Source organism: Kytococcus sedentarius DSM 20547 (assembly GCF_000023925.1).
Classification (GTDB): Bacteria; Actinomycetota; Actinomycetes; order Actinomycetales; family Dermatophilaceae; genus Kytococcus; species Kytococcus sedentarius.
The window spans coordinates 2659639-2715887 of sequence record NC_013169.1 but is presented as its reverse complement, the minus strand read 5'-3'; the positions used below and the strand labels follow the sequence as shown (position 1 = coordinate 2715887).

The window sequence follows — 56249 nt, the reverse complement described above, 5'->3', positions numbered from 1 at the left end:
GATCGTGTGCCTGAGCGACGGGTCCTCGAGGCGGCGGTGGTGACGGCCACAGAGCGGGATCGCGTTGCCGAGGTCGGTGGCACCGCCCGCCGCGCCCGGAGGCGCCCCCGGTGACCCCGCAGCCCAGTCCGGTGGTCCGGCCCTCGTGACCCCGGAGGCCCAGGGGTCAACGTGGTGGATCTCGCACCAGGCGAAGGGGCGGTCGCAGTGCTCCTCGGCGCACTCGGTGTAGCGCAGTGCCAGGGCTCGGCGCTGGGTCTCGGTGAACAGCCGGGTGCGCCGCCCCAGGTCCAGTGGAACCGAGTCCCCGCCCAGGACGACCGGGACGATCCCGGCCCCTGCGGCCAGTCGCCGTACCTCACCGGCCGACACCTCGGTGCCGGAGTCGGTCAGGCCCACCCGGTCGGTCTCGCCGCGCAGGCTCTCCAGGGTTGTGGTCACCAGCAGGGTCACAGTGGTCCGGCCGCCCAGCTCGTGGGTGGGCAGGTGGTCGATGAGTTCGCACAGCGCCTTGCCCTTCTCGTGGGCCCAATCGATCTGCCGGTCCTTCCATGCCAGCCCGTCCGGGTCCGGTGATGCCTCGGTCAGGGTCCCGTCGGAGCCCGAGGTGCCGTCCCCCGAGGACGCGCGGGCCAGCCGGCGCGGCGCGACGAGGGCGTCCAGGGCCTTGCCGAGCATGTGTCCCTGGAGCGTGGGGAGCGTGAACTGCCCGTGGACGGTGCCGTCGCCGTTGTCCCGCATCCAGAACGACGCGGACTCCCACGCTCGCTGCTCCTGCGTGCGCACGCGGTCGTTCTGGTGCGCATCGACCTCCTGCTCGGGGACGCCGAGCTCCGCCATGACCCGGCGGGCAGCGCGACGCAGGGACCGGGGTGTGAGGTGTTGGGCCCTGGCGACCAGGATCTCCTCGGCCCGCAGCCGCAGGTCGGCGGACACCTGCCCGGGCAGGGCCTCGAGCTCCTGCAGGATGATCAGCGCGTGGTCCTGGGAGAGCACTCCCGCATCCAGCGCTCGGGCCAGTGGGCGCGGTGCTCGCGAGGCGGTCGCATCGCCTGCCGGGCGATCGGTGACGGGCGTCCCCGGGTCTCCGGCACCCTCCGCGGTGCTCTCATCGCCCGCGGCACCCCCAGCACCCCCGTCGCCGCATGGCGCGGGATCCCCCAACGCCTCGGCCAGCACCGCATCGCGCCACGTCTCCCGCGTGCTGCGGGAGTTCTTGGAGGCCGCGAACTGGGCGTCGTCGTCGTGCACCGCGCGCCCGGAGGCCCGCGCTGCGGCCAGCACGGTGTGCGAGCGCACCCGCACCTGCTGCCCTTGCTCCGCCAGGCGTGTGGCGGTCCGGGTCAGCCACGCGAGCTCGGTGGGTCCCGCGGGGAGGTCCGTCTGCGCCCCGGCCGCAGTGAGGGCCACCAGCAGTCCCTCCAGGGCGGCCTGTGCCTGACCGAAGGACTCCACGACCCCCCGCCATGTGTCCTCGGGCTCCGGGGCCGCGAGCTCGACGGCATCCCGCGTCGCGTCGCGCACGCCGGCCGGCGGCGCCATGCCGCTGTGCTGAGCCGGTGGTCCGGCCATCGCTCTGGGCACGGTCGTCACCCCCTGGTACCGGTCGCTCGTCGGGCCCCCTGCCCGACTGCCTGTGCACAGGGTAGTACAAAAGAACGAGTGAATGCAACTCCATGCTCGTACATGTGGATGAGTGGCTATCGGCCCCCGTGACCCACACCCAAGCCTGTGGACAACCCGCTTCGCTCACCCCAGCAGGTCGGCGATCTCCCGCACCGCGGACCGTGCCGGCCGCCCCACCCCGATGAGCGTCGCCGACGCCGGGCCGGCCCAGTCGCCGTACCCCATGAGGTGCAACCGCGGCTCCCCGGCCGCCCGCGTCATCGACCCCTGGGCGACCGGCACCCGCCCGGCGGCCCCCCGCAGGCCGAGGGGGTGCAGGTGACCCAGCGCGGCCCGGTAGCCGGTGCACCAGACCACGGCGTCGAGGGAGAACTCCTCACCCGCCGCGGCTGGGGGGTGGTTCCACGTGGAACCGTCCGGAGCCTCCCCGGGCGCCGCGCCCCACACCGCCCCCGATGCCGTGAGCCGTTCCACCATCGGCACCGCACCCAGCCGCCCCTCCGCCAAGGACCGCCGCACCTCCGGCACCTGCACGATGTCGCCCAGCGCCGCCACGCCCCCGTCGTCCTCCCGGCCCGCGTCCAGCGCTGCCCGCCGCGCGGTCGCGACGTCGAACAACACCCGGCCGTCCACCTCCGGCGGCATGAACCGTGGCGCCCGTCGCGTCGCCCACACGACCTCGTGCGATGCGGTGAGCTCCGCAGCCAGCTGCGCCCCGGTGTTGCCCCCACCCACCACCAGTACCCGCCCGGGCGGGAGGGAGTCCGGTCCCCGGTAGTCCGCCGAGTGGATCTGCACCCCGCGGAACTCCCGCATCCCCGGTACGCTAGGCCAGAAAGGCCTCGACCAGGTGCCGGTCGCGCTGACCACGGCGCGAGCCGCCCAGCTGACCGCCCGACCGTCGGGGGACCCGTCGACCAGTCGGTGACCGTCGACCACCAGGCGCTCGCCGTCCCCGTGCCGGACCGCCTCCACCCGCACCGGACGCTGGACGGGCACCTCGTACCGCTCCTCGTAGGCCCGCAGGTACTCCTCCACGTGCGCCCGTGAGGGGAAGGCGCCCTCCCCGGTCCAGCCCGGCATCAGCCACCCGGGGAGCGAGGAGTACTGCGGCGGGGAGAACGCGTGCAGGCTGGGCCACATCCGTGCCCATGCCCCGCCGGGCTGCTCCGCGTCGTCCAGCACCACATGGTCGATGCCGGCGCGGCGCAGCCAGTAGCTCGTCGCCAGCCCGGCCTGGCCGCCGCCGATGACGACGACGCCGACGGCCCGGGATGGGGCCTGGCTGCCCGTGGACGCCCTGGGGGAGGTCATGCCCCCGAGTCTCCCTCAGGCCAGCTCGGCCGCCAGCTGGTCCACCTTCGCGGCGATCTCGTCGCGGATCAGCGCCATCCGCTCGGAGCCCTCGACGCCGCGCTCGCTGGGCTCGTCCACGGTCCAGCGCCGCACGTCCGCCGGCAGGTGACCCTCCAGCTCCGGCCCGGGCTGCGCGCCACCGACGAACACGAGCACGTCCGTCGCCGCAGCCAGCTCGGGCGTCAGCTGCTTGGGGTGCTCCCCGGCCAGCGAGGCGCCTGCGGCGGCCAGGCTCTCGGCGGACTCGCCGTTCACCCCGGCATCCCGCGCCGCCGCAGCCACGCCGGCGCTCAGCACCTGCACGCCGGCTACGCCGCGCGCCCGCATCAACCCCGCGGCCATCTGCGACTTGCCGCGGTTGGAGTTGCACACGAAGGTCACCACGCGCTCGTCCGGGCGCGGCCACGACATCGGCTCGAGGCCGAGCGAGCGCAGCATCTCCTCCACACGGGTGCGGATCTCGTCGCGCACGGGCCGGACGGCCTCCACCGGCTGCCCGGCCGGGTCGTCCAGCGCCCAGTCCTCGCGGCGCACGCCGGGGACGTAGGGGCACTCGTCGCCGCACCCCATCGTGACCACGACGTCGGAGGCCTCCATGTCCTCGCGCGTGAGGACCCGCGGGGTGACCGCGCCGATGTCGATGCCCACCTCGGCCATCGCCTCGACGGCGGCGGGGTTCACCGCATCGGCCGGCTGGGAGCCCGAGGAGCGCACCTCGAGGCGGTCCCCGCCCAGCGCCCGCGTCCACGCGGCGGCCATCTGCGAGCGGCCGGCGTTGTGGACGCAGACGTACATCACCGACGGGCGGGCGGCGCGCGCGGCGGGGCTCACCCCATCGGGGCCGGTGGTGGGGCTCATGCGAGGTCTCCTGCGGTCGAGGGCGAGGTGGACGGGGTGAACAGGCGACGGCGCAGCCACAGGCTCACGTAGACGAGCCCGACCAGCACCGGCACCTCGATGAGCGGGCCGACCACGCCTGCCAGCGCCTGCCCGGAGGTGAGTCCGAAGGTGGCGATCGCGACGGCGATGGCGAGCTCGAAGTTGTTGCCCGCGGCGGTGAACGCCAGCGTCGTGGTGCGCTCGTACCCCATCCCCAGCGCCCGGCCCAGGGCGTACGAACCGCCCCACATGAGGACGAAGTAGGCCAGCAGCGGCAGCGCGATGCGGGCGACGTCCAGCGGGCGCGAGGTGATCTGTTCACCCTGCAGGGCGAAGAGCACCACGATGGTGAACAGCAGCCCGTACAGCGCCCACGGGCCGATGGCCGGCAGGAAGCGGTTCTCGTAGCGCTCGCGACCCATCCGGCGCTCCCCGAGGTGGCGGGTGAGGAAGCCGGCCACCAGCGGGATGCCCAGGAAGATCAGCACGCTCTTGGCGATCTGCCAGGCGCTGACGTCCAGCCCGGTGGTGTCCAGGCCGAGCCAGCCGGGCAGGACGGCCAGGTAGAACCAGCCGAGCAGGCCGAACATGAACACCTGGAAGACCGAGTTGATCGCCACCAGGACGGCGGCGGCCTCGCGGTCACCACACGCGAGGTCGTTCCAGATGATGACCATCGCGATGCAGCGGGCCAGGCCGACGATGATCAGGCCCGTGCGGTACTCGGGCAGGTCGGGCAGGAAGATCCACGCCAGGGCGAACATCAGCGCCGGGCCCAGCACCCAGTTCAGGAGCAGGGAGCTGCCCAGCATGCGCCGGTCGGCGGTCACCGTGTCGAGGCGGTCGTAGCGGACCTTCGCCAGTACCGGGTACATCATCACCAGCAGGCCGATGGCGATGGGTAGCGAGATGCCGTCCACCTGCACGGTGTTGAGCGCCTCGCCCACCCCGGGCACGATGCGGCCCAGCAGCAGCCCGGCCACCATCGCGGCGCCGATCCACAGCGGCAGGTAGCGGTCCAGGGTGGAGAGGCGCCCGGTGACCTGGGCGTCGGCGGCATCCGGTCGGGCTTGGGTGGTGGTCACCGGGGGTCCTCTCGGTGGGCGGTCGGGGGCAGGGCGTCGGCGGGGTCGTCGTCGGTGATCGTGTAGACCTCCCACTCGATTCCGTCGGGGTCGTGCACCCAGACCTTGCCCTGCCGGGCGTAGCAGCAGGTGGTGTCGTCCTCGTCGAAGGTGGCCAGGCCGGCGGTGGTGAGGCGCTCGCGGGCGGCGCGCACCTCATCGACGGACGCGACCTCGATGCCGAGGTGGTTGAGCGAGCCCGGCGCGGTGGTGCAGCACCCGGGTGCGGCGTCCGCAGCCGGCGAGGTGTTCGGGGCATCGCTCGGCGGGGTGGCGTTCGGCGTGCCCTCGATGAGCACCAGCTTCAGCGGCGGCTCGGCGACGGCGAAGTTCGCGTACCCCCGGCGGCGTTTGTGTGGCGCGGTGCCGAGGAGCTGGCTGTAGAAGGTGACGGACTGCTCGACGTCGCTGACGGTGAGGGCCAGCTGGATGCGCGACATGCTCGACTCCCGGGTCGGGGTGGACACGGGGCGCGCCACGAAGTGAGGGGAATGACGCGCCCGTGCATCGACAACTGTCGATGAAGGAATCGTGACACAATGCATCGATGGACGTCAATGTGTGCTGTGGTGGGCTCCCGGTGGCGATCTCGGACGCGGAGGCCGAGCACACGGCATCGGTCATGAAGGCGCTCGGGCACCCGGCGCGGGTGCGGCTGGTGGCCGCCATCCGTGCGGCCGACGGTGGCGAGGCGTGCGTGTGCGACCTGCAGGAGGTGGTCGACCTGGCGCAGCCGACGGTCAGCCACCACCTCAAGGTGCTGGTCGATGCGGGGCTGCTGACGCGCGAGAAGCGGGGGCAGTGGGCCTGGTACGCACTCGACCAGCAGGCGTGGGCGGCGGTGGGGGGCTCTTCGCCTGAGTCGCGGCACGAGTGAGCCCGGCGGGTGCGACGAGGCACCGGCCGGGCTCACGGCATCAGGTCCGTCAGGCGGGCTGGGCCTCGCGGGCCGTGGTGGGGGCTTGGGTGCGGCTGCCCTGCTTGGTGGCCTGGTAGGCGGCGGCCTCCTCGGGCGAAAGGACGGAACCCTCGCCCAGGAGGGACTCGATCAGCGCGTCCACGCGGACCTTGAGCTCGTCGCGGGTGGCGCGCACGGACTCGACGTCGTCCTCGTCCAGGGTGATGTGCCAGTCCATGTGCTGCTTGGCGGTGAAGTCCTCGCCCAGGTCGGGGCTGGCGATGCTCACCACCACGTCGGCGGCGTGGAGCACGTCACGGTTCACGGCGCGCGGGTACAGGGTGGTGGTGTCGATGCCGTGCTCCTGCATCACCTGGATCACGGCGGGGGCGATCTCCTCGGCGCGGCGGACCCCGCCGGAGAGCACGTGGATGCGGCCGCCGGAGTACTTGTCCGTCATCACGGCGGCCATCTGGGTGGCGCTGGCGTTGCGCGGGCTGACGAACATCACCACTGGGTGCCCAGTGACCGTGGCGCCGCGGGCGTGGGCCAGGGCCTGGAGGTTCTCCTTGGCGTAGCGCTCGGCCAGCACCGGGATGTGGTCGCGGACCCTGGCGGTGGCCTCCATGTCCTCGCGGACGGCGTGCAGCTCGCGGGCCACCTCATCGCGGGTGAACACGGCGTCGAACTCGCTGGCCAGTCGCTCCACCGCGTGCTCGTACTGCTGGGCGGTGCCGATGATGGTCATGGGTGCCTCCTGCGTGCGGCGGGGCGCCCCGTGCCTCCGCCCCGGTACTTCACCCAATGTTAACCCAGTGTTCACTTTCGAGGAAGGGTTTCGGTGCCCGGCGAGTTGGGCTGGGCCGGTGTTTGGCCCGCCAGCCCGCCCGCGCCCCGGGCGGCTCAGGCCAGCCGGTCCACCCGGGCCCGCTCGTACTGCCCGATGGTCACCGGCTGCGCCCCCAGCTCCGATGCGGCGCGCATCCACCAGTGCGGGTCCGCCAGAGCCGCCCGCGCGAGGAGCACCGCATCGGCCTGCTCCTGCCCGACGATCGTCTCGGCTTGGTGCGGCGAGCTGATCTCACCCACCGCCCCCACCGGTACCTCGAACCCGGCCTCCCGCAACGCCTCGCGCATGGCGGTCGCGAAGCGCACCTGGTAGCCCGGCCCGGAAACGATCTTCGGCGCCGGCAGGTTGCCACCGCTGGAGACGTCCACGAAGTCGACCCCCAGTTCCGCCGCGGCCACCACGAACCGCTGCAGCGAGGCCACGTCGCCCTCGACGTCCTCCCAGTCGGTCGCGGAGATGCGCAGCAGCACCGGCATCGAGTCCGGCACGCGGGCGCGCACCTCGCGCACCACCTCCAGGCCGAAGCGGTGGCGGCCCTCCTCGGAGCCACCCCAGGCGTCGGTGCGCGTGTTCACCAACGGCGAGATGAACTGGTGCACCAGGTACCCGTGGGCACCGTGGATCTCGACCGCGTCGAAGCCGGCTGCCACAGCGCGCTCGGCCGCGTCGCCGAACGCGGTCACGGTGGCGCGGACCTCCGCATCGGTCAGCGCGCGGGGCGCGGCGTACTCACCGAACGGCGCGTCGGTGGGCGCCACGGTCTGCCAGCCGGCGGTCTCGACGCTGTCAGCGCGCCCCTCCGCATCGGCCCCCACCGGTACCGAGCCCGTGCGCCCCTCGGTGTCGAACGGCCGCCAGGTGGAGGCCTTGCGCCCGGCGTGCGCGAGCTGCACCGCGGTGGTCACGCCCGTGCCCAGGCCGTGCACGAAGTCGTTCACGCGGCGCCAGCCGGCCACCTGCTCGTCGTTCCAGATCCCCGCGTCGTGGGGGGAGATTCGGCCCTCGGGGGTGACGGCCGCTGCCTCGGTCACGATCATCGAGGCTCCGCCGGTGGCGAAGGCACCCAGGTGCACCAGGTGCCAGTCGTTGGGCACGCCGGGCGCGGTCACGGGGTCGCAGGAGTACTGGCACATCGCGGCCACCCACGCCCGGTGGCGGACCTCCAGATCGCGCAGCGTGAGCGGCTCGAACAGGGCGACGGGGCGGGGCATGGGTCCTCCGATGGGGTGGGCGGGCGTCCGCCACGACAACGCGTCCGAGGCTGAAGCGATTCCGCCGGGGCCCGGATCGGTCCTTCACCTGCAGGGCTCACGCCAGGTAAAGGTTTCCCCAAGATGATCTCCTCATGGTGGACATCGTGTGTGTGTGTGGGATGCAGATGTCGGCAACCGCCGGCGCCTCACACACCGGAGGAAGCATGAACAAGAAGTTGACGGGTTTGATGGTCGCGGCGGCGACGATCTGTGCCACGCCCATGATCGCCCAGGCCGCCGGCACGACCGACGGTTCCGGGTGCAAGATCTACGCCTCGAAGCCCTACGCCGCCAGCGGTGGCGTCGTCAAGGGCTACGTGTCGCGATTCGGATCCGCCTGCAGCAGTAGTGACGTCACCGGCAAGTTGATTCATGCTCGATGGGGGCCGGACCTGGTCGTCGCCGACTACACGGGCTACCTGAAGGGCGAGCGCAAGTACCTGTCCACGCGAGGAACGAACGGCGACGTGTACTTCACCAAGATCTACGGGACCTCCGGCTCGTCCGTGGCCTCCGACCGATTCACCTTCTGATCAGGAGCGACGTGCAACTGCAGGCCTCAGGGCTCACCAAGAGATACGGCAGCAGGACCGCCCTCGATGCGGTCGACCTCACCCTCGAGCCCGGCGTGTTCGGTCTGCTGGGGCCGAACGGAGCGGGCAAGAGCACGCTGATGTCGATCCTCGCCACGCACGTCGCACCGACCGCCGGTTCGCTGGCCATCGGGGACCATCGCGTCTTCGAGGGTCAGCGGCCCGGCCCGGGTCTGGAGGGGGCCCGCCGCCTCATCGGCTACCTGCCGCAGAAGTTCACGATCATGAGTTTCTCCAGTGTCCGCCGCAACGTGGAGGTCGCGGCGTGGGCGCAGGGGGTCGATGCGGCGGGGGTGCCTGCCGCCGCGAGCCGTGCTCTGGCACGGGTTGGCCTGGCGGACCGCGCCGAATCACGCGCCCGCTCCCTGTCTGGCGGTATGCGGCAGCGCCTCGGCATCGCCTGTGCCCTCGCCCACGACCCGCAGGTGGTGCTCTTGGACGAGCCCACCGCGGCTCTGGACCCGGTGCAGCGAGCCGGGTTGCGCGACGACTTGGCTGAGCTGGGGCGCGATCGCATCGTGGTGGTCACCACCCACATCGTCGAGGACATCGCCCACATCGCCCACCGCACCGTCGTGATGGACCACGGGGCCTTCCGCTTCGACGGCACGGTGGCCGACCTGGCGGGCCTCGGCGGGGCCGATGCCGTGTCCCCCCTCGAGGCGGGCTACCGCGCCGTCCTGGCTGACGCGGTGGCTGCGGCATGAGGCGCTTGGCTGCCGCTCACCATCCGCTGTCACTGCTGGTGCTGGCTGCCCTGGTGGCGCTCTCCTTTGCCGTGGAGGCACCCCGGGACTGGCCGCCGGCTGATTGGGGGCGCCTGCCCCTGACCGTTCGTGACTACGCGGTGTGGGCCGCTCTGCTCGGGGCGCTGTGGGGGGCGGTGACGGGTTTGCGGCACGGTCCCGGCAGCGTCGCCCCCGGGCGGTCGACCGGCCGCAGCATCCCCAGTCTCTTGGCCGGTGAGGTGGGTCCGCTGGTCGTCGCGTTGTGGGCGGGGGCCGTGATTGGACTGGTGCCGTTGACCATCACCCTCGCCCGGGAAGCGCCAGGAACGCTCGGCTTCGGGGACGCGATGGCGACCGTCGCCGGCATCGCGTTGCTGGCCCTGTGGCCGACCCTCGGGATGGCCCTGGGGACCCTGTTGGCGCGATGGGGGGTGCTCCTGGCTCCGCTGGTGACGCTGGCCCTGCTCTTCCTGCCGGCGCAGGTGCGAGGCACCCCGTTGGCCAGCATCACGCCGTGGTGGGGCAACGGTTTCCCCGCCCCCGGGTGGGAGATGGCCTGGCCCGCGACGCTCTCACGGCTGGCTGTGCTGGGACTGGTGGCCGGGGCCTTGCTGCTGCTGGCCGCGTGGCGGCTGGGCACCCCGCGAGGAGCCCGGCGACTCCCGGCCAGTGCCTTGGCGGCGGGGGCCGGTGCGGTCGCACTGGCGGCTGTCTCGGTGGTCCTGCGACCAGACGTCGTCACGGCCACCGGCGAGATGCGCTGCCTTGAGCGGGAGCACGTCACGCTCTGCTCGGCTCCGGAGGAGCAGGAGGTGGTGGAGGCCCTGAGCGGCCGGGTGGACGCGCTCGTGGCGGTCACCGGTACCGGGCCCGTCACGTGGGTGACCGAGGCCGTTGTCGATCAGCGGCCCGCCGATGGGGTGTTGCGGGGCTTGGGTCAACCGGACCGTTCCGCAGCGATGGGCACGACGACTGACCACGTGGCCTCGCGACTGGGCGGCGCCGGGTCCTGCGGTCGGGCAGCACCCCAGGAGCAGCACGACGCCGCGACCGACCTCACCCAGGAACTCCGCCGACGCGCCGTTCCCAGCTGGTCGCCCGCCCAGGGGACCGGTGTGGCGTCCTTGTCCGCGTCGGAGTTCCGCACCTGGTACGCCGAGCACCGGGAGCGGGTCGAGAACTGCGAACTCGACCGCGAGGACCTGCAGTGAGCCCCGGGCGCCTCTGGCTCGCGGGGCGCTCGCCCTGGTCAGCGGCTGTGGTGGCGGCCCTCGGGCTGGTGGCGATGTCGCTCAGCTGGGGGCAGGCGGTCCACCTCGACCTCACCCATCACCGGATGGTCCGTTTCTGGGAGGCGATTGCGGCGCTCACCGCCATCGCCACCGTCGCGGCCTGGGCGCCTTCGCACCGGCTGTGGGAGGTCGCCGGCCACCCGCGGCTGCGGTGGTGGGCAGCGGTCCCCTGTGTGGCCGTTGCCGTGGTGGCCGTCCTGCTCCCGACCCTGGCCAAGGAACTCGCCGGGTGGTGGCCCGCATCGGTGCGTGACGCCGTCAGCCAGGTTCCCGGTCACCCGGTCGAGGCGTTCGTCTACCCGGGGGTGGTCAGCCAGTCGGTGGGAGCCGGCCTGACCGCCGCCGGGTTGGCCCTGGCCGGCATCGGTCTGTTGGGTCGCTGGGTGGGCTCCCTGATGACGGTGGTTGTCGTGGCTGTCCTCGTGATCACCCAGGCGCTGCTGGGGGACATAGGCCTGCCGTGGGTGGTGGACGCCAGTGCTCCCCATCCTGCGGCGCAGTGGTCCGCGTGGGCCGTCTGGCTGGCGGGCTCGGCGGTGTGGATCTGGCGCACCACCCGTCCCACCCTGGCCGGTCTGGATTCCTGAGGGCGACCCGGCCACGCCCGCAACTGGCGGAATCACCCCCGCAGGGCGCAGACTGTGCGCCCATCGAGGGTGGCAAGGGTGCCGCCCCGTGATCTGGGAGTCACCGTGAACCGTTCCGTCGTCCGCGCCGCAGCCCTCGCCGGAAGCGCCCTGCTCGCCCTGACCGCCTGCAGCGCCGGTAGTCAGAACTCCGACGGTGGCCAGAGCTCCTCGGGCTCCTCCAGTCAGGGATCCGATGGGGCCAGCGGCCCCTCGGACGAGACCGTCACCCTGGGCCTGGTGGCCGAGCCCGCCACGTTGGACTTCCGCACCGGTGACGGTGCCGCGATCCCGCAGCTGCTGCTCGGCAACGTCTACGAGACCCTCGTGACCGTCGACCCCGAGTCCGGCGAGATCGTCGACGCCCTGGCCGAGTCCCACGAGATCTCGAAGGACCGCCTCACCTACACCTTCACCCTGCCGACCGACCGCACCTTCTCCGACGGCAGCGAGCTCACCGCGCAGGACGTGGTCTCCAGCATCGAGGCCGTGCAGGGCACGGCCTGGACCAGCTCGCTGAAGTCCCAGATGGACGTCGTCGAATCCGCCGAGGCCACCGACGACCACACCGTGGAGGTCACCCTGTCCGAGCCCAGCAACAGCTGGCTGTACGCGATGACCACCCGCGTCGGCGCGATCTTCCCCAGCGAGACCGATGCGGAGCTGGCCACCGACCCGGTCGGCTCCGGCCCGTACGACGTCACGGACTGGAAGCGCGGTGACCGCATCACCCTGGAGCGCCGCGAGGACTTCATGGGCGAGAAGCCCCACTTCGCCACCGCCGTGTTCCGCTACTTCAAGGACGGCACCGCGCTGAACAACGCGATGCTCACCGGCGACATCGACATCGAGACCACCGTGCAGGCGCCGGAGTCCCTCAGCCAGTTCGAGGGCAAGGACGGCCTGCAGGTCATCGAGGGCACCACCAACGGCGAGGTCGTGCTCAGCTTCAACCACGGCAACGCCACCATGCAGTCTGAGCCGCTGCGCCAGGCGATCCGCCACGCCATCGACCACCAGGCGCTGCTGGACACCTGCTGGGCGGGCAAGGGCGAGCTGATCGGCTCCATGGTGCCGCCCACCGACCCCTGGTACACCGACCGCACCGGCGACTTCCCCCACGACCTGGAGAAGGCCAAGGCCCTGGTGGAGGAGGCCGGCGTCGACCGCCCCCTGCGCCTGCGCGTGCCGACCCTGCCGTACGCCACCGAGTGTGGACAGGTGGTGAAGTCCCAGCTGGAGGAGGCCGGGCTGCAGGTGACCCTCGACCAGCTGGAGTTCCCCGCATCGTGGCTGGAGCAGGTGTACTCGAGCGCCGACTACGACCTGTCCATCGTCGCCCACGTGGAGCCGCGCGACCTCGGCAACGTGTTCGGCAACCCCGAGTACTACCTGCGCTACGAGAACCCCGAGCTGACCAAGGCCCTGCAGGCCGCGGACGCCGGCACGCAGGAGGAGCAGACCGAGCAGATGAGGAAGGCGGCCGAGATCATCAGCACCGACGCGGCCGCGGACTTCCTCTTCCTGCTGCCCAACCTGGTGGTGGCCGACGCCGACATCCAGGGCATCCCCACCAACGCCGTCACCGAGGGGTTCGACCTCACCGCCCTGCGCCGATGAGGTGAGCGTCCCCCGGGCGCGGGCGTCACCCCATGGGGAACTCCGGTTCCGGCCCGCGGCCCACGTACGCTGCCCCCATGGATGCTCTCGCCACCACCATCTCCGACATCAACGGGCGCTACTGGTACCTGGTGATCGTGCTCCTGGTCATCGCCGGTGTCTGGTTCACCCTCCGCACCGGCGTCGTGCAGCTGCGCCTGCTGCCGGAGATGGTGCGCAACATCCTGGAGAAGCCCGGCTCGGACTCCGACGACGGCATCTCCGCCTTCCGCGCCTTCACCGTCTCCGCGGCCTCCCGCGTGGGCACCGGCAACGTGGCCGGGGTGGCCGTGGCCATCGCCGTCGGTGGCCCCGGGGCGGTGTTCTGGATGTGGGTGCTGGCCATCATCGGCGGTGCAACGGCCTTCGTCGAGTCCACCCTGGCCCAGCTGTACAAGGTCAAGGGCGGGGACGGGTACGTCGGTGGGCCGGCGTACTACATCCGCGACGGGCTGGGCTGGAAGCCGGTGGCCGTGCTCTTTGCCGTGATCATCACGTTCACCTACGGCTTCGTCTTCAACGCCGTGCAGTCCAACTCGATCAGCTACTCGCTGCAGGACACGCTCTCCGGGGTGGAGAACATCGCTCTGATCACCGGCCTGGTGCTGGCGGGGCTGACCGGCGTGGTCATCTTCGGTGGCGTGAAGCGGGTCTCGGCGGTCACCGAGGTCATCGTGCCGGTCATGGCCACGCTGTACATCCTGGTGGCCCTGGTGGTCGTGGCGCTGAACATCACCGAGGTGCCGGCCATGTTCGCGCACATCGTGGGCCACGCGCTGGGCTTCAAGGAGGTCGCGGGGGCCGGCATCGGCGCGGCGCTGATGCAGGGCATGCGCCGCGGCCTGTTCTCCAACGAGGCCGGTATGGGTTCGGTGCCCAACGCGGCGGCGACGGCCTCGGTGAGCCACCCGGCCAAGCAGGGTCTGGTGCAGGCCCTGGGCGTCTACTTCGACACCATCATCGTCTGCTCGGCCACGGCCTTCGTGATCCTGCTGTCCAACCCCCAGTTCGGCGTCGACGACCCGCAGGGAATCGGCCTCACCCAGAGCGCCCTGCAGGAGCAGGTGGGCAGCTGGGCCGGGCCGTTCCTGTCGGTGGTCATCTTCTTCCTGGCGTGGTCCTCCATCCTGGGCAACAGTTACTACGGGGAGGCCAACATCCGGTTCCTGGCCGGCAAGCGCAACGCCCAGCTGGCCATCATCGTCTTCCGCGTGCTGGTGGTGCTGTGCGTGGTCGGCGGCGCGCTCGGCTCGGTGGCGCTGGTGTGGAACCTGGCCGACCTGGTGATGGGCTTCATGGCCACCATCAACCTCATCGCCATCCTGCCGCTGGGCGGTCTGGCCATCGCGATGCTCAAGAACTACGACGATCAGCGCAAGCAGGGCGAGGAGCCCGTGTTCCGCCGCTCCGAGCTGCCGCAGGCCCGGAACGTCTCGCTGTGGGGTGACGGCATGGGCATGCCCGAGGTCCGCTCCGCCGCGGGGGAGAAGCGGTGAGCGGCATGGACCTCGGGCGGGGCTGATGCTGCTGCGCCTGGCCTCCCGCTTCGCCGTCCTGCTGGTCAGCCTGGCGGTGGCGAGCCTCATCGTCTTCGCCGTGATGGCGGTGCTGCCCGGTGACCCGGCGCGGGTGGCCCTGGGGCTGAACGCCTCCGAGGAGTCCGTGGCGCAGATGCGGGAGGAGTTCGGGCTCGACCGCCCCTGGCCGGTGCGCTACACCGAGTGGGTGACCGGCCTGCTGACCCTGGACTTGGGGCAGTCCTACCTCTCGAGGGCGGAGATCGCCCCGCAGCTGGTGGACCGTTTCGCGGTCACCCTGTGGCTGGTGGGCACGGCGATGGCGCTCGCGGTGCTGGTCGCCGTGCCGCTGGGGGCCGTGATGGCCCTGCGGCACCGGTCCGGCGTGGGCGTGGTGCTCTCCGCGGCCAGCCAGGTGGGCATGGCGGTGCCGGCCTTCCTGGCGGGCATCCTGCTCATTGCCCTGTTCGCGGTGCGGTTGGGGTGGCTGCCTTCCGGCGGGTGGACTCCCCCCATCGAGGGGGCGGGGGAGTTCCTGCGCAAGCTGGTGCTGCCCGCGGTCTCGCTGGCGCTGGTGCAGGCGGCGATCCTGGCCCGCTACGTGCGCAACGCCGTGCTGGAGGTGATGGACACCGACTTCATCCGCACCGCGCGGGCCAAGGGGCTCACCCGGGGGCGGGCGCTGGCGCGCCACGGGTGGCGGAACGCCGCGGTGCCGGTGGTGACCGTGCTGGGCCTGTCGCTGACCTCGATGCTGGTGGGGGCCGTGGTCATCGAGCGCGTCTTCGTGATCCCCGGGGTGGGCTCGATGCTGGTGGACGCCGTCGCGCAGCGCGACCTGATCCTGGTGCAGGACGTGGTCATGGTGCTGGTGGCCATGGTGCTGGTGGTCAACTTCCTGGTGGACGTGCTGTACGTGGTGATCGACCCCCGCATCGGAGGACGCGCATGAGTGCCACCCCCTCGGCGCCGCCCAGCCCCTTCGCCCCGCCACCCCCTCGGCCATGTGGGCACCTGACACCTTCGAGGCGCGCGAATCACCGGCGTGTCGCGGACACTTGAGCACGAGACGACTGCGAGTTGCGGTGGGGGCCTGTCACACATGCGGTGCGGTGTGCGTCAAGGGTGTGTACGCACCACCCGACCAAGGAGTCACCATGCCCCGTCTCGATCTCTCCCGCAGCCACCGGATGGGCTTCGCCGCCGTCCTCGGGCTGGAGACCTACTGCCGCACGCACCTGGACAACCGGCTGTACGAGCTCGTGAAGCTGCGTGCCTCGCTGCTCAACCGGTGCGCCCACTGCATCGAGATGCACTCCGCCGCCCTGCGCAAGCGCGAAGAGCCCCAGGAGGTCCTCGACGCGTTGGACCGCACCCCGCTGCCGCAGGAGCACTTCACCCCTGCCGAGCTGGCCGCCCTCGCGCTGACCGATGCGGCGACGCGGCTGGGCGAGGAGGGTGTCCCCGATGCGGTGTGGGAGGCCGCAGCGTCCCACTACGACGACAAGCAGCTGGGCCACCTCGTCCTGGCCATCGCCACCATCAACGTGTGGAACCGCATTGCCATCACCACCAGACTGGACGCGTGAACCCCACCGACACCTGGGCCGCCGAGCAGCACCGTCTCACCGGTCTGGCCTACCGCATCACCGGCAGCTGGCACGACGCCGAGGAGGTCGTGGCCGAGGCCGGGGTGCGCGCCAGCCGGGCGGACGGCATCGAGCAGCCAGCGGCCTGGCTGACCACGGTGACCACCCGCCTGGCCCTCGACGCAGCGCGTCACCGGGCGGCCCGCCGGGAGACCTACGTGGGGCCGTGGCTCCCGGAGCCGGCGGCGGACGAGCAGTTGCCCGCGCAGGTCGCCGAGCACCGCGCCCTGCTGGGCCTGGGGCTGGTACGGGTGCTGCAGGAGCTGCCCCCGGTGGAGCGCGCCGTGTTCGTGCTGCGCGAGGCCTTCGCGGTGCCGTACCGCGAGATCGCCGAGTGCGTCGGGCGCTCCGAGGCCGCGTGCCGGCAGATCGTGTCTCGTGCGCGGCGCCGCCTGCCCGCCGCGCAGGACCACCGTGCCCAGGCCCGGGTGCTCGATGCCCTGGTGGACGCCATCTCCGCCGGCGACGTGACCCGGGCCGTGGCGCTGCTCTCCGAGGACTGCGTGGTCTGGACCGATGCGGGTGGGCACAGCAAGGCGGCGCTGCACCCCATCGTGGGGGCGGACAAGGCGGTGCGCTTCCTGGCGGGCGTGGCCGCCAAGTCGGGCCGACTGGACCCGGTGCGGATGCGGGTGAACGGCGGCCCGGCGCTGTGGTTCGACACCCCGGTGGGGCCGCGACTGGTGGTCGTGGAGATGGCCGACGGGCAGATCACGGGTGTGCAGATGCACGGGAACCCGGAGAAGATGCGTCGCCTGGGCGCGCCCGGCCTTCCGTAGTCTGTGTGCCATGACCACCACCGGCCCCGCCGCGCCCTCGCGCGCGACGCTCGATGCGGGCCGCCCCCCGAGCCGGGCCGGCCGCGCCTACCTGGTGGTCGGCGGGGTGATCGTGGCCGTGATGGTGGCGATGGCGCTGCTCTCCTACGTGTGGACCCCCTTCGACCCCACCCGAGTGGTCGCCTCCGACCGGCTCCAGGGGCCGAGCGCCGAGCACTGGCTGGGGACCGACAAGTTCGGGCGCGACACCTTCAGCCAGGTCCTCGTCGGGGCGCGCACGACGCTCTACGTGGGCTTCGTGGCCGTGGGCGTGGCCGCGCTGCTGGGGGTGCCGCTCGGCATCCTCTCGGCGATGGGGCCGCGCTGGCTCGACGGGTTGATCATGCGCGCCGCCGACATCGGCCTGGCCTTCCCCGGTCTGCTGCTGGCCATCATGTTCGCCGCGGTCTTCGGGGCCTCGACCACGTCCGCGATGGTCGCCATCGGCCTGGCCAGCGTCCCCAGCTTCGCCCGCGTGACCCGTGCCGGGGCGCTGGGCATCCTGCCGCGGGAGTTCATCACCGCCGCCCGCGTGGCTGGGCGGCGCCCCGCATCGATCGGCTGGCGCCACGTGCTGCCGAACGTGGTGGGGCTGGTGATCGTCCAGGCCTCGGTGAGCTTCGCGCTGGCGATCCTCGCCGAGGCGGGGCTGAGCTTCCTGGGCTTCGGCACGCCGCCGCCCACACCCAGCTGGGGCCGGATGCTGCAGGAGAGCCAGTCGCTGCTGGCCTCGGACCCGCGCCTGGCGATCGTGCCCGGGGTGGCGATCGCGCTGGCCGTGCTGGGGTTCAACCTGCTCGGCGACGGGCTGCGTGACCGCTTCGACCCGCAGATGCAGGTGGTCGACCAGTGAGTGACATGGCCGCCGACACCCCCGCACCGCCTGCCGCAGGCCCCCGCCTGGTGGCGCGCGACCTGTCCGTCGGCACCCGCCACCGCACCCTGGTCTCCGGGGTGGACCTCACCCTCGATGCGGGCGAGCGCGTCGGTCTGATCGGTGAGTCCGGGTCGGGCAAGTCGCTCACGGCCCTGGCGATCATGGGGCTGCTGCCGGACAACCTGCACGCCACCGGCAGCATCGAGCTCACGCCCGAGGGGGGCGCCACCACGCAGGTGGTCGGCGCCAGCGACCGTGCGATGTCGCGCATCCGTGGCCTGGACCTCTCGATGGTCTTCCAGGAGCCCATGAGCGCGCTCAATCCCACGATGCGCGTCGGCGACCAGGTGGCCGAGGTGATGGAGATCCACGGCACCGCCCGCGGGGACGCCGCCGCCCGCCGAGCCGTGGAGCTGCTCGAGAGCGTGGGCATCACCGATGCCGAGGGCGTCGCCCGCGCCCACCCGCACCAGCTCTCCGGCGGGCAGCGGCAGCGGGTGGTCATCGCCATCGCGCTGGCCAACGACCCCGACGTGCTGATCTGCGACGAGCCGACCACCGCCCTGGACGTGACCGTGCAGGCCACCGTGCTGCGCCAGGTGCTCGACGGCGCCCGCGAGCACGACGCGGCGCTGTTGTTCATCACCCACGACCTCGCCGTGGTCTCGCAGGTGTGTGAGCGCGTGGTGGTGCTCAAGGACGGGCAGGTGGTGGAGCGCGGGACGGTGGCCGAGGTCTTCGGCGCCCCCCAGCACCCGTACACGCAGGCCCTGGTGGCGGCCTCGCGCCTGAAGCCCCGCGCGGGCACCGGTACCACGGCGCTCGACCTCGCCGGCTCGCCCGGCATCGATGCGGTGGCCGAGCCCGGCGAGAGCACCCCGCCGGAGGCTCCCGCCGTCGCGGTGGAGGACGTGCGGCAGGTCTACACCCGCCCCCGCCGGAGCCTGTTCTCCGCCCGGCCGCAGGTCGTGGCGCTCGATGGGGTGAGCCTCACCGTCGAGCCCGGCGAACGCTTCGGCATCGTCGGGGAGTCGGGGTCGGGCAAGTCGACGCTGCTGCGGCTGGTCGCGGGGTTGGAGTCCCCCGTATCGGGGCGGGTCGAGGTGCTCGGGCGGCAGGTCTCGGGCGTGCCGGAGCGCCGGCTCGGGTGGCTGCGGGAGGGCGTGCAGATGGTCTTCCAGGACCCGCGCGACTCGCTGGACCCGCGGATGACCGTGCGCGACGTGGTGGCCGAGCCGCTCGTGGCGCAGGGGTGGTCCGGGGGCGACCGGGACGACCGCGTGGCCGAGCTGCTGCGCCGGGTGGGTCTGGAGCCGTCGATGATGCGGCGCCACCCGCACCAGTTCAGCGGCGGGCAGCGGCAGCGCATCAGCATCGCACGGGCCCTGGCGCCCTCGCCGCGGGTGCTGCTGGCCGACGAGCCGGTCTCCGCCCTGGATGTGAGCGTGCGCGGCCAGGTGCTGGACCTCATCGGGGAGCTGGTGGACGAGCTGGGGCTGACGCTGGTCTTCGTGAGCCACGACCTCTCGGTGGTCCGGCACGTGTGTGAGCGGGTGGCCGTGATGCGGCGGGGTGAGCTGGTGGAGGTGGCGCCCACCGAGCAGCTGTGGTCCGCGCCGGGGACGGACTACACCCGCTCCCTCATCGAGGCGATCCCGCGCATGGCGGTCTGAGTGCGGCGGTGCGGTCCGTGCGCGCGGCGCAGGCGTCCCGGGACGCAAGAACCCCGCCCGGCGGTGCCGGACGGGGCGGTGGAGCGGGTGACGAGAATCGAACTCGCGTATTCAGCTTGGGAAGCTGATGTTCTACCATTGAACTACACCCGCGAGGGTTGCGGGAGCCCATGGTACACGGGCTCCCGGGGGTGCCCGCCACGGGCGCGCGAGGTCTCGTTCAGCGGCTGTGAGCCACCGCCCTCGCCCCGGTAACCTCGCCCCATGCTGCTGTCCGACCGCGACATCTCCGCCCGCATCGACGCCGGCGACGACTCGGCCGTGCGCCTCGACCCGTGGGAGCCGTCGATGCTGCAGCCCAGCAGCGTCGACGTCCGGCTGGACCGCTACTTCCGGCTGTTCGACAACCACAAGTACCCGGTCATCGACCCCGCCGCCGAGCAGCCCGACCTGACGCGCCTGGTGGAGGTGGAGCCCGACGAGCCGTTCGTGCTGCACCCCGGGGAGTTCGTGCTCGGCAGCACCTACGAGCAGATCACGCTGCCGGACGACATCGCCGCCCGCGTGGAGGGCAAGAGCTCGCTCGGGCGCCTGGGACTGCTCACCCACGCGACGGCCGGCTTCGTGGACCCCGGCTTCTCCGGCCACGTCACACTGGAGCTCAGCAACGTGGCCACCCTGCCGATCGTGCTGCACCCGGGCATGAAGATCGGGCAGCTCTGCTTCTTCCAGCTGTCCTCGCCCGCGCAGCACCCCTACGGCAGTGCCACCTACGGCTCGCACTACCAGGGCCAACGTGGGCCGACCGCCTCGCGCAGCTGGGCGAACTTCCACCGCACCCAGATCTGAGGCGGCCCTCCCCGATGGGGTGAGCGTCGCCCGGGTGCCCGGTGCTGGTCCCGATGCGGTTGTCGGTGGCCCCGCGTAGGGTCGTGCCCATGATCCGCTTCGAGGGCGTGAGCAAGCGTTTCGGCAACGGGACCGTGGCCGTGGACGACCTGACCCTGGAGTGCCCCACAGGGCAGATCACAGTGCTGGTCGGGCCGTCGGGCTGCGGCAAGACGACGAGCCTGCGGATGATCAACCGCATGGTCGAGCCGTCCGACGGCCGGATCCTGATCGACGGGCGCCCGAACACGGACCTCGACGCGAACGAGCTGCGCCGCACCATCGGCTACGTCATCCAGCACGGCGGGCTGTTCCCGCACCAGACGGTGCTGCGCAACGTCATGACGGTGCCCCTGCTGGTCGGTTGGAGCAAGCAGAAGGCCCGCTCCCGGGCGCTGGAGCTGCTTGAGCGGGTGGGGCTCGACCCGGACCTCGCCCAGCGCTACCCCGCCCAGCTCTCCGGCGGGCAGCAGCAGCGCGTCGGGGTGGCCCGGGCCCTGGCCGCCGACCCGCCGGTGATGCTCATGGACGAGCCGTTCAGCGCGGTCGACCCCATCGTGCGCGAGCGGCTGCAGGAGGAGTTCCTGCGCCTCCAGGACGAGATCGGCACCACCATCGTGCTGGTCACCCACGACATCGACGAGGCCATGCGGCTGGGGGATCAGGTCGCGATCCTGCGGGAGGGCGGCCACCTGGCGCAGGTCGACTCCCCGGCGCGCGTGATGGCCCGTCCCGCCGACGACTTCGTGGCCGACTTCGTGGGGCGCGACCGCGGGTACCGCTCCTTGGCCTTCCACACCGGGGAGGTGCCGCTGCAGCGGGAGGACGCGGTCCGCATCGGCGAGCCGCTGCCGCGCGGGGCCGACTGGGTGCTCGCGGTCGACGACGACTCCCACCCGCTGGGGTGGCTGCGGGCCGATGCGGGCGGCACGGCCCGGGAGGGTGAGCTGCGCTTGGGGGGCACGCTCGCCCGCCGCGACGGGTCGTTGCGGGCCCTGCTCGACGCGGCGCTGTCCTCCCCGAGCCAGCGCGGCGTGGTGGTGGACGACGACGGACGGCTGCTGGGGACGGTGCGTCCGCACGACGTGCTCGACGTCATCACGCAGACCGACCGCGCCGACCCGGCCTCGCGCCACGAGGACGAGCCCCGTCCCGAGCAGCCGAGGCGGGAGGACGCTGACGCCGCCGCGGGGGGTGCGCCGTGAGCGAGATCGGCAACGTCGAGTGGTCCGAGCTCTGGGAGCTCGGGCTCGCGCACGTCTACCTGGCGGGCCTGCCCCTGCTGATCGGGCTGGCGCTCGCCCTGCCGCTGGGGTGGGTGGCTGCGCGGATTCCGCGACTCCGGACGGCCCTGGTCTCCGGCAGTGCGCTGCTCTACACGATCCCCTCGCTGGCGCTGTTCATCTTGCTGCCGGGCATCATCGGCACGCAGATCCTCGACCCGCTGAACGTGTTGATCGCGATGTCCTTGTACACCGTGGCGTTGTTGGTGCGGAACGTGGCCGACGGCCTGGGGGCGGTGCCGGAGCACGTGCGGCAGGCCGCCACCGCGATGGGCCTCGGGCGCTGGCGGCGGCTGACGCGCGTCGAGCTGCCGCTGGCGGTCCCCGTCATCGCCGCGGGCCTGCGGGTGGCCGCGGTGAGCAATGTCAGCATCGTGAGCGTTGCCGCGCTGGTGGGCATCCCCCAGCTCGGGATCCTCTTCACGCGCGGCTTCAACCGGGATGACCTGGGCATGATCGCCGTGGGCATGGCCGGGTGTGTGCTGCTCGCCCTGCTCTTCGATGCGGTGATCCTGCTGCTCCGCCGGCTGCTCACCCCGTGGCTGCGGGAGGTGCGCGCATGATCGCCGGTGAGGTCGTGGCCTGGCTGACCGACCCCGCCAGCTGGCAGGGGGAGGACGGCATCTGGATGCAGGTGCTGCGGCACCTGGCGTACTCGTTCGCGGCGCTCGCCCTGGCCTGCCTGGTGGCGGTCCCGCTGGGCCTGTGGATCGGGCACACGGGCAAGGGCTCGGTGGTGGCGGTGAACCTGGCCGGGGCGCTGCGTGCGCTGCCCTCGCTGGGTCTGCTGCTGCTGGGGTGGGTGCTGCTCGCGCCGCACCTGCCCGGTGATGCTGCGTTCGTGCTGCCGAGCCTCATCGTGCTGGCCGTGCTGGCGATCCCCCCGGTGCTCTCGGGGGTGTACTCCGGCATCGCGGAGGTGGACCCGGCCGCGCGGGACGCGGCGAAGGGCATGGGGATGACCGGCATGCAGGTGCTGCGGCGGGTGGAGATCCCCGTGGCGCTGCCGTTGATCCTCTCCGGCCTGCGGTCGGGGCTGCTGCAGATCATCGCGACCGCCACCATCGCCGCCTACGTCTCCCTCGGCGGGCTGGGGCGCTACCTCATCGACGGACTCGCGGCGCGTGACTACGCGCAGATGGCCGGCGGGGCGGTACTCGTGGCGGGCCTGGCGTTGCTGATGGAGCTGGTCTTCACCCTACTGCAAAAGCTCGTCGTGAGCCCCGGCCTGGCCGACCAGGAGGCACGATGACCGCGCGCTCGACCGCTGCACCTGCTGATCCCGCACGACGACCTACCGACCCCACATCCACCCCCTCGATCTCCCAGGAGTGACCATGCGACCCACCCGTTCCCTCGCCGCACTGGCGGCGGTCAGTGCCTTGGCGCTCGCCGCCTGCGGTGGCGACCCCACGCAGGACCCCGGCGCCACCGAGGAGGGTGACGCGAGCAAAGTGACCATCGGCAGCGGGAACTTCACCGAGAGCACGATCCTGGCCGAGGTCTACGCCAAGGCACTGCAGGACGACGGCGTCGAGGTGGAGAAGAAGCTGGAGATCGGCAGCCGCGAGACCTACCTGCCGGCCCTGCAGGACGGCTCGATCGACCTCATCCCGGAGTACATCGGCACCTTGGCGACCTACTTCGACAAGGAGCTGACGGTCACCGACGCCGACGAGGTCTACGCGGCCCTCGAGAAGAGCCTGCCCGAGGGGCTGGAGGTGCTCGAGTACTCCGAGGCCGAGAACGCCGACAACGTCGTCGTCACCCGCGCCACGGCCGACGAGCAGGGGCTGGAGAAGATCTCCGACCTGGAGGGCAAGGCCGGGGACATGACCCTCGGCGGCCCCCCGGAGTGGAAGGAGCGCGCGCAGGGGGTGCCCGGGTTGAAGAAGGTCTACGGGCTGGAGTTCGCGAAGTTCCGCGAGCTGAGCGCTGGTGGCAACGTGACGGCTCAGGCGCTGGAGAACGGCCAGATCGACGCCGCGAACATCTTCACCACCGACCCGTCGATCGTGCAGAAGGACTTCGTGATCCTCGAGGACGACAAGGACCTGTTCAGTGCGCAGAACGTGGTGCCGCTGCTCTCCTCGGAGGTGGCGGACGATGCGGTCAGTGAGTCGCTGAACAAGGTCTCCTCGGAACTGACCGCGGAGGACCTCGCGCAGATGCAGATCGACATCACCGACGGCAAGACGCCGGAGGAGGTCGCCAGCGCGTGGGTGGAGGAGAACCTGTGAGCGCGCGGCGGGCGGCCGTCATCGGGGCCGGGACGATCGGTCTGGGCTGGGCCGGGATCTTCGCCGGCCACGGCTGGGACGTGGCCGTGTTCGACCCGCGCGACGGCCTGGACGCGGCGCTCGACGACGCGGCGGCCGAGGCGGCCGGGGCGCTGACGGCTGCGGGGCGTGAGGTGAGCACCCAGCAGGTGCGTGAGCGGCTCGCGGTGGCCGGATCGTTGGAGGAGGCGGCCGAGGGCGCGGAGCACGTGCAGGAGTCCGGGCCGGAGGATTTGGAGTGGAAGCGGCGCACCTTCGCGCAGCTCGAGGCGGCCACGGGGCCGGGAACGGTGCTGGCGACCTCGAGCTCCTTCATCACCTCCAGCGAGATCTCCCGCGACAACCTGGAGCAGGGACGGATGCTGGTGGGCCACCCCTTCAACCCGGTGCTGGTCCTCCCGTTGGTGGAGGTCGTCGGCGGGTCGAACACGCACCCGGAGACGGTGGAGGCGGCCGTGGAGACCTACCGCGCCGTGGGCAAGCACCCGGTGGTGGTCGGCGCGGAGGTACAGGGCTTCATCGGCAACCGGTTGCAGTTCGTCCTGCTGGCCGAGGCGCTGCACCTGGTGGAGCAGGGGGTGGCCACGCCCGAGGAGATCGACGAGGTCGTGCGCACCTCCCTCGGGCCACGGTGGGCGGCGCTGGGGCCGTTGCGGGCCTCGTCGATGGGCGGGGCGCGCGGGATGACCGGGCTGTTCGAGCTCCTCTCACCCGAGCTGGAGAAGCTGCAGCCCGGGCTGCCGGACCTGGCGACGCAGATCCGGACGACCGGGGTGGTGGACGCCGCCTACGGCGACAACCAGCCGACGCCGGCGGAGGTCGCCCGGCGCCTCCGGGGCGCCTTGTCCGACGACTGACGCACCCCGCATCGAGGAGCGCACCCGCGCTCGCACCCTGCCGCATCGAGGACGAATCAGGGGCGAGACGTTGCCGGTGTTCCCGTGGGAGGTCTCGTCGGGCTGAGGGCGTGGCTGCTCCGCGCTGGGGGTGCGGGGCGGGGTTCGAGCGTGTGGGGTGGGCGCGTCGGGTCGGTCGCGGGAGGGGGCGCGTCAGAGGACGTGGGCGGCGATGAGTGCGTCGAGGCGGCGGACGTCGACGTCGCGTCCGAGGCTGACCTTGATGTGCCCCACGCGCGTCCACAGCTCGAGCTCCGCGTTGACGTCGAACAGGTTGCCGGCGTTCTCGGAGGACCACATATGGATCGACGAGTAGGGGAGAGAGTAGATCCCCACCTTCTTGCCACGGAGGCCCTGGGCGTCACGGACGATCAGGCGCTTGGTGGTGAAGATGGCTGAGTCGCGGAAGGTCTTGTAGGCGGCGACGGCCTGCTCGCCGGGGGTGAGGAGGGGGTGGACGTCGTCGGGGATGGGGCACTCGGACTGGAGGGTCCAGGCAAGGATCGGGGCGGTTTCCACGGGGGCTCCTGATGGGTGGCGTGGGTGGGGTGGGCGTCTGTGGCGTGTGGTGCGTGGCCCGGTCAGGTTCGCACAGGTCGACGGGTTTGGGTGGGGCGCGGCCGCACTGGAGGGGGGTAGGGGGCTGCGGGGCGCGGTGGGGCGGTAGCCCCGCTATTACCAGGGCGAGGGCCGCAGGCGGTGCAGGTGTGAGGGCGATGACCGCGGGTGGGGTGTGTTGTCCACAGGTGGGCCGGGCACCCGGCAGGCCGTGAGCACTCGTCCACATGTACTATTTAGGGCTTGACTGTTGTCGGTGGTGTGTACTAGTCTGGGGGGTAGTTGGTTGGACAGGGGGTTCGACCACACAACCCGGGAGGGGGTGACCACGGCCATGACCACAACCGCGCCGACCCAGTCGACGACCGATGATGCCGTCGCGGTAGCCCGGGAAGCCTTCGCGGCCGTGCACACCGCCGCCGACCACGCCCTGGCCGCGGTCGCGGCACTGGGGTCGACCGACCTGCCGTTGGACGTGGCGACCTTGGAGTGGCTCGTCCAGGAAGCCCAACGCGTGGTCAACCGGCACGACCGGATCAGGATCCGCGCCCTGGACGTGGTGCGTCGTACCCGGGAGGCTGGCGGGTCGCACCATGACAACGACGCCCAGTTCACCGCCGGACGCACCCACACCGACCCCCGAGGCGCCGCCCGCGACACCCACCTCGCCAAAGCCCTCGGCAACCAACCCCCCACACCCCCGCCAAACGGCCCCGAAGATGCCGGCGAGAGGGACCCGGACGGCACGCCGAGTACGGGTACTGACGATCCTGGCGGCCAGGGCGGTGCCACGCCCCCGTCGCCGACGGCGGCGGCCTGGGACGCCGGGCTGATCACCCGCGAACACGCACTGATCATCACCGGCGCTCTGGACGACCTGCCCGACCACCTCACCGACGGGCAGCGCCTGACCGTCGAGGAAGGCCTGGTCGCCAAGGCCCAACAGGTCAACCCCGCCACCCTGCGCAAAGCAGCCAAACGAGCCCTGGAAGCACTCGACCTGCCCGAAGCCGAGGTCGACGCCCACCACGACCAGCTCCTGCACAACCAAGAACGCGCAGCGTGGGATGCCGCGAGTTTCTGGATGCGCGACAACCACGACGGGACCTGGTTCGGACAGTTCACCCTGCCCGAACTCCAAGCCCACATGCTCAAGAAAGCCCTCGAAGCCCTCACCAACCCCCGCCGCCGCACAAACAACCCCAACAACCCCAAGGCGGACGCAGCCGAAGGCGGCGTCGCGCCGACGGGGGCTGGCATGGCCGCGCCGACGGGTGATGGTCGGTTCGACCGGGCAGTGCGTGACCAGCAGCGCGGACAAGCACTGGCCGAGCTCATCGACCACCTACCCACCGACCAGCTCGGCACCAAGATCAACGCCACCGTGCTGATCCGCACCGACCTGGCCACATTGCGCGGCGACGCTGACCGGGCCGGGATCACCGACACCGGCACCGAGATCTCCACCAGCGAACTACGCCGCCTGGCCAGCAACGCCGGACTCATCCCCATCGTCATGAACGGCACCACCATCCCCCTGGACCTCGGAAGGCAACGCCGGTTCTTCACAGACTCCCAACGAGCAGCCCTGGCACTGGTCTACGACACCTGCGCCGCCGGCGACTGCGACCGCCCCTTCGCCTGGTGCGAAATCCACCACGCCCAACCCTGGAAACCCGTCCACGGACCCGACGGACAACTCCTCCACCCCGGCGCAGGCAAAACCAACCTCACCAACGCCATCCCCCTGTGCGGCAAACACCACCGCCAACTCACCGACCACCGCCTGACCCACACCATCCACCGCGACCACCACGGCAAAGCCACCATCACCTACACCTGGCGCAAACCCGGAGACCCCTGGAACACCAGCGACCCCCCGACACCGGACACGCACACATGACCGGAACAGTCACATCCACGGGCACGCCTGCCCCCGCAACGACGGGAGCCCGCCGCAGGATCACCCTGCAACGGACTCCCGTACCCGACCGACCCGGCTCAGCCCTTCCAGGCACCCAGGCGCAGCGCTGGCGAGTCAGTCCCGATGCGAGACGCTCGCTCGCCCACGTTCGGCACCTCGACCGGAGCGCCGCCCGTCGCCGGGGGCTCAGAAGCGTCGGCCTCAGGAGCGGCGGACTCCGTGGCCGTCGGCTCGGTCGAGCCCTGGTTGACCGAGGCCTCGTCCTCCACGATCTGAGTGCCCGAGACCACGGCCGGGGTGCCCGTGGTCCCTGGGTCCACGACCTCCTGCGGCTGGCGGTCGGCGGCATCCTGCGGCTGCTGCTCCTGGCCGATGTCATCCATTCGATCGCCCTGCATCACACCCGTGGACGTGACCGGGGCGTGGGACTCATCGATCGGCGGCGTGTCAGCCCTCTCGACCTCGGTCTCTGCGGCCTGCGCGCCGCCCTGGGCCCACCCGAATCGCGATGCGGAGTCAGATCCGATCGTGGTGCCGGTGTGGCCCTGCGGCGCGGTGGCCGTAGTCCGCTGAACGGAGCTGTCGGCCGGCGCGGAGACGGTGGGGGTGGGCTCCTCGGTCGAGGTGCTCGGTCCCGCCGTCTCGGTCACGGCCGCCTGGGACGTCGACGCTTCGCCCTCGGTCGCGTCCTGGTCGCTGCCGCGGCCGGTCGCCCAGCCGAACCGCTGCGGGGAGTCGAGGCCGATCCGATCACCGGAGTGGCCGGCCGGGGCCGTGCTGATGGGCCCGCTCGCCGCCGGGGCGGCGTCATCGGCCGGGGTGGCCTGGCTCGTCGTCACGGTCGTCGAGGTCTGTTCCGTCACCGCGCTCTCGGAGGGCTGCTCCGCCGCGGGTTCCGGGGAGGCCTGTGTGGCCGCCGTGACCGTGGGCTCGGGCTGGGTCGCAGCGGCGGGCGTCGCGCTCTCGGCCTGCTCTCCGCCGGTACCGGTGGCCCAGCCGAAGCGGCGCGGCGACTCCCCGCCGATCCGGTGGCCGCTGTGCCCCGCCGGTGCGCTGCCCGCGCCCGTGGCGCCTGCGGCACCCGGGGAAACGGTGGCCTCGGTGGCAGGTGCTGCTGCCTGGCTCGTCGACGGCGCGCCAGTGGCCTGATCGGTGGCCCATCCGAAGCGGGTGGGGGTGTCGGCGCCGATGCGCTGACCGGTGAAGGCCGCGGGGGCGGTGCCCGCGCTCGGTCCCGCCGGTGCAGGTGCCTCCGCCTCCGGGGTGGTGCCGTCGGCGGTACCTCCGGTGGCTGCAGCGGTCGTGGTCTCGGCGGCGGCGGTGTTGTCGGAGTCGGCATCCGAGTCAGCGGCCGCCGCGGGGGCGGTCTGGGACGCGGACGCGGCGGTGCCGCCCGTGGGGGCGCCGTCCTGCGAGGCCCAGCCGAAGCGGGTGGGCGTGTCGGCGCCGATTCGGTCTCCGGTGAAGGCCTGTGGGGCCGTGCCACTGGCGGCGCTGGCAGCACCAGCAGCAGCGTCACCAGTCGTCGCACCGGCGGTATCGGCGGCATTCGTCGTGTCGTCCGAGGGCGCGCCTGCCGCTGCCGGCTCGTCCACGGCGTCCGCAGGCTCCTCGCCCGCGGCCCGGTCCTCCTCGACCTGCCCGACGGCGCCCTGCTCGTCCACGGTGGTCTCGCCCTCGGGGGAGCGGTCGTCCTCGTCGACGCGGGAACCCACGGGGCCCTCGGCGTCGTCACCATCGGACTCGCGCGGCTCGTTGGCCGAGACACGGGAGGCAGCCTCGTCACCCTCGGAACCGTCACCCGAGCCCGAGCCCGAGCCCGATGCAAGGGCTGCCCCGGCGGCACTGGAGCCCGCCTTGGTGAGCTCGGAGATGTCGTCGGGGATCTGGATCCGCTGGGTCACGGCGTCGCCGGTGGCCGGGTCCGCAGTGGTCGAACCGTCCACGAGCTCGTCGGTGGCCACGGAGGGCTCGGCCTCGGTCTCCTGGCCGCGGCGCACGCCGGCGAGCAGCATCTGCGCCACGTCGACGACCTCCACGTCCTTGCCGCGGCCCTCTTCCTGGGCTGCGGTCAGGCCGTCGCTCATCATCACGCGGCAGAAGGGGCAGCCGATGGCGATGCGCTCGGCACCCGTGTCGATGGCCTCCTCGGTGCGATTCACGTTGATCCGCGAGCCGAGCTTCTCCTCCATCCACATGCGGGCACCACCGGCGCCACAGCAGAAGGACTTCTCCTTGGAACGCTCCATCTCCCGGTACTCCACGCCCGGCAGGGTCGCGATCAGCTCACGCGGCGCCTCGTAGACCTTGTTGTGACGGCCCAGGTAGCAGGGGTCGTGGTAGGTCACCGACGGGGCGGTGGAGGCGAACGGCGACGGCGTGGCCACCTCGGAGGCCGCGACCGGCTGCAGCTTCTTCTCGCGCACGAGGCGGTTCAGCAGCTGCGTGTGGTGCACGACCTCGTACTTCCCGCCGTTCTGCGGGTACTCGTTCTTGATGGTGTTGAAGCAGTGCGCGCAGGTCACCACGATCTTCGTGGCCCCCACCTCGTTCAGCATCTCCACGTTCTGCTGCGCCAGCATCTGGTACAGCACCTCGTTGCCGGCACGGCGGGCGGAGTCACCGGTGCAGGCCTCGCCGTCACCCAGGACGGCGAAGTCGACCCCGGCGATGTCCAGCAGCTCGGCGACGGCCTGCGTGGTCTTCTTCGCGCGGTCCTCGAAGGCGCCGGCGCAACCCACCCAGAAGAGGTACTCGACCTCATCGAGCGACTCCACGTCCGAGCCCACCTGCTTGATGGGGAAGTCCAGGCCCTTGGCCCAGTCCATGCGGGTGGAGTTGGCCATGCCCCAAGGGTTCTGCTTGCTCTCGAGGTTCTTGAACAGGCCACCCAGCTCGCTCGGGAAGGCCGACTCGATGAGCACCTGGTTACGACGCATGTCCACGATGGCGTCGACGTGCTCGATGTCCACCGGGCACTGCTCCACGCACGCACCACAGCTGGTGCAGCTCCACAGCACGTCGGGGTCGATGACGGCGCCGCCGGACGGGATGGTCGGGTCACCCTCGGTCGCGCCGACCAGCTGGCGGATGTCGAAGTCCTCCGGGGAGCCCGCCGCCACCTGCGAGTCGGGGTCCGATGCGGTGAGCGTCGCGCTCTGCCACGGTGCCTGGGCGTAGGCGGCGTCGCGCAGGTTCATCACCAGCATCTTCGGCGAGAGCGGCTTCTCGGTGTTCCAGGCCGGGCACTGCTCCTGGCAGCGGCCGCACTCGGTGCAGGTAGTGAAGTCCAGCAGCCCCTTCCAGGTGAAGTCCTCGATGGAACCGACACCCATGCGCAGCTCGTCGTCGCCCTCGTCGGCCTCGGCGATCTCCTCGAGCTGGTCCATGCTCGTGAGCGGCTTGCCGCCCACCATCATCGGCTGCAGCTCACCCAGCGAGGTGCGGCCGTCGGCGTGACGCTTGAACCAGATGTTGAAGAAGGCCAGGAAGCGGTGCCAGGCCACACCCATCGTGGGCTGCAGGCCGATGGTGATCATCCACGCCATCGAGATGAGGATCTTGACCAGCGCCACGGCGATGATCAGCGCGCCCAGCGTGCCGGCGGAGAGCCCGGTCAGCGCCGTGCCCATCCAGGCGGTCAGCGGGAAGTGCAGGGCGCTGGCGTGCTCGGCCCCCTCCACGCGACCGAGGGCGTACTCCAGGGCACGCAGGGCCAGGATGCACAGCACGACGCCGAGGATCGTGAACTCGACGTAGTAGGCCTGCCAGAAGGTGGAACCCCAGAAGCGGCTCCGGCGCGGGTCGCCCTTCTCCTTGGCGGCGGCCGACGGCTTGATCCGCTGGCGCAGCCAGATCAAGTACAGGATCCCGAACAGGCCGGTCCACCCGAAGAACTCGGTCAGCCACTCGAACGGGGGGAAGTGTCCGATGAGGGGCAGCGCGAAGTGCGGGTTGAACAGCTGCCCGTAGGCGGTCACCAGGGTCAGGAACAGCACCCCGAAGCTGATCATGGTGAACCAGTGGGCGATCGCCACCCACTTCTTGCGCAGCATGCGGGGGTGCGCGAAGACCTCGTAGAGCATGGTCTTGGTGCGCTGCACCGGGTCGTCGAAGCGCCCCACGGCGGCCTGGCCCTGGCGGACCACGGCCACGATCCGCATCACGGCGCGGGTGAGCAGGGCGATGCCGACGGCAGTGACGGCGAGACCCAGGAGGATGGCGAGCAGCTGCAGGGGATGCATGGGGGGAGTCTACGGACGCACCGCCGTTCGCCGCGGGTGTGGTGCACCTCACCACGGAGGTCACCGTGGCTTTGCAATACAGAAACAGGTTGTGATGTTGTCGCAGGCATGACCATTCACCAGGACATCACCACGACCATCGGCGGCACCCCGCTCGTGCGCCTCAACCGCCTCACGGAGGGCGCCGGCGCCACGGTGCTCGCCAAGCTGGAGTCGGCCAACCCGGCCGCCTCGGTGAAGGACCGCATCGGTGCGGCCATCATCGACGCCGCGGAGGCGTCGGGTGAGTTGCAGCCCGGCGGCACCATCGTGGAGGGCACCAGCGGCAACACGGGCATCGCCCTGGCCATGGTCGCCGCGGCCCGCGGCTACAAGCTCGTGCTGGCCATGCCCGAGACCATGAGCCGGGAGCGTCGCGGCGTGCTGCGCGCCTACGGCGCCGAGCTCGTGCTCACCCCCGGCCCCGACGGCATGAAGGGTGCCGTGGCCAAGGCGGAGGAGATCGCGGCCGAGCGCGGCGGCGTCCTCGCCCGTCAGTTCTCGAACGCCGCGAACTCGCAGGTGCACCGGGAGACCACCGCCGAGGAGATCTGGGCCGACACCGAGGGCGACATCGACGCCTTCGTGGCTGGCATCGGGACCGGCGGCACGATCACCGGTGTGGGTCAGGTGCTCAAGCAGCGCAAGGACGACATCCGGGTGGTCGCCGTGGAGCCGGCCGACTCCCCGATCCTCACCGGCGGCGAGGCCGGTCCGCACAAGATCCAGGGGCTGGGTGCGAACTTCGTGCCCGAGATCCTGGACACCGAGGTCTACGACGAGGTCGTGGACGTGGAGTTGGACGACGCCCTGCGCGTGGCCCGCGAGCTCGGCACGAAGGAGGGCATCCTGGCGGGCATCTCGTCGGGCGCCAACGTGTACGCCGCGCTCGAGCTGGCGAAGCGCCCGGAGATGGACGGCAAGACGATCGTGGTCATCGTGTGCGACTACGGCGAGCGTTACCTCTCCACGCCGCTGTTCGAGGGCCTGACGGACTGAGCATGGCGCGACGACGAGACGGGCTGCGGGATGGGCTGCCCCCCGCCCGACCGGCGCGCTCACGTGGCCCCGCCGGCCGGGCCCGCGGGCTCCTCGGCGACGGCCTGCAGGGGGTCCGCCGCCTGGCGCGCCAGGTGACGGAGGACGCCGATGCGGTGATCGCCCGCGATCCCGCGACCTCATCGCGGGTGGAGGCCTTGCTCACGAGTCCGGGCCTCCACGCCGTCGCTGCTCACCGCGTCGCCCACGAGCTGTGGAAGCACCCGGCGGGGCGCCTCCCGGCCCGGGTGCTGGGCGCCGTCTCCCGCGCGGTCACCGGGGTGGAGATCCACCCGGGTGCCCAGATCGGTCGGTGTCTGGTGATCGACCACGGGATGGGGGTGGTCATCGGCGAGACGGCCGTGGTCGGCGACGACGTGATGATGTACCACGGCGTCACTCTGGGAGGGGTCACCGGAGACGCTGTGAAGCGGCACCCGACGGTCGGCGACAACGTGCTGCTGGGTGCGGGCTCGACGGTCCTCGGTGATATCGAGGTGTCGCCGGGTGCGGCCGTGGGTGCGGGGGCCGTGGTGCTGAAGCCGGTCCCCAGCGGGCAGGTGGTCGGTGGCATCCCAGCCAAACCGCTCAACTCGACCTACGAGCTGCCCGAGCTGCCGCGGGACCAGGCCGCGGACCACTGGGTCATCTGAGGCCTGCGCCCCGGGGGGCAGGTGAGGCGCCCCGGGGGCGGATGGCGCCCGTAGGCGAATGACGCGCCCAGGGCAACACCTGCGCCCGGAGACAGACGAGGCCCCCTCCGAAGAACTCGGAGGGGGCCTCACTGCTGTGCGGCCGGAGCCGCGTCACCGCTCGAGAGCGGTCAGCCTCACTTGTCGCCGAAGCTGGAGGTGTTCGTGGTCGGCTGGAACCCGGAGGTCGAGCCGCCCGTCGCGCCACCGGTGGTGCCGGTCGTGCCGGTGGTGGCAGTCCCGGTGGTGGTGGTCGGGTTGGTGGTCTGGGAGAAGGAGGAGTTGCCCTCGGTGGCGGAGTTGCTGTCCTTCACCTCGGCGACCTTGTCCTTGACCTGGTCCTGGGCCTGCGAGAACGCGGAGCCCGTGGAGGACTTGGCGGTCGTCACGGCGTCCTGGACGCGGGGGTCGCCCCACAGGGACTGGGCCTGGTCGACCAGGGCGTCGTACTTCTCGCGACCGGCGCGGGTGCCGAGCACGTAACCGATGCCGGTACCGACGAGCAGGAGGAGCTTGTTCTTCATGGTTCTACCTCTCAGTGGTGTGCGGGTTCGTGCTGGGTCGTGCGTCGTCACAGGACCCGGAGTGCCCCCGGGGAGGGGGAACGGTGGTGCATCAGCCCTTGGCGGCAGCCTTGAGCGCGGAACCGGCGGACAGCTTGGCTCCGAAGGAGGCCGGGATCTCCATGGACTCACCGGTGCGCGGGTTGCGGCCGGTGCGGGCGGAGCGCTCGACACGCTCGATGGTCATGAGACCCGGGAGGGAGACCTTCTCGCCCTTGCCGACGGTCTCGCAGATGACGTCACCCATGGCGGACAGCACAGCAGCGGCGTCCTTGGCGGACACGTCGGCCTGCTGAGCGATGGCGCTGGCGAGCTCGGTGCGGTTCATGAGTACTCCTTGTTCGTGCACATTCATGCGTCGAGCGAGGGGGCCGGCGAGCCGGCTGGTCCCTCCTGGTTGGGGCCGACTCGTGTCGGCACTGGCTCCATCATGTCCCATGACAGCCTCAACGCAAGTGGCGCGGCGTGCAACTGGGCCGAATCGGGTGCCCCACGTAGGGTGGGGGGCGCCTCGGTCCACGTCGTGTGCCGAGGCCGGGAGGGCTCGCATAGTGGCCTAGTGCGGCGGTCTTGAAAACCGCTATGGCGGCAACGTCATCGTGGGTTCGAATCCCACGCCCTCCGCCACGCACGTGACCTGTGTCTCAAGCGGTTCCAGCGGACCACGAAGGCCGCGATCGGTGGTAACCTAGAGGCAAGTTGCACTCGCAGTACCTCGCACGTCGAAGGAACACCGTCCGCTTGCGGACGCACATCTGGTTGATCTACGGCAGGCTTCGCCCGCCGGGGGTTCTGGCAGCAACGTGTGGTCGGCACTTTCCGCCGATCATCGCCAATCCAACGAAAGAGAATCCCCATGGCACAGGGCATCGTCAAGTGGTTCAACGCTGAGAAGGGCTTCGGCTTCATCCAGCAGGACGGCGGCGGCGACGACGTGTTCGTCCACTTCTCCGCCATCCAGACCAACGGCTACCGCTCGCTGGAGGAGAACCAGCGCGTGGAGTTCGAGATCACCCAGGGCCCCAAGGGCCAGCAGGCGGAGAACGTCATCCCCCAGTGATTTCACGCTGAGCGTCGCGGTCTGACCGCGGACGACAGCGCAGTAGAAGGGCCCACCTCCTCGGAGGTGGGCCCTTCTCGTGTGTGTGCCGCGTGCGACCGGGCTGTCCGAGCAGCGTAGACGCGCCGCGTGGCGCTCGGCGCGGGAGTGTCAGTCGCCGGGCTCGATGGGGCCGCTCACCCGTGGCGCTCGGCGCGGGGCCGCTCACCCGCAGGCTCGATGGGCCGCGCGCAGGCTCGCCCGCGCGGCCCTCGCAGCCCGGCTCAGCAGGTAGCGGCCAGCTCCTCGGCCTCGTTGGGCGACGGCTCCTCGGCCTCCTCGGTCTCCTCGGTCGTCGACGGGGAGGGCTTGGGAGTGGGCGTCGCGGTGGGCTTGGGCGGGTTGATGGAGCGCTCCACCATCGCGTGGATGGCCTCGAAGTCCGGGTCGACGGTGTCGATCCGCTCGTTCGTCAGCGGCAGGCTCTTCATGCGTCCGTCCTTGACCTTCAGGAACAGGTCCGCCCAGGCCGGCAGGTCCTCCTGCGGGATGTCGGTCCACACGTTCTCCTCCAGCGCGCCCGCGATCGCCGGGTAGCGCCGCAGCATGTCCAGCGGCTGCGACTGGGAGATCAACGCCCCGACCATGCAGCGCTGTCGGTCCATGCGGTCGTAGTCGGAGGTGGTGGCGCGGGAGCGCGAGTACCACAGGGCCGTGTGGCCGTCCATGTGCTGCGGTCCCTCCTCGATCCAGCCGCGGATCGAGCCGGGCACGATCTGCCCGTTGGAGACCTTGCCGCCGATCGGGATGCGCTCACCGACGGTGATGTCCACGCCGCCCATGGCGTCGACGAGCTGCTGGAAGCCCTGCAGGTCGACCGTCACCACGTGGTGGATGTCCAGGCCGACGACCCCCTCGATGGCGTCGCGCGTCGTCTCGGAGCCGGGGTTCGGCTCGTCGCCGAACAGCTCGCTGTGTGCGGAGGCCTCGGACCAGAGGGCATTGATGATGCAGGCGTTGCCGCAGTCGTAGCCCGACGGCCAGATCTGGTGCAGGGGGTTGCCCGGCGGGATGGGCGCCTGCATGAGGTTGCGCGGCACACCCACGAGCACGGAGTTGCCGGTGCGCGGGTCCATGCTCATCACCATCAGCGCGTCGGGCCGGACGCCCTCGCGGCTCTCCGCGGCGTCGGAGCCCAGCAGCAGCAGGTTGACCCGGTCGAACCCGGCCCACGGGTCGTCCTCGTGGATGGCCGGGCGGCTGGTGGGCTCGCTGCCGGAACCGCCGGCGAAGACGGTGGAGACGGCCTGGCGGTGCGCCGCCACGGTGTTCACGGCCTGCACCGTCGGGGCGAGCACGAGGGCGCTCATCAGCAGCGCCACGCCCGTCAGTGCCACCGAACCCCGGGTGTCCAGGCCGCCGGGCCGGGTCACGCGGGCGGTGATCGCGATGAGGGCGATCCACAGCAGGGCGGCCAGCACGATGCCGGCGGCCAGCAGCAGGAGCTGGCTGCTCGAGCTGGCCACGTCCACCGCGGTGTTCAGCAGGCCCCCGTCGACGAACCGCCAGATGAGCCCCCCGGCCAGCAGCACGACGCCGGTCAGGGCGAGCGCGCCGAGACGCCAGGTGGGCGTGAACAGCAGGCCGAGGCCGGGGACGATGCCGGAGAGGGCCGTCAGGCCCAGGGCGCGCGGCAGCGACTTCTCCTGCTGGGTACGACGGGGAGACCATCCGCTCGGGGATGACCCATGCCCTTCCGCGTCTGCGGATGTGCTCACGCTGCTCCTCGGGTTGCTCGTCCGCGCCGGGGGGGGATCCACGGACGTTGCGCCAGCCGCCCCCCAACCGGTGCGCACAGAGTAGCGGGGCGACACCCCCGGCGTACAGGGCACCCGGATTTCTGCCCTGCGGGCTCACCGGGTAGCCTGTCCCATCGCATCCCGATGCGAGGAGACGTCGCCTAGTCTGGTCTATGGCGCCCGCCTGCTAAGCGGGTTTGGGGTTTATAGCTCCATCGAGGGTTCAAATCCCTCCGTCTCCGCCGACGTGCACCGCACGACTCGAACGCCCGGAGCCACCCACGGTGGCGCCGGGCGTTCGGCGTTCCCGGTGCCGATCGAGCCCGCCCCGTCCCCGTGGGCCGGCAGATCCTCCCGCACCCCCGCAGCCTGCCGAGCGAGGCCGCCCACACCCCCGCGCACGACGAAGGCCCGGTCACCTGGGCGACCGGGCCTTCGTGGACTGTCTCAACACAGTGCGCGCCCGTAGGGATTCGAACCCCAAACCTTCTGATCCGTAGTCAGATGCTCTATCCGTTGAGCTACGGGCGCCCATCTCGTCGATCCGTTGTGTGCTCGCGCACCGTCTCGGCGGGACGAGGGACAACAATAGCCGATCAGTGGCCCAGCTGCCAACCCGACCGGTGGGACGGGCTGCTGACCTGCCCGTCCAGCGGCGGGCGCGCGCCCGCATCGAGGCCGCCGGTGGGGGTCCGTCCCCCGGGGAGGAGGATGGGGCAGGCGGCTCAGCGCACCAGGTCGAGGGCCCAGGTGAAGGCGCCGAGGATGGCCGCGAAGCGCAGGGTGCGGCCGAGGGTCATGGAGACGAAGCAGCCCACCGCCGACATGCGCAGCTGCCCGGCGACCACGATGAACACGGCCAGCGGGGGCAACCCCACCACACTGGAGAGCACCATCGTGGCCTGGCCCCAGCCCGCGTGCTGCTCCATCCACGTCACGAGGCGGTCGTAGCGCTCGCCGACCCCGGGCTTCTCCAGCTGGCGCCGCATCCACGGCCACCCGAGGCTCCAGCGACCCAGGGCGTACCAGGGCAGCTTGCCCAGGGAGTGCCCCAGCGAGGCCACGAAGGCGACGGTCCACACGCCGACGTCGTCGACCAGCGCGCCCACGCCGCCCAGCCAGAGCTCGATGGGCACCCCGGGGACCAGCGCGGACAGCGCACCGAACCCCAGCGTCCCCAGCAGCAGCCACCACACGGGCAGCAGTGTGTCAGGCCGGGGGCGCGGGGCGTCCGGACCCGAGGCTCCCCACGGGTCCGGAGGAGCTCCCCCGGCTGGGTGAGCGTGCGGTGTTGGTCCCGTCACAGGTGGCTCGCTGGTGCGGGAAACGGCCTGCCGCCTGAGTAGCCTCGGGGGCACCACGAACCCCAGGGGGACCCATGGACGCACCGGACCGTCGCCGCGTGGCGGCCGCCCTGCGCGGGCTCGGGGTCGTGGTGCTGCTCGCCGTCCTGCCGTTGGTCTCCACCCCGGAGACGCTGGACATCCGGGAGCCCGTCCGCCGGGTCGCGATCGCCGGCGTCCTGGTCTGCGCGGCCGGCGCCTGGTGGGCCGATCGTCGTGGGCCGCAGCTCCCGCGGGCCGTGTGGTGGGCGATGGGGGTGGTGGCCCTGGCAGCGGTGGGCTCCACGTGGGCCTCGGCGAACTCGTGGCTGTCGGTGGTGGGCCGGTACCCGCGGGACGAGGGGCTGCTCATGATCGTGGCCTACCTGGCCATGTTGCCCGCCGGGGCCGTCCTGTTCGCCACCGCGGCGGGCCGCCGGCTGGCCGTGTGGACGGCGACGCTCTCGGGCTGGGTGCTGGTCTGGATGGGGTTGCGCGACGTGCTCAACGGGCAGACCCACCGTGTGGTCACCGCCCTGGGGAACGCCTCGACGGTCGGCATCTGGGGCCTCCTGCTGGCCGCCTGGCTGGGTTGGGTGGCCTGGCGGGAGCGGTCCCGGGTGGCACTGGCCGGGGCGTTCGCCGGCGCCGGCCTGCTGGTGCTGGGCGCCTCGCGCGGGGCCCTGGTCGGGGTGCTCGTGGCGGCGGTGCTCTCGCTGGTACTGGTGGCGCGCACCGAGGGCGTGCGACGGGTCCTGGTGCCCGCTGGGCTGATGGTGGCCGGCGTGGTGGTGGTCCTGGCCCTGCCGATGACGCGTGACCGGATCTTCCTGGAGGAGGCCGGCGCGGGCACCAACATTACGGTGCGCCTGATGATGTGGCGGCACACGCTCGCGCTGGTGGCCGAGGAGCCGGTGCTGGGTCTGGGCCCCTCGCGCTGGGTGGGGGAGACCTCGGCCGGGTACGGGCCCACCTGGCAGGCAGAGGCCAGCCCCGGCGTGCGCCTCGATGGGGTGCACAACGTGGTGCTGCAGGTCACCGCCGCCCTCGGGGTGCTCGGGCTGCTGGCGGTGACCGGCCTGGCCGTGGTGGTCGGGATGGCACTGCTGCGGGCTGCCCTGGGGGCGGTGGCCCCGGTCCGGCGTGGCCACGACCGCGTGGCCCTGGCCTCATGGCGCTCCGGCCGGGCGACGCGGCGGGAGAGGGCCCAGGGGCGTGACGCGTTCGCCTCCTGGCCCGCGGCCGCGCTCGCGGTGGGTGTGGGGACGGCGGTGGCGCTGATGTTCGCCTACACCGAGCCGGTTTTCGTGGTGCCGGGTGCTGCCGTGGTGGGGGGCGGCCTCGCCGTCGCCCATGGCGCGGGGGGCGCCGCCGTCCCCCGTCGCCGCCCCGCACGTCCCCGGGCCCCGGAGGTGCTCCCCGCAGCCCTCACGGCGGTGGCCACGGTCTCGCTGGTGGCCACCACGCTGGTCTGGGACGGCTACCGCGACGCACGCACGGCGGTGGCGAGCGGTCCGGCCGCCGCCGGACCGCGCCTGCAGCAGGCCGAGCGCATGGCGCCCTGGGACCCGAACATCCCCGTGCGGGCCGCGGGGGCCATGACCACCCTGGCGGCCGACAAGGGCGCCTGGCACCGCAGCTGGGGCAACGAGCTCGCGCCGCAGGACGACGCGCTCACCCGGGCGTGCCCCCGCATCGCGCCCGACCAGCAGTGCCTGGCCTGGCAGGCGCGCGCCGCGCTGCAGGCCGGCGATCCTGGACGGGGTGGGCTGCTCATCCAGCAGGCGGTGTCGATGGGGCCGGACGACCACCTCTCCCGCGTGGTCCAGCAGGAGGTTTTGCTGGCGCAGGGAGACCCCCCGCAGGCGGTGGCCGCAGCCACGGACCACGTGGAGCGCAACCCCCACCTCCACACCGCGTGGCGGATGCTGGCCCACGCCCAGCAGGCCGACGGCGACCTGGCCGCGGCGCAGCAGAGCGCCGCCCGCGCGGACCGGGAGCTCGCGGACTTCCAGGCCGGCTAGGCCCGGCTCAGACCTTCTCGGCCTTCTGGGTGGTCGGGTCCCACTTGAGGATCCGCTCGTCCTCCCAGCCGCGCTCCTTGATGGCGTCGCGCGCACGGCGCTTGTCCTCCGGGGACAGGCGCTCGACGTAGAGGTGGCCGTCCAGGTGGTCGGTCTCGTGCTGCAGGCAGCGGCCCAGCAGACCCGTTCCCTCCACGCTGATGGCATTGCCGTCCAGGTCGGTGCCGGTCACCCGCGCCCAGTCCGAGCGGGCGGTCGGGAAGCTCTCGCCGGGCACGGACAGGCAGCCCTCGTGGTCGGCCTCCGGGTCCGCCGACAGCGGGGAGACGTGCTCCTTCTCGAGCACCGGGTTGACCACCACGCCGCGGGCGTCGGGGCCGGCCTCGGGGTCGTGGGTGCAGTCGTAGACGAAGATCCGCCAGCGCACGCCCACCTGGTTGGCGGCCAGGCCCACGCCCTCGGCGGCCTCCATGGTGTCGAACATGTCGGCCACCAGGGTGCGGATTTCGTCGGTCACCTCGCGCACCTTCTTGGTGGGCTGGTGCAGCGCCTTGTGTCCGATGATGGTGATCGGGCGGACGGCCATGGTTCTCCCTCGGGGCGTGGTCCGGCGGGTGGCCGGTGTCAGGTGGTCGGCCCAGAGTCTAGGAGGCCCGCCCTCAGCCTGCGCCGTCGCGCTGGCGACGACGCTGGGCGGCCCGACGGCGCTTGAGCGCCGTGCGTGGGTTCTCCTCGTGGTCGAAGTCCTCGTCGCCCTCGAGGCGCACGCGCTCCACGTCGTCGTCGGCACCCTCGGGCAGGAACACCCCATCGGCGTCGAAGAGGGAGTCAGGCTCGCCGGCCTCGTGGGCGGCCTCCAGGTCCTCGTCCGGGTCGGCGGGCGGGGTGCTGGTGGGGCCGCGGAAGATCTCGGAGACCATCGCCCGGTAGTGGGTGTCCGGGTCCGGCACGAAGTCGATCTTGCTGAGGGCCTGGCTCTGCCCGGCGGACTCCATCGTGAAGGTGCCGTAGCCCAGGATTCGCCCCAACAGGGAGCGGCCGTAGTTCATGTCGGTCACCTTGGAGAGCGGCATCATCGCCACCCGCCGCACGATCACGCCGTAGGTGAGCAGGAGCCGCCGGTCAGTGCCGACGAACCAGGTGCGCCGCCACTCCCACAGCAGGAACAGTGTGCGGGCCAGCACGGCGAACCACAGCCACCAGAGGATGTCGGCCACGGCCACGAACTCCGCCGGGATGGTGGCCCCCACCCAGAGCACCAGGGCCAGCCCGAGCAGGGCCGACGCGATGGGTTCGACGATCGTCACCCAGTGGTAGCGGACCGCGATGACCACACGCTCACCCGCCACCAGGTAGCGGGCGACGAGGTCGAGGTTGATCTGTGGCTCAGCGTCCATCCAGGATGCTGTCGTAGAACCCGCCGAGGCTGCTGAACGCCTGCACGATGATGTCGCCGATGGCGCGGAAGATGTCGCCGGTGCGCTCCGGGCTGGTGAAGATCGCGTAGATGATGAAGAAGAGCAGCAGGTACCACAGGAGCTTCTTCAACCGTTCCCAAGCCATCGTGGTGCCTCTTCAGTCGTGGTGCGTGCGGGTCGTGGTGCGTGCGCGGGGTCACGCGTGCGGGCGGTGCGGCCCACGAGTGGCGGCGGTGCGCACTCGGGGCCCTCACCGCATCGTGCCAGATCGCGGCGGTGGAGCGGTCAGACCACGCCGTACAGGCGGTCGCCGGCGTCGCCCAGCCCGGGGACGATGAAGCCGTTCTCGTCGAGCTTCTCGTCGATGGCGCCGGTCACCAGCGTGATCGGGATGTCCAGGTCGCCGAGCGTCTCCTCCATGCGGGCGATGCCCTCGGGGGCGGCGATGAGGACGATGGCGGTGATGTCGTCGGCGCCCAGGTCCACCAGGTAGCGGATGGCGTCCACGAGCGTGCCGCCGGTGGCCAGCATCGGGTCGATGACGTAGCACTGGCGGCGGTCGAGGTCGTCCGGGAGGCGGTTGGCGTAGGTGTGTGCCTCGAGGGTCTCCTCGTTGCGCACCATGCCCAGGAAGCCCACCTCCACGGTCGGCATGAGGCGGACCATGCCCTCCAGCATGCCCAGGCCCGCGCGCAGGATGGGAACGACCAGCGGCTTCGGGGTGGCCAGGGCCGTGCCGTGCGTGGTGGCCACCGGGGTGGTGACCTCGCACTCGGTGGTGCGGATGTCCCGCGTGGCCTCGTAGGCCAGCAGCGTCACCAGCTCGTCGGCCAGCCGGCGGAAGGTGGGGGAGTCGGTGGTCTCGTCCCGCAGGAGGGTGAGCTTGTGGGCGATGAGCGGGTGGTCGGCGACGTGAACGCGCATGGGGGAAACTTACTGCAATGACCAGCACCGCCAACCCGGACCGGGCCACCCAGGAGGCGTGGATCGGCCATGCCCTGCGGGCGGGGGAGCAGGCTCTCGCCGCCGGCGACGTGCCGGTGGGGGCGGTCGTCATCGGGCCCGGCGGCCAGGTCATCGGGCGGGGGTGGAACCGGCGGGAGGCCGAGGGGGACCCCCTCGCCCACGCGGAGGTGGTCGCGATGCGGGCGGCCGCCGCCGTGCGTGGTGGCTGGCGGTTGGAGGACTGCGCGCTCGCGGTCACCCTGGAGCCCTGCCTGATGTGCGCCGGCGCGATCGGGCAGGCCCGCATCCCGCTGGTGGTCTTCGGTGCCTGGGACGCCAAGGCCGGCGCGTGTGGCTCGGTGTGGGACGTCCTGCGGGACTCCGCAGCCCTCCACCGAGCCGAGGTCCGGGGAGGTGTCCGGCAGGAGGACTGTGGGCGAACACTGGGTGATTTTTTCGTGACGCGCCGCGTCTAGTACCCTTCCGGGCGGTGACGTGTCCGAGCGGCCGAAGGAGCTCGCCTCGAAAGCGAGTAATGGTTGACGCCATTCGTGGGTTCAAATCCCACCGTCACCGCCAGTCGCAGCACGAGGGCGGCCCCACGCCGGGGCCGCCCTCGTCGCGTCTCGGGGCCGTGCGTGGGCCGGCGTGAGGGGTGGCGGTGGCCCGCTGCCCTCGTCGCGCCCCGGGGCCCTCAACCCTCGACGGAGGCCTTGATGTCCAGCAGGTCCTTGCGGCACTGCGAGGCCATCATCCGGGCCATCGGGCGCATCAGCACCGACATCACCCTCGCGCTGCGGGTCAGCGGCTCGGCGGAGAAGCTCATGGTGAGCCGCGTGGCCTCGCCGTGGGCGGTGCCGACCGGGGCCACCCGGTAGCCGCTGGTGTAGCGGGCACCGTTGCTCTGCGCCTCCACCACGTAGTGGCTGTCCTCGACCAGCTCGACCACCCACATCTCCTCGGTGGCGTCCTGGCCCATCATGCGGCGGGTCTCGCGCCAGCGCGTACCCACCTCCATGCGGGCGGGACCCTCGAGGACCTCGATGCGGGAGATGCCCCCGATGGTGTCGCTCGCCCGGTCGAGATCGCGGATGCGCTCGAAGACCTCGTGGAGCGGTGCGTGGACGGTGACCGACTCGGTGATCTGCATGATGCTCCTGTGAGGGGGTGAGGGCTGCGCCGACTCAGCTGGTGCAGGCCTCGGTGGCGGGGCCCACCGTCATCGAGGACTCGATGGAGCCGCCCTCCTCGCCCAGGGCGACCGTGGCCACGAAGCCGTCGCGGGCGTCGTCCACCACCTGAGCGTCCGGGAACCAGGTGGCCAGGGCGTCCGCGGCGGGCCGGCTGTCGCCGCCGGTGAGGATGCGGGTCTGCCCGTCCTGGGCCGTGGGGGCCGACGCGGTGCCGATGACGATGGCACCGCGGTTGCGCAGCTGCTCGCTGATGCGGCTCACCGCGGTGTCGCCGGCACCCGCATCGGCGACGTAGACCCGGGGCGCGTCCAACTCGGTCTGGCAGTTGGCCGCCGTGGTCTCCGGCTCGGGCCAGAACCCCAGCACCAGCGAGAGGCCGTACAGCCCGGCGACGGCCAGGGCGCTGACGATGCCCCAGAAGGCCAGGTCGCCCCACGTGCGCTTCCTGCGGGGTGCCCGCTCCTCCTGCGGGGCAGGGCGGACCCACCCCGTGCGGGGGTCGTAGGGGTCCCTGTACTCGGCGTCGTGCACGGGGCAACTCTGACAGATCGCCCGGCGCCAGGGCCCGCGAGGTGGGCCTGTGCTCTTGTACTGTCCCCCAGCGTGCCGACCCGCCAGGGGCCGGTGGTCAGGACGAGGAGACAACGTGAGCACAGACGCCACCAACGCCGGGTCCTCGGGCCTGCTCGAGCAGATCCGCACCGGGTACGCCTTCGAGGGGGCGTCGCTGGTCCTCGGCGCCGCCGTGGAGGGCGGGGAGGCCCACGCTGACCTCCCGGTGGGCCTGCCGCTGGCCTCGCTCAACCGCCACGGCCTGGTGGCCGGTGCCACCGGAACCGGCAAGACCAAGACGCTCCAGGTCATGGCCGAGCAGCTCTCCGCCACCGGGGTGCCGGTCTTCCTTGCCGACATCAAGGGAGACCTCTCGGGGCTCGCGTTGCCCGGTGAGGAGGGGGAGAAGATCACCGAGCGCGCCGCATCGGTCGGCCAGGAGTGGCGCGCCACCGCATCGCCGGTGGAGTTCCTGCGCTTGGGCGACAAGGGGACGGGGGTGCCGGTGCGCGCCACGGTGACTTCCTTCGGCCCCACCCTGCTCAGCAAGGTGCTGGGGCTCACCGAGATCCAGGAGTCCAGCCTCGGCCTGGTCTTCCACTACGCCGACAGCCACGGGCTGCCCCTGGTGGACCTGGGCGACCTGCGGGCCGTCATCCAGCACCTCGTGTCGCCGGAGGGCAAGGCGGACCTCGAGGGGCTGGGGGCGCTGTCCAAGGCCACGGCGGGGGTGATCCTGCGCGAGCTCGTGACCTTCGGGGCCTCGGCCGACTCGTTCTTCGGCGAGCCGGAGTTCGACACCGCGGACCTCCTGCGCACCACCGAGGACGGGCTGGGGGTCATCTCCTGCCTCGAGCTGCCCAGCGTGCAGTCCGACCCGCAGCTGTTCTCGACCTTCCTGATGTGGCTGCTGGCCGACCTGTTCAACGACCTCCCCGAGGTGGGCGACCCCGTGAAACCGGAGCTGGTCTTCTTCCTGGATGAGGCGCACCTGCTGTTCAAGGACGCCAGCAAGTCCTTCCGGGAGTCGATCGAGAACACCGTGCGCCTCATCCGCTCCAAGGGCGTGGGCGTGTTCTTCGTGACGCAGGTGCCCACCGACCTGCCCGACAGCGTCCTGGCGCAGCTGGGCAACCGGGTGCAGCACGCCCTGCGCGCGTTCACGCCGAACGACCAGAAGGCCCTGCGGCAGGCAGCCCGGACCTACCCGCACACCTCGTACGACCTCGAGGAGCTGCTCACCACGCTGGGCACGGGCGAGGCCGTGGTGACGGTGCTCGGTGACGACGGTGTGCCCACGCCGGTGGCCCATACGCGCCTGCGTGCGCCGCAGTCGTTGATGGCGCCGTGCGGTGAGGAGCGCATGGCCGAGGTGATCGACGCCTCGGAGCTGCAGCCCCAGTACGCCGAGCGTCTGGACCCCGAGTCGGCCTACGAGAAGCTCATGCACACCATGGAGGCCTCGGCCGGGCCGGACGACGCGGCGGACACCGGTGCGGGTGCTGGCGCTGGCGCTGGCGTGGAGAACGCGCCGCAGCAGCGTGCGGACCGGGCGGACGACGACGTGCGCCGGACCCGCCGCGTCGAGGAGGCCGACCAGGGCGTGCTCGGGCAGATCCTCGGCAACCGGGCCGTGAAGTCGGCGATGCGGTCAGCCGGCACCGCGGTCGGCCGCGAGCTGGTGCGCAGCATCTTCGGCACCCGCCGGCGTCGCTGACGAGGCCCGGCGCGGCACGACGCGCCGTGGGGGCGCGCTCACCCCAGCGATCCGCGCGCTCACCCCAGCGGGGTGCGCTCACGCCATCGGGGAAGGGGGATGGGTCACTCGCAGCCGATCTTGTCGCCCTGCTCCACCTCGGGCACGGCCTCGGGCTCGGTGTACTCCGGGGTCGGGCCCTCGAACCTGGCGCCCAGCACGAGGTCGACCGTCTGGTCGGTGCGTCCGTCGTCGCTCAGCACCGCATCGGGCACCTGCGCGGCGACGGTGCGCGCCATCGGCTCGCTGGCCGCGCCGTGGCGGATGACGGCGGTGCGATCGGGGTACCACTTCCTCTCCGGGTCGTTGCCCACCTGGTCGACGGTGAAGCCGCGCCCCCGCATCGCGTCCGCGGTGTCGCCGGCCAGACCGACGGCCGAGGTGGTGTTGTAGACGTTCATCTGCACCTCGTCGGGCTGCGCGGCCGGCTGCCGGGCAAGCTGCTCGAACTGCTCGCCGAGGATGACGTCGACGGTGGGGTCACGGCGGGAGTCGCGCAGCAGCTGGGCCCCCTCGATCTGCTGGGCGACGGTGCGGGCCGCCGAGAGCCCCATCTCGCCGTAGCGCACGATCGCCGCGTTGCCCGGGGCGTCCTCGTTCTCGTTGCCGGTGGTCAACACCGTGAAGCCGCGGGCCTCCAGCTCGCGGGCGGCGGTGGCAGCGGCTCCGGCCCCCGCGCCGTTGTTGAGCACGCTCACCTGCACCTTCGCGCGGTCGACCTCCTCGAGGTCGGGCCAGTTCTCGCAGTGCCCCGGCACCGGGTCCTGGGGGTAGGCGACCTCCGTGGTCAGGCTGCTGCACCCGCCCAGCAGTGCGGTGGACAGCAGTGCGGCAGCGGCGCAGACCAAGCGTGGGTGCACGGCATCCCTTCGACGTCACGGGGCAGTGGAGTCCGAATCTCTCACACCGTGGGGCCCACGGTAGCCGCGGCGCGGGCCCGGGCAACGAGAGAGCGCCACCTCGCAGTGACTGCGAGGTGGCGCTCATCCGGCGGAGGATGGGGGATTTGAACCCCCGAGGGTGTTAACCCAACACGATTTCCAATCGTGCGCACTAGGCCGCTATGCGAATCCTCCGCCGCGCAGGGTACACGGGGAGTGAAGGGTCAGTGAAATCCGGGTGTCCGAGCCGGCGGCCGCGCGGGTGGTGGCGGCGCCGGTGGACGGCCGTTGGGGTGCTGGCGGGGTGTCCCGTAGACTGTGCGCGACCTCCCACGCGGTGGTACCTCTCCGAACTCCCCCAGGGCAGGAATGCAGCAAGGGTAGGAGAGCTCTTCCAGGTGCGTGGGAGGTCCTTGCGTGTCCGGGGTGCCGCGGGGGCGGCGGTGTCGTGCGGCGAGGTTGACGCCGGCCCGCCGTGGGACTGCCGGTCGGCGACGAGGGGCTGGGGACGACGCGAGGTGCCTGTCACCGCCGGCGGCTAGGGTCGTGCCCGTGAGCACCGCCTTGTACCGCCGCTACCGACCGCAGAACTTCTCCGAGGTCGTGGGGCAGGAGCACGTCACCGGCCCCCTGCAGCAGGCGCTGCGCACCGGGCGGGTGAACCACGCCTACCTGTTCTCCGGGCCGCGCGGCTGCGGCAAGACCACCAGCGCCCGCATCCTGGCGCGCTGCCTCAACTGCGAGCAGGGCCCCACCGACTCCCCGTGCGGCGAGTGCGACTCCTGCCAGGACCTGGCGCGCGGCGGTGCGGGCTCGGTCGACGTCATCGAGATCGATGCGGCGAGCCACGGTGGCGTGGACGACGCCCGCGACCTGCGCGAGAAGGCCTCGTTCGGCCCGGCCCAGTCGCGCTACAAGGTCTACATCATCGACGAGGCGCACATGGTCACCTCGGCGGGCTTCAACGCGCTGCTGAAGATCGTGGAGGAGCCGCCGGAGCACGTCCTGTTCATCTTTGCGACGACGGAGCCGGAGAAGGTCATCGGCACCATCCGGTCGCGCACGCACCACTATCCCTTCCGGCTGGTGCCGCCGGCCGTGCTGCAGGAGTACCTGGCACAGGTGTGTGAGCGCGAGGGAATCACCGTGGAGCCTGGCGTCCTGTCCTACGTGGTGCGCGCCGGGGGCGGGTCGGTGCGTGACTCGATGTCGGTGCTCGACCAGCTGATCGCCGGGTCGGACGACGCCGGCATCACCCTGGCGGGCACGACCGCCCTGCTGGGTTTCACCGACAGCGAGCTGCTCGATGGGGTGGTCGACGCCTACGCCGCCGGCGACGGTGCGTCGCTGTTCACCACGGTGGAGCGGGTGGTCGAGTCCGGGCAGGACCCGCGGCGCTTCGTGGAGGACCTCTCGGAGCGGATGCGGGACCTCATCCTGGTGAACGCGGTGCCGACCGGGACCGAGGCGGTGCTGCCGGGCGTGCCCTCCGACCAGCTGGACCGGCTGCGGGTGCAGGCGAGCGGGCTGGGCCCGGCGGAGCTCTCCCGCGCTTCCGACGTGCTCTTCCACGGGTTGGCGGAGATGACCGGCGCCACCTCACCGCGGCTGCAGCTGGAGATCATCATGGCGCGGCTGCTGCTGCCCCGTGCTGCGGGGGAGGGTGGCTTCGCGGCCCGGTTGGAGAAGGTGGAGCGGTGGATGGCCTTCCGCGGCGACGCGTCTGCCGGTGGGACTGCCGGTGCGCAGGCCGGCGCACCAGCGCAGGAAGCGCCGGCGTCGCAGGGTTCCCCGGTCGCGCAGAGCGCGCCGGCGGTCCCGGCTGCGGCAGCGCCGCAGCAGGAGCAGTCCCGTGCGCAGGAGCCAGCACGCCGGGACCAGACCCCGCGGGATGAACAGCGCGAGCAGGAGCAGCCGGCACGCCAGGACCGGACCCCGCAGGGCGAGGAGCGCGCCCAGGAGCAGCCCGCTGCGCCGCAGCCGGCAGCCGAGCAGGCCCCGCCGGTCCCGGATGAGCCTCCCGCCGACATGTGGGAGGCCGAGGAGGCAGCGGCCGCCGCCGGACCGGACTCCGCCGGCGACCGGACACCCGAGCCCGGCGCCCCGCAGCAGGCCCAGCAGGCTGCCCCGGAAGGGTCCTCGTCGCCCGGGGCAGCCCCCGTCCCGCTGGAGACCCTGCGGCACGAGTGGCCGACGGTGCTCGACAAGCTCAAGGACATCAGCCGCGTGACCTGGGCCCTGGTGTCCCAGTCCATGCAGGTGCAGGACCTCAGCTCCGAGGGGCTCACGCTCGCCACCGAGGTGGCCCCCATCGCGGAGCGCTTCTCCCGCGGGGAGAACGCCGACCGGGTGGCGGCCGCGGTGCAGGAGGCCCTGGGCTTCCACCCGCGCGTCCGCTGTGTCGTGGGGGGCCCCGGTGACGGTGGCCAGAGCGGCTCTGGTGGGCCCGGGGGCGCGGGCGCCCCCGGCGGCCCGGGAGGTCGCGGTCCCGGTGGCACCGGTGGTGCCCCGGGCGGTCCGGGTGCCGGTGGCGTGTCAGGCCTGCCGTCCGCGCCGGACCCCGTGGGTTCTCCGGCCTGGGGTCAGCGCACGGACGACGCTCCGGATTGGGCGACCGGTGACCTGCCCGCCCCCAGGCCCGGCCCCGGTGCGGGCCAGGGCGGCGACGGTGCAGCCCCCGCAGGTGCCATGCCCCCACCAGCGGGTGAGCCGACCCCCGGCGCAGCTGCGGGGACCGCACCCACCGACGCTCCCGCATTGGCGCCCGGCGGTGGGGCGGGAACGGACCCCGACCCGTCGGAGGCGACGCCCGAGGAGGACGGTGTGGAGTTCACGCCGGACTACGCCGACGAGACGGTGGAGTCGGTCGGCATGGTGGGCACGGCTGCCATCGAGAAGATCCTCGGTGGCACCGTGATCGAGGAGCACTCGGACCAGGCATAGGGTTCGCACTGTGTATGAAGGCGCGGTCCAGGACCTGATCGACGAGCTCAACCGCCTCCCGGGGGTGGGTCCCAAGAGCGCGCAGCGCATTGCCTTCCACGTCCTGGCGGCCGACGCCGAGGACGTGCAGCGCCTCGCGACGGCCCTGCAGGTGGTGAAGGAGAAGGTGCGCTTCTGCGCCACCTGCGGCAACGTGGCGGAGGCCGAGGAGTGCCGCATCTGCTTGGACCCGCAGCGCGACGGCACCGCCATCTGCGTGGTGGAGGAGCCGCGCGATGTGCAGGCGATCGAGCGCACCCGCGAGTTCCGGGGGCGGTACCACGTGCTCGGCGGGGCGATCAGCCCGCTGGACGGCATCGGGCCGGACGACCTGCGCATCGCCCAGCTCATGCAGCGGCTCGGTGACGGCGAGGTGACCGAGGTCATCATCGCCACCGACCCGAACATGGAGGGCGAGGCGACGGCCACCTACCTCTCGCGGATGCTGCAGGTGCTGGAGATCAAGGTGAGCCGGCTGGCCTCCGGGCTGCCCGTGGGCGGGGACCTCGAGTACGCCGATGAGGTGACGCTCGGCCGCGCCTTCGAGGGGCGCCGCGTGGTCGCCCGCCCCGGGAGCACGCCGTGAGCTCCACCCGCTTCGTGCTCCCGCCGCGGGAGGAGGGCCCCTCGTCGAAGCGCTTCGCTCGGGCCCCGGGGCCGGAGCTGATCCGGTCGCGCTGGCGGAGCCTGCTGCGGCTCCTGGCGCTGGCCCTCTCGCCGCTGCTGGTGCTGGCGGGGCTGGTCATCCTCATCATCAACGTCTTCGGCCCGGTGGACGCCTACGAGGCGTGCGCCAGCCAACGCGGCCAGTCGGTGGAGGCCGCCGAGCCGGTGCACGTGGAGCGGCAGCTGATGCCGGTGACGCTCACCTGCACGTTCAGCGACGGCACGCAGGAGACCATGACCGACGCGACCGACACGGCCTGGCCCGTCGGCCTGATGGTGGGCGGCCTGGCGCTGACCTTCGTGGGGCTGGCGGTGCCGGTGCCCGGGAACCACGTGCGCAGGCTGCTGGAGGATTCGGAGCTGAGCCCCCACGTCATGTAGCATGCCGTGGTTGCCCGAACCGGGTGACGACCTTCGGGGTGTGGCGCAGCTTGGTAGCGCGCCTCGTTCGGGACGAGGAGGTCGCAGGTTCAAATCCTGTCACCCCGACCACACGAAATCGGCTCTGGCCAGCGGAATCCGCGGCCGGGGCCGATTCGTTTTCGCCCGGTTTGCCATAACTGGGCCATAACTGGACCGGCTGCGGGCAGGAAAGACCCCCGCGAGGCGGCAACCTCCGGGGGTCTGACGACAGCAGAGTTGAGGTGCTGGCGTGAGGCCCAGTCTAGCCGGTTCGGCTCCACCGTGTGAGGTGTTGAGCCCGGCCCATCGTGGCCATCTATGCGTCCCCCACCCCGCACTAGGGGCCTCTCCGCGTTCCCGGGGGTGGTCCATCGACTGACCGCCCGTGCTCGACGCGGCGCTGGACAGGGCCTCAGCCGCGAGACCAAAACGATCGACGCCCCCGGGAGATGACTCCAGGTGCCTGAACCGGCAGGTACCGCCCCTCGCAGACGCAGTGCACGGCGTGCGTGGGGTTGCGGCCAGCTCGCTCTCTCGCCGAGAGCGGGCTAGTCGGCGTGGGAACGGATCAACGTGAGTCGGCCTTTGGGGGGGATCCGCCACCAGTGTGTCCACCGTCAGGTGGTCCGTCGGCCTGGCCCCACTCCCACTGGCTCACGATGAGTTGAGTCCCGCATAGTGGTGTAGCGCGGTGGCCACGATGTGCCCGGACATGGGTGCGGTCACCGTGTGATCCTTCGAGTCAACCTTCCACAGAATCCTCGAACGGAGTCATCACGATGACCGCACCTCACATTGTGGACCCTGCCGGACTGCTGAGCGAAGCCCTGGCCGAAGCCTCGCCGGACCTGATGCGCCACTTGCTGCAGCAGACCATCAACGCCCTGCTGTCCGCAGACGCCGACGCTGTGGTCGGCGCCGAGTACGGCCGCCCCAGCACGACCCGTACCGCCCAGCGCAACGGGTACCGCCACCGCGACCTGGACACCCGCGTGGGCACGATCGACGTGGCCGTTCCCAAGCTCCGCACCGGGACCTACTTCCCCGAGTGGCTGTTGGAACGCCGCAAGCGGGCAGAAACCGCGCTGATCACCGTCGTGGCCGACTGCTATCTGGCCGGGGTGTCCACCCGCCGCATGGACAAGCTGGTCAAGACCCTCGGTATCGACGGCCTGTCGAAGTCCCAGGTCTCTCGGATGGCCGCCGAACTCGACGAGCACGTCGAGGAGTTCCGCCACCGACCCCTGGACACCACCGGGCCGTGGACCTTCATCGCGGCCGACGCCCTGACCATGAAGGTCCGTGAAGGCGGCAGGGTCATCAACACCGTCGCGTTGATCGCCACCGGGGTGAACAACGATGGCCACCGCGAAGTGCTGGGCCTGCGCGTAGCAACCGGAGAGACCGGGGCGGCATGGAACGAGTTCTTCGCCGACCTCGTCGCCCGCGGCCTGACCGGTGTGCAGCTCGTGACCTCTGACGCCCACACCGGTCTGGTCGAAGCGCTGCGGGCCAACCTGCCCGGCGCGACCTGGCAACGCTGCCGCACGCACTACGCAGCCAACCTCATGTCGGTCACTCCCAAGAGCATGTGGCCAGCAGTCAAGGCCATGCTGCACAGCGTGTACGACCAGCCCGACGCCCCCGCGGTGGACGCCCAGTTCGACCGGCTCCTGGACTACGTCCAGACCAAGCTTCCCGAGGTCCACGCCCACCTGGACGCCGCTCGGGCCGACATCCTCGCGTTCACCAATTTCCCGAAGGACGTCTGGTCCCAGATCTGGTCGAACAACCCCGCCGAACGCCTCAACCGTGAGATCCGCCGCCGCACCGACAGTGTCGGGATCTTCCCCACCCGCCAGGCCGTGGTCCGTCTCGTCGGGGCCGTCCTGGCCGAGCAAACCGACGAATGGGCCGAAGGCCGCCGCTACCTGGGCCTGGACCTCCTGGCCCGCTGCCGCATGCACCTCATCCCCGCCCCCCAGGAGGACACCACCACGACCACCGAGCTACCCGCCCTCACCGCCTGACAAACCACCCCACGACCCGAAGGACACCGCTACACCACTACCCGGGACTTGACCCGCGCCCGCGGGCTGGTGGTGTCCCGGCCGACGGGCCCGGCCTCGATCTGCGCGCTCACGTGCGCTCGAGCTTCCTGGACGTGCTGACCGTGCCCCCACGCCGGCCAGGAGACCAGAGGGTGACCCGCGAGGAGGCGACGGTAGGGTACGGTGGGGGCCTGCCGCCCGTCGGTGCCGCGCCGCTCCGCCAGCCCCTGCGGGGAAGACCGACGCACGGCTGGCGAGTGCGCCTCGACCTCGTGGCGAAGGAAGCCACCGTACTGTGCGGGGGCCCCGAGCTGCTGTTGGGCGGAAAGGTGTCATGGTGGACTGCCAAGAATCCGGCTGGCGAACGACCCGAGCGTGCGTACCGGCCGCGACATCCTTGACACCTCGGCGATCACCGGCTCCCGAGGCGGACTCGGCTGGTATGCAAGGAGCTGACGTATGAGCGCAGGTCACGACCACGGGACCGTAACCACGCACCGGGGCCGGCTGGCGGTCGCGTTCGCGATCACCGCGACCATCCTGGTCGCCGAGGTGGTCGGAGCCGTGTGGACCGGCTCCCTGGCCCTGCTGGTGGACGCCGGGCACATGCTCACCGACGCTGCCGGGCTGGGCATGGCGCTGGTCGCCGCGTCGCTGGCGCTGCGGCCACCGACGCCCGAGCGGACCTGGGGGTTCCGCCGGGCCGAGGTCCTCGCCGCCGGCGCGCAGGCGGCCGTGCTCCTGGGTGTCGGGATCTACGCCTTCGTCGAGGGCGTCCGCCGCCTCTACGAGCCGCACGAGGTCAGCTCCACCGGCCTGCTCGTCTTCGGCATCGTCGGCCTGGTCGGCAACATCGCTTCCATGCTGGTCCTCAGCTCCGGACGCGGCGCGAACCTCAACATGCGCGCCGCGTTCCTGGAGGTCGTCAACGATGCCCTGGGGTCGGTGGCCGTCATCATCAGTGCGCTCGTCATCACCACCACCGGGTGGGTCCGCATCGACGCCATCGCCGGCATGCTCATCGCCGCGCTCATCGTGCCGCGGGCCGTCACGATCCTGCGGGAGGCCGGCCATATCCTGCTGGAGTCCACCCCCAAGGGGCTGGACCTGGCCGACGTCCGCGCACACGTGCTGGCGGTACCGCACGTGCAGGACGTGCACGACCTGCACGCCTCCACCATCGCCACCGGCCTGCCCGTCCTGTCCGCCCATGTCGTCCTGGACCAGGAGTGCTTCACCGACGGTCACGCCGCCGAGATGCTGGCCCGTCTGCAGGACTGCGTGGCCGACCACTTCGACGTCAGCATCGAGCACTCCACCTTCCAGCTCGAACCACCCGGCCACGCCGACCGCGAGCATGCCGCGCATGCATAGGCTGGCCCGTCCGGTCCGGACGGGTCTCGGCACGTTCCCGCTGGTGCTCGGTGCCCGGCTGGTGCTCGGGCTGATGGGCGGTGTCTGCCTGTGGCTGGCGTTCCCGGGGCATGACGTGTGGTGGCTGGCGGTCGTCGGTTGTGCCGGTCTGGCGCTGGCCACCGCTGGCGCGACGTGGTGGGCGGGTGCTCTGTCCGGTCTGCTGCTGGGGTTGGCGTGGTTCACGCCGATGTTCACCTGGGCCGGCACCTACGCCGGCGGGCCGGCGTGGCTCGCCATGAGCGTGGTCTCGGCCCTTTATCCGGCTGCTCTCGGTGCTCTGCTGGCACTGCTGCAGCGCGCCGGCAACATTCGCCCACTCCTCGGTGCGGCCGCGTGGGTGTTGATGGAGTGGGCACGATCGGTTACCCCGTTCGGTGGCTTCCCGTGGGCCCGGCTCGGTTTCAGCCAGGCCGACTCGCCGATGCTCGGCGCGGTCAGCCTCGTCGGCGTCCCCGGCCTAGGTCTCCTGATAGCTCTCATCGGGGGCCTTCTTGCTGTGGCCCTGCAGCGGTTCCTGGCGCCCGGCGGGAGGCAGGTTGGGCGCGCCGCCGCTGCTCTGGTGGGTGCTGTGGTCCTCGTGGCTGCTCCCCTTCTGGTGCCACGTCCGACGGCGGGGGAGAACGTGACCGTGGCTGCGGTCCAGGGAGATCTTCCCGAAGGCTTCTCCCGGACCCTGACGGCAGAACCGGGGGTAATCCTGGATCGGTACGCCGACGCCACGAAGGCTTTGGCGGGCAGGGTCGCCAACGGCGACACTGCGCCTCCGGACCTAGTTGTGTGGCCTGAGGGCGCTACCGACCGGGACCCCCTCGACCCACGTGTCCGGTCAGCGACCAGCGACCGGATCATGTCGGCGGCCGAGGCCGTCGGGGCACCGGTGGTGCTCGGCGGCCTCTCCCGACAGGGCGAGGTTGGTTCTGCCTCCAACATGGTGTTCAGCTACCTGCCCCGATACGGGCTGGACCAGACGTACCGCAAGGTCTACCTGGCGCCGTTCGGTGAGATTATGCCGCTGCGACCGCTCCTGAGGCATCTCAGCCCATGGGTCGACCGGATCGATGACCTCAGCGCCGGCGACCGCCCTGGGGTGATGTCGGTCCCGCTCGGCACGGGCCGGCCGGTCAACCTGGGACTGGCCATCTGCTTCGAGATCGTCGTCGACCGCGCCGTCCGCGACCTGGTCAAGGGTGGGGCACAGCTGCTCGTGGTCCCCACCAGCAACGCCTGGTTCGGCGATGGCGACCAGTCCGCGCAGCACCTGGCGATCTCCCGGGTCCGCGCCGTCGAGTACGGACGCTCCATCGCGCACGTCAGCAACGTCGGTGTGTCCGGCCTCATCACCCCAGACGGCGTCGTTCACGAACGCACAGTCCCGTACACGCAGGCCACCCTCGTCGGGCAGCTGCCGTTGCGCACGGAGCAGACGCTCACCGTCCGCACCGGCCCCTGGGTCGTCCCCGCCGCCGCGCTCGTCGTGGTCCTTGGCCTGCTGCGGATGGCTGTGGGCCATCAACAGGACCGGCTTCACCGGACCTAGCGCCGACTGCTCCGGTGGGATTCTCAAGTGAGTCCGCTTGCCTCCGTGAGAGTCCGCGCCCCTGCGTGGCCATCAGCCCCAACGACCGCCGGCACGGCAGGGTGGCGCCCTTCCAGGACGGTACGCGCCGACCAAGGGCACGGTGGCGGCGGCACCCGGAAGGCAGCGTGCCCAGACCGCACAGCTGTGCCACCGGAGGCCGCCGGACTGGGTCCCGTCCGAGGGCGGAAGTGCCACCCGCCGACACGCTGCACTCCAGCGGTACACGGCGCGGGACGATGTCGCTTCCGCGCGGTGCGACCTCCAGCGCACGCCACTGACCGGCTGAAGGCGGGACGATCTGCGAGTCAGGCTCGCACGGCGGTGGACCGGCGGGGTCGCCTGCCGAACCAGCCCGCGTCCCAGGTCGACGCACCCGACCGGTGAACCGTTCGCCCCGGTGCG

General features: G+C 71.8%; 50 protein-coding genes, 7 tRNA genes, 1 other RNA gene and 2 pseudogenes (1 of these 60 running past the window's edge). 36 read left to right on the top strand and 24 right to left on the bottom strand.

Features of this window, described 5'->3' with window-relative positions:
• The 6 genes and pseudogenes from KSED_RS12925 to KSED_RS12905 form a co-directional block, all read right to left on the bottom strand.
• Window positions 1–1542, bottom strand: the 5' portion of a protein-coding gene (locus tag KSED_RS12925; protein WP_015780519.1) for an HNH endonuclease signature motif containing protein. 66 nt of this gene lie to the left of the window's left edge; 1542 of the gene's 1608 nt are visible here — the first part of the coding sequence; its start codon is at window positions 1540–1542; its stop codon lies beyond the left edge, outside the window.
• A 207-nt stretch (window positions 1543–1749) separates the two neighbouring features.
• Window positions 1750–2940: an ArsO family NAD(P)H-dependent flavin-containing monooxygenase gene (locus tag KSED_RS12920; protein ID WP_015780518.1), complete on the bottom strand. Its 1191-nt coding sequence runs from the start codon at window positions 2938–2940 to the stop codon at window positions 1750–1752.
• Window positions 2941–2955: 15 nt separating this feature from the next.
• A pseudogene (locus KSED_RS15810) lies at window positions 2956–3351 on the bottom strand (arsenate reductase/protein-tyrosine-phosphatase family protein); the annotation flags it as partial.
• Between the two features lie 42 nt (window positions 3352–3393).
• Window positions 3394–3840, bottom strand: a pseudogene (locus KSED_RS15805) (arsenate reductase ArsC); the annotation flags it as partial.
• Window positions 3837–4946, bottom strand: a complete 1110-nt coding sequence (arsB, locus tag KSED_RS12910; RefSeq protein ID WP_015780516.1) for an ACR3 family arsenite efflux transporter — start codon at window positions 4944–4946, stop codon at window positions 3837–3839. The pseudogene KSED_RS15805 and the gene arsB, both read right to left, overlap by 4 nt.
• Window positions 4943–5425: a VOC family protein gene (locus KSED_RS12905; RefSeq protein WP_015780515.1), complete on the bottom strand. Its 483-nt coding sequence runs from the start codon at window positions 5423–5425 to the stop codon at window positions 4943–4945. The genes arsB and KSED_RS12905 overlap by 4 nt, the downstream gene beginning before the upstream one ends.
• Window positions 5426–5532: 107 nt before the next feature.
• Between KSED_RS12905 and KSED_RS12900 the strand changes: the two genes are divergently transcribed.
• Window positions 5533–5862 (top strand): ArsR/SmtB family transcription factor, encoded by a 330-nt coding sequence (locus tag KSED_RS12900; protein WP_015780514.1) that lies wholly within the window; start codon window positions 5533–5535, stop codon window positions 5860–5862.
• Between the two features lie 49 nt (window positions 5863–5911).
• Here KSED_RS12900 and KSED_RS12895 read toward each other — a convergent pair whose 3' ends face one another.
• Together KSED_RS12895 and KSED_RS12890 are read right to left on the bottom strand one after the other, a co-directional pair.
• Window positions 5912–6631, bottom strand: a complete 720-nt coding sequence (locus tag KSED_RS12895; protein WP_015780513.1) for an arsenate-mycothiol transferase ArsC — start codon at window positions 6629–6631, stop codon at window positions 5912–5914.
• A gap of 155 nt (window positions 6632–6786) precedes the next feature.
• Window positions 6787–7944 carry an oxidoreductase gene (locus tag KSED_RS12890; protein ID WP_015780512.1) on the bottom strand — a complete coding sequence of 386 codons (1158 nt, stop codon included), beginning with the start codon at window positions 7942–7944 and terminating at the stop codon, window positions 6787–6789.
• Window positions 7945–8150: 206 nt separating this feature from the next.
• On the opposite strand from KSED_RS12890, the gene KSED_RS15150 reads away from it, so the two are divergent.
• The 11 genes from KSED_RS15150 to KSED_RS12835 all read left to right on the top strand — a co-directional run bounded on the left by KSED_RS15150 (window position 8151) and on the right by KSED_RS12835 (window position 19418).
• Complete coding sequence (locus KSED_RS15150; RefSeq protein WP_198479763.1) at window positions 8151–8519, top strand: hypothetical protein; 369 nt, start codon at window positions 8151–8153, stop codon at window positions 8517–8519.
• Window positions 8520–8530: 11 nt separating this feature from the next.
• A complete protein-coding gene (locus tag KSED_RS12880; protein WP_015780510.1) occupies window positions 8531–9286 on the top strand; it encodes an ABC transporter ATP-binding protein in 756 nt (251 codons plus the stop codon).
• A gap of 5 nt (window positions 9287–9291) precedes the next feature.
• Window positions 9292–10518 (top strand): hypothetical protein, encoded by a 1227-nt coding sequence (locus KSED_RS12875; RefSeq protein ID WP_015780509.1) that lies wholly within the window; start codon window positions 9292–9294, stop codon window positions 10516–10518.
• A complete protein-coding gene (locus tag KSED_RS14780) occupies window positions 10515–11186 on the top strand; it encodes a hypothetical protein (protein ID WP_143827391.1) in 672 nt (223 codons plus the stop codon). Before KSED_RS12875 ends, KSED_RS14780 begins: the two co-directional genes overlap by 4 nt.
• A 105-nt stretch (window positions 11187–11291) precedes the next feature.
• Window positions 11292–12845 (top strand): ABC transporter substrate-binding protein, encoded by a 1554-nt coding sequence (locus KSED_RS12865; RefSeq protein WP_041290967.1) that lies wholly within the window; start codon window positions 11292–11294, stop codon window positions 12843–12845.
• A 77-nt stretch (window positions 12846–12922) separates the two neighbouring features.
• A complete protein-coding gene (locus KSED_RS12860; protein ID WP_015780506.1) occupies window positions 12923–14380 on the top strand; it encodes an alanine/glycine:cation symporter family protein in 1458 nt (485 codons plus the stop codon).
• A 25-nt stretch (window positions 14381–14405) separates the two neighbouring features.
• Entirely contained in the window at window positions 14406–15353 is a 948-nt protein-coding gene (locus KSED_RS12855) for an ABC transporter permease (protein WP_015780505.1), read from the top strand.
• Window positions 15354–15558: 205 nt separating this feature from the next.
• Window positions 15559–15990 carry a carboxymuconolactone decarboxylase family protein gene (locus tag KSED_RS12850; RefSeq protein ID WP_015780504.1) on the top strand — a complete coding sequence of 144 codons (432 nt, stop codon included), beginning with the start codon at window positions 15559–15561 and terminating at the stop codon, window positions 15988–15990.
• Window positions 15987–16829: a sigma-70 family RNA polymerase sigma factor gene (locus KSED_RS12845; protein WP_015780503.1), complete on the top strand. Its 843-nt coding sequence runs from the start codon at window positions 15987–15989 to the stop codon at window positions 16827–16829. The genes KSED_RS12850 and KSED_RS12845 overlap by 4 nt, the downstream gene beginning before the upstream one ends.
• Before the next feature lie 10 nt (window positions 16830–16839).
• On the top strand, window positions 16840–17721 hold the full coding sequence (locus KSED_RS12840; RefSeq protein ID WP_015780502.1) for an ABC transporter permease: 882 nt from the start codon (window positions 16840–16842) through the stop codon (window positions 17719–17721).
• Window positions 17722–17726: 5 nt separating this feature from the next.
• Complete coding sequence (locus KSED_RS12835; protein WP_049758709.1) at window positions 17727–19418, top strand: dipeptide ABC transporter ATP-binding protein; 1692 nt, start codon at window positions 17727–17729, stop codon at window positions 19416–19418.
• A gap of 79 nt (window positions 19419–19497) precedes the next feature.
• Here the strand turns inward: KSED_RS12835 and KSED_RS12830 are convergent.
• Window positions 19498–19571 (bottom strand) — tRNA-Gly (locus KSED_RS12830).
• A 111-nt stretch (window positions 19572–19682) separates the two neighbouring features.
• Between KSED_RS12830 and dcd the strand changes: the two genes are divergently transcribed.
• The 6 genes from dcd (at window position 19683) to KSED_RS12800 (ending at window position 24725) form a co-directional block, all read left to right on the top strand.
• The gene (gene dcd, locus KSED_RS12825; protein WP_015780500.1) at window positions 19683–20267 is read left to right on the top strand and encodes a dCTP deaminase; all 585 of its coding nucleotides are present in this window, start codon (window positions 19683–19685) and stop codon (window positions 20265–20267) included.
• Between the two features lie 89 nt (window positions 20268–20356).
• Entirely contained in the window at window positions 20357–21511 is a 1155-nt protein-coding gene (locus KSED_RS12820; protein ID WP_015780499.1) for an ABC transporter ATP-binding protein, read from the top strand.
• Window positions 21508–22152, top strand: a complete 645-nt coding sequence (locus tag KSED_RS12815; RefSeq protein WP_015780498.1) for an ABC transporter permease — start codon at window positions 21508–21510, stop codon at window positions 22150–22152. The genes KSED_RS12820 and KSED_RS12815 overlap by 4 nt, the downstream gene beginning before the upstream one ends.
• Window positions 22149–22841, top strand: a complete 693-nt coding sequence (locus KSED_RS12810; protein ID WP_015780497.1) for an ABC transporter permease — start codon at window positions 22149–22151, stop codon at window positions 22839–22841. The genes KSED_RS12815 and KSED_RS12810 overlap by 4 nt, the downstream gene beginning before the upstream one ends.
• A gap of 85 nt (window positions 22842–22926) precedes the next feature.
• The gene (locus KSED_RS12805) at window positions 22927–23829 is read left to right on the top strand and encodes an ABC transporter substrate-binding protein (protein ID WP_015780496.1); all 903 of its coding nucleotides are present in this window, start codon (window positions 22927–22929) and stop codon (window positions 23827–23829) included.
• Entirely contained in the window at window positions 23826–24725 is a 900-nt protein-coding gene (locus KSED_RS12800) for a 3-hydroxyacyl-CoA dehydrogenase NAD-binding domain-containing protein (RefSeq protein WP_015780495.1), read from the top strand. Before KSED_RS12805 ends, KSED_RS12800 begins: the two co-directional genes overlap by 4 nt.
• A gap of 192 nt (window positions 24726–24917) precedes the next feature.
• Here KSED_RS12800 and KSED_RS12795 read toward each other — a convergent pair whose 3' ends face one another.
• Complete coding sequence (locus KSED_RS12795) at window positions 24918–25283, bottom strand: PH domain-containing protein (RefSeq protein WP_015780494.1); 366 nt, start codon at window positions 25281–25283, stop codon at window positions 24918–24920.
• Between the two features lie 373 nt (window positions 25284–25656).
• Between KSED_RS12795 and KSED_RS12790 the strand changes: the two genes are divergently transcribed.
• Window positions 25657–27225 carry an HNH endonuclease signature motif containing protein gene (locus KSED_RS12790; protein ID WP_081439928.1) on the top strand — a complete coding sequence of 523 codons (1569 nt, stop codon included), beginning with the start codon at window positions 25657–25659 and terminating at the stop codon, window positions 27223–27225.
• A gap of 98 nt (window positions 27226–27323) precedes the next feature.
• On the opposite strand, the gene KSED_RS15490 is transcribed toward KSED_RS12790, so the two are convergent.
• Complete coding sequence (locus KSED_RS15490; RefSeq protein WP_015780492.1) at window positions 27324–31490, bottom strand: (Fe-S)-binding protein; 4167 nt, start codon at window positions 31488–31490, stop codon at window positions 27324–27326.
• A gap of 108 nt (window positions 31491–31598) precedes the next feature.
• On the opposite strand from KSED_RS15490, the gene cysK reads away from it, so the two are divergent.
• Together cysK and epsC are read left to right on the top strand one after the other, a co-directional pair.
• On the top strand, window positions 31599–32528 hold the full coding sequence (cysK, locus tag KSED_RS12780) for a cysteine synthase A (RefSeq protein WP_015780491.1): 930 nt from the start codon (window positions 31599–31601) through the stop codon (window positions 32526–32528).
• A 2-nt stretch (window positions 32529–32530) separates the two neighbouring features.
• Complete coding sequence (gene epsC / locus KSED_RS12775; RefSeq protein ID WP_015780490.1) at window positions 32531–33220, top strand: serine O-acetyltransferase EpsC; 690 nt, start codon at window positions 32531–32533, stop codon at window positions 33218–33220.
• 176 nt (window positions 33221–33396) lie between these two features.
• On the opposite strand, the gene KSED_RS12770 is transcribed toward epsC, so the two are convergent.
• Together KSED_RS12770 and KSED_RS12765 are read right to left on the bottom strand one after the other, a co-directional pair.
• Entirely contained in the window at window positions 33397–33783 is a 387-nt protein-coding gene (locus KSED_RS12770) for a YtxH domain-containing protein (RefSeq protein WP_015780489.1), read from the bottom strand.
• A gap of 91 nt (window positions 33784–33874) precedes the next feature.
• Window positions 33875–34150: an HU family DNA-binding protein gene (locus tag KSED_RS12765; protein ID WP_015780488.1), complete on the bottom strand. Its 276-nt coding sequence runs from the start codon at window positions 34148–34150 to the stop codon at window positions 33875–33877.
• Window positions 34151–34359: 209 nt separating this feature from the next.
• On the opposite strand from KSED_RS12765, the gene KSED_RS12760 reads away from it, so the two are divergent.
• Both KSED_RS12760 and KSED_RS12755 read left to right on the top strand, forming a co-directional pair.
• Window positions 34360–34449, top strand: a tRNA-Ser gene (locus KSED_RS12760).
• 229 nt (window positions 34450–34678) lie between these two features.
• Window positions 34679–34882 (top strand): cold-shock protein, encoded by a 204-nt coding sequence (locus tag KSED_RS12755; protein ID WP_015780487.1) that lies wholly within the window; start codon window positions 34679–34681, stop codon window positions 34880–34882.
• A gap of 263 nt (window positions 34883–35145) precedes the next feature.
• Here KSED_RS12755 and KSED_RS12750 read toward each other — a convergent pair whose 3' ends face one another.
• Window positions 35146–36639, bottom strand: coding sequence for an LCP family protein (locus KSED_RS12750; protein ID WP_015780486.1), 1494 nt, complete (start codon window positions 36637–36639; stop codon window positions 35146–35148).
• 171 nt (window positions 36640–36810) lie between these two features.
• Between KSED_RS12750 and KSED_RS12745 the strand changes: the two genes are divergently transcribed.
• Window positions 36811–36902 (top strand) — tRNA-Ser (locus KSED_RS12745).
• A 216-nt stretch (window positions 36903–37118) separates the two neighbouring features.
• On the opposite strand, the gene KSED_RS12740 is transcribed toward KSED_RS12745, so the two are convergent.
• Together KSED_RS12740 and KSED_RS12735 are read right to left on the bottom strand one after the other, a co-directional pair.
• A tRNA-Arg gene (locus KSED_RS12740) sits at window positions 37119–37191 on the bottom strand.
• 194 nt (window positions 37192–37385) lie between these two features.
• Window positions 37386–37856, bottom strand: coding sequence for a VTT domain-containing protein (locus KSED_RS12735; protein ID WP_015780485.1), 471 nt, complete (start codon window positions 37854–37856; stop codon window positions 37386–37388).
• A gap of 182 nt (window positions 37857–38038) precedes the next feature.
• On the opposite strand from KSED_RS12735, the gene KSED_RS12730 reads away from it, so the two are divergent.
• Window positions 38039–40006, top strand: a complete 1968-nt coding sequence (locus KSED_RS12730) for an O-antigen ligase family protein (RefSeq protein WP_015780484.1) — start codon at window positions 38039–38041, stop codon at window positions 40004–40006.
• A gap of 7 nt (window positions 40007–40013) precedes the next feature.
• On the opposite strand, the gene def is transcribed toward KSED_RS12730, so the two are convergent.
• From def to upp, 4 genes are all read right to left on the bottom strand, one after another.
• A complete protein-coding gene (gene def, locus KSED_RS12725) occupies window positions 40014–40592 on the bottom strand; it encodes a peptide deformylase (protein WP_015780483.1) in 579 nt (192 codons plus the stop codon).
• Between the two features lie 73 nt (window positions 40593–40665).
• Entirely contained in the window at window positions 40666–41403 is a 738-nt protein-coding gene (locus KSED_RS15145; RefSeq protein ID WP_015780482.1) for a PH domain-containing protein, read from the bottom strand.
• A complete protein-coding gene (locus KSED_RS14995; protein WP_169307801.1) occupies window positions 41393–41569 on the bottom strand; it encodes a hypothetical protein in 177 nt (58 codons plus the stop codon). The genes KSED_RS15145 and KSED_RS14995 overlap by 11 nt, the downstream gene beginning before the upstream one ends.
• Window positions 41570–41709: 140 nt before the next feature.
• A complete protein-coding gene (upp, locus tag KSED_RS12715; RefSeq protein WP_015780480.1) occupies window positions 41710–42348 on the bottom strand; it encodes a uracil phosphoribosyltransferase in 639 nt (212 codons plus the stop codon).
• Window positions 42349–42365: 17 nt separating this feature from the next.
• Between upp and KSED_RS12710 the strand changes: the two genes are divergently transcribed.
• A complete protein-coding gene (locus KSED_RS12710; RefSeq protein ID WP_015780479.1) occupies window positions 42366–42845 on the top strand; it encodes a nucleoside deaminase in 480 nt (159 codons plus the stop codon).
• Between the two features lie 13 nt (window positions 42846–42858).
• A tRNA-Ser gene (locus tag KSED_RS12705) sits at window positions 42859–42948 on the top strand.
• 115 nt (window positions 42949–43063) lie between these two features.
• On the opposite strand, the gene KSED_RS12700 is transcribed toward KSED_RS12705, so the two are convergent.
• The gene (locus KSED_RS12700; RefSeq protein ID WP_015780478.1) at window positions 43064–43519 is read right to left on the bottom strand and encodes an SRPBCC family protein; all 456 of its coding nucleotides are present in this window, start codon (window positions 43517–43519) and stop codon (window positions 43064–43066) included.
• Between the two features lie 34 nt (window positions 43520–43553).
• Window positions 43554–44093, bottom strand: a complete 540-nt coding sequence (locus KSED_RS12695) for a LytR C-terminal domain-containing protein (protein WP_015780477.1) — start codon at window positions 44091–44093, stop codon at window positions 43554–43556.
• 115 nt (window positions 44094–44208) lie between these two features.
• Here KSED_RS12695 and KSED_RS12690 point away from each other — a divergent pair, with 115 nt between their 5' ends.
• On the top strand, window positions 44209–45831 hold the full coding sequence (locus KSED_RS12690) for a helicase HerA-like domain-containing protein (RefSeq protein WP_015780476.1): 1623 nt from the start codon (window positions 44209–44211) through the stop codon (window positions 45829–45831).
• 104 nt (window positions 45832–45935) lie between these two features.
• On the opposite strand, the gene KSED_RS13895 is transcribed toward KSED_RS12690, so the two are convergent.
• Together KSED_RS13895 and KSED_RS12680 are read right to left on the bottom strand one after the other, a co-directional pair.
• Entirely contained in the window at window positions 45936–46730 is a 795-nt protein-coding gene (locus KSED_RS13895; protein ID WP_015780475.1) for a LytR C-terminal domain-containing protein, read from the bottom strand.
• A gap of 131 nt (window positions 46731–46861) precedes the next feature.
• Window positions 46862–46946, bottom strand: a tRNA-Ser gene (locus tag KSED_RS12680).
• A gap of 126 nt (window positions 46947–47072) precedes the next feature.
• Here KSED_RS12680 and ffs point away from each other — a divergent pair.
• The 8 genes from ffs (at window position 47073) to lnt (ending at window position 55805) form a co-directional block, all read left to right on the top strand.
• Window positions 47073–47169: signal recognition particle sRNA small type (gene ffs / locus KSED_RS13920), an RNA gene on the top strand.
• Window positions 47170–47303: 134 nt separating this feature from the next.
• On the top strand, window positions 47304–49694 hold the full coding sequence (locus tag KSED_RS12675) for a DNA polymerase III subunit gamma and tau (protein ID WP_015780474.1): 2391 nt from the start codon (window positions 47304–47306) through the stop codon (window positions 49692–49694).
• Window positions 49695–49704: 10 nt separating this feature from the next.
• Window positions 49705–50319 carry a recombination mediator RecR gene (recR, locus tag KSED_RS12670; RefSeq protein ID WP_015780473.1) on the top strand — a complete coding sequence of 205 codons (615 nt, stop codon included), beginning with the start codon at window positions 49705–49707 and terminating at the stop codon, window positions 50317–50319.
• Entirely contained in the window at window positions 50316–50780 is a 465-nt protein-coding gene (locus tag KSED_RS12665) for a hypothetical protein (RefSeq protein WP_015780472.1), read from the top strand. Before recR ends, KSED_RS12665 begins: the two co-directional genes overlap by 4 nt.
• A 34-nt stretch (window positions 50781–50814) precedes the next feature.
• A tRNA-Pro gene (locus KSED_RS12660) sits at window positions 50815–50891 on the top strand.
• Window positions 50892–51580: 689 nt separating this feature from the next.
• On the top strand, window positions 51581–52831 hold the full coding sequence (locus KSED_RS12655; RefSeq protein WP_015780471.1) for an IS256 family transposase: 1251 nt from the start codon (window positions 51581–51583) through the stop codon (window positions 52829–52831).
• Window positions 52832–53311: 480 nt separating this feature from the next.
• Window positions 53312–54226: a cation diffusion facilitator family transporter gene (locus KSED_RS12650; protein ID WP_015780470.1), complete on the top strand. Its 915-nt coding sequence runs from the start codon at window positions 53312–53314 to the stop codon at window positions 54224–54226.
• Window positions 54210–55805, top strand: a complete 1596-nt coding sequence (gene lnt, locus KSED_RS12645) for an apolipoprotein N-acyltransferase (protein WP_237699542.1) — start codon at window positions 54210–54212, stop codon at window positions 55803–55805. The genes KSED_RS12650 and lnt overlap by 17 nt, the downstream gene beginning before the upstream one ends.
• Window positions 55806–56249 lie beyond the last annotated feature (444 nt).

Coding starts and splice junctions, on each gene's coding strand:
- KSED_RS12920 (WP_015780518.1), bottom strand. CDS start 2,940: ATGACCTCCCCCAGGGCGTCCACGGGCAGCCAGGCCCCATCCCGGGCC.
- KSED_RS12905 (WP_015780515.1), bottom strand. CDS start 5,425: ATGTCGCGCATCCAGCTGGCCCTCACCGTCAGCGACGTCGAGCAGTCC.
- KSED_RS12900 (WP_015780514.1), top strand. CDS start 5,533: ATGGACGTCAATGTGTGCTGTGGTGGGCTCCCGGTGGCGATCTCGGAC.
- KSED_RS12895 (WP_015780513.1), bottom strand. CDS start 6,631: ATGACCATCATCGGCACCGCCCAGCAGTACGAGCACGCGGTGGAGCGA.
- KSED_RS12890 (WP_015780512.1), bottom strand. CDS start 7,944: ATGCCCCGCCCCGTCGCCCTGTTCGAGCCGCTCACGCTGCGCGATCTG.
- KSED_RS15150 (WP_198479763.1), top strand. CDS start 8,151: ATGAACAAGAAGTTGACGGGTTTGATGGTCGCGGCGGCGACGATCTGT.
- KSED_RS12860 (WP_015780506.1), top strand. CDS start 12,923: ATGGATGCTCTCGCCACCACCATCTCCGACATCAACGGGCGCTACTGG.
- KSED_RS12855 (WP_015780505.1), top strand. CDS start 14,406: ATGCTGCTGCGCCTGGCCTCCCGCTTCGCCGTCCTGCTGGTCAGCCTG.
- KSED_RS12850 (WP_015780504.1), top strand. CDS start 15,559: ATGCCCCGTCTCGATCTCTCCCGCAGCCACCGGATGGGCTTCGCCGCC.
- KSED_RS12840 (WP_015780502.1), top strand. CDS start 16,840: ATGACCACCACCGGCCCCGCCGCGCCCTCGCGCGCGACGCTCGATGCG.
- KSED_RS12835 (WP_049758709.1), top strand. CDS start 17,727: ATGGCCGCCGACACCCCCGCACCGCCTGCCGCAGGCCCCCGCCTGGTG.
- dcd (WP_015780500.1), top strand. CDS start 19,683: ATGCTGCTGTCCGACCGCGACATCTCCGCCCGCATCGACGCCGGCGAC.
- KSED_RS12820 (WP_015780499.1), top strand. CDS start 20,357: ATGATCCGCTTCGAGGGCGTGAGCAAGCGTTTCGGCAACGGGACCGTG.
- KSED_RS12810 (WP_015780497.1), top strand. CDS start 22,149: ATGATCGCCGGTGAGGTCGTGGCCTGGCTGACCGACCCCGCCAGCTGG.
- KSED_RS12805 (WP_015780496.1), top strand. CDS start 22,927: ATGCGACCCACCCGTTCCCTCGCCGCACTGGCGGCGGTCAGTGCCTTG.
- KSED_RS12790 (WP_081439928.1), top strand. CDS start 25,657: ATGACCACAACCGCGCCGACCCAGTCGACGACCGATGATGCCGTCGCG.
- KSED_RS15490 (WP_015780492.1), bottom strand. CDS start 31,490: ATGCATCCCCTGCAGCTGCTCGCCATCCTCCTGGGTCTCGCCGTCACT.
- cysK (WP_015780491.1), top strand. CDS start 31,599: ATGACCATTCACCAGGACATCACCACGACCATCGGCGGCACCCCGCTC.
- epsC (WP_015780490.1), top strand. CDS start 32,531: ATGGCGCGACGACGAGACGGGCTGCGGGATGGGCTGCCCCCCGCCCGA.
- KSED_RS12770 (WP_015780489.1), bottom strand. CDS start 33,783: ATGAAGAACAAGCTCCTCCTGCTCGTCGGTACCGGCATCGGTTACGTG.
- KSED_RS12765 (WP_015780488.1), bottom strand. CDS start 34,150: ATGAACCGCACCGAGCTCGCCAGCGCCATCGCTCAGCAGGCCGACGTG.
- KSED_RS12755 (WP_015780487.1), top strand. CDS start 34,679: ATGGCACAGGGCATCGTCAAGTGGTTCAACGCTGAGAAGGGCTTCGGC.
- KSED_RS12730 (WP_015780484.1), top strand. CDS start 38,039: ATGGACGCACCGGACCGTCGCCGCGTGGCGGCCGCCCTGCGCGGGCTC.
- def (WP_015780483.1), bottom strand. CDS start 40,592: ATGGCCGTCCGCCCGATCACCATCATCGGACACAAGGCGCTGCACCAG.
- KSED_RS15145 (WP_015780482.1), bottom strand. CDS start 41,403: ATGGACGCTGAGCCACAGATCAACCTCGACCTCGTCGCCCGCTACCTG.
- KSED_RS14995 (WP_169307801.1), bottom strand. CDS start 41,569: ATGGCTTGGGAACGGTTGAAGAAGCTCCTGTGGTACCTGCTGCTCTTC.
- upp (WP_015780480.1), bottom strand. CDS start 42,348: ATGCGCGTTCACGTCGCCGACCACCCGCTCATCGCCCACAAGCTCACC.
- KSED_RS12710 (WP_015780479.1), top strand. CDS start 42,366: ATGACCAGCACCGCCAACCCGGACCGGGCCACCCAGGAGGCGTGGATC.
- KSED_RS12700 (WP_015780478.1), bottom strand. CDS start 43,519: ATGCAGATCACCGAGTCGGTCACCGTCCACGCACCGCTCCACGAGGTC.
- KSED_RS12655 (WP_015780471.1), top strand. CDS start 51,581: ATGACCGCACCTCACATTGTGGACCCTGCCGGACTGCTGAGCGAAGCC.
- KSED_RS12650 (WP_015780470.1), top strand. CDS start 53,312: ATGAGCGCAGGTCACGACCACGGGACCGTAACCACGCACCGGGGCCGG.
- lnt (WP_237699542.1), top strand. CDS start 54,210: ATGCCGCGCATGCATAGGCTGGCCCGTCCGGTCCGGACGGGTCTCGGC.